This is a genomic window from Aliifodinibius sp. S!AR15-10 (genome assembly GCF_031569985.1).
Taxonomy (GTDB): domain Bacteria; phylum Bacteroidota; class Rhodothermia; order Balneolales; family Balneolaceae; genus JAMQKA01.
In genome coordinates this window covers 1-57671 of record NZ_JAMQKA010000030.1, presented here as the reverse complement: position 1 = coordinate 57671, position 57671 = coordinate 1, and the positions used below count along the sequence as shown (strand labels likewise).

Sequence of the window (57671 nt, the reverse complement as noted above, 5' to 3'; positions counted from 1 at the left end):
CTACAATCACAACGGATTGCTCTACAATTATAACCTGGAGGAAAACCGGCCCGAAATCCTGGATACCGATTTTGCCATCAACAATAACAATGACCATGTGCTCACTTTTGATGGCAGCATGCTCGGCATTAGTCACCATACTGCAGATGCCGACGGGGCTTCCATTATTTACACGATGCCGGCAGACGGCGGTGTGCCAAAACGTGTAACGCCAAAGGGACCTTCCTACCTGCATGGGTGGTCTCCAGACAACAAGTTTGTGACCTACACCGGTGGCCGGGATGGTAACTATGACATCTACAAGATACCCGTTGAAGGAGGTGATGAGATACGCCTGACTACTGATCCCAGCCTGGATGATGGATCAGAATATACTCCCGACGGAAAATATATCTACTTTAATTCGGCCCGCACCGGCAGCATGGAGATCTGGCGGATGAAACCGGATGGAAGTGAGCAGGAACAGTTGACAAATGACAAGCTTAATAACTGGTTCCCCCACATTTCCCCGGATGGAAAGCGAGTGTTGTTTCTCTCCTACTCCGAATCTGTGGACCCTGAAGATCACCCATTTTACAAACGAGTCTATCTTCGCATTATGCCGCTCGATGGCGGGGAGCCAAAAGTAATTGCTTATCTTTACGGCGGACAGGGTACGATTAATGTCCCCTCGTGGTCCCCTGATGGAAGACATATTTCGTTCGTCAGCAACAGTGGTGATATTTCAGTGAGCAGTGAGCAGTGAGCAGTGAGCAGTGAGCAGTGAGCAGTGAGCAGTGAGCAGTGAGCAGTGAGCAGTGAGCAGTGAGCAGTGAGCAGTGAGCAGTGAGCAGTGAGCAGGCTAATTTTTGGGCTTGTTACATGCAAATTGCCTAACTACAATTCTTAAACCGTGTAAAATATGGAAGATCGTCGCCAATGGGTTTCATTTGATCCACGCCATTTTGAAAAAGAAAAGCGGGACAAGGATCAAGATATTCGGTCCACCTTTCAGGAGATATACCTGCGCAATCACTGGGCGGGAGAGGAGTCGATTTCCGGTGAAGGGGCCGGTAGCAATCAAACAAAAACCCTGAGAGCTGAACTTCCTAAACTGTTGGAGTATCTAAAGATCAGAACACTATTGGATCTACCGTGTGGTGACCTTAGCTGGATTTCCGACCTCGACCTCCCGGTAGACCACTACATCGGCGCAGATATTGTACCGGAACTGATCAGTCAAAATCGGGATAATTTCCAGCATTCAAACAAGGAGTTTGAGGTACTTGATCTCACCACAGATCCCCTGCCAAAAGCCGATCTAATCTTGTGCCGCGACTGCCTGGTGCACCTGTCTTTTAGAGGTATTTCCAAAGCAGTGCAAAACCTGAAGACAAGTTCCATCACTTGGTTAATTACAACAACATTTACTGAATGTGACCGAAATGAAGACATCAGTACCGGCGACTGGCGGCCACTGAACCTCCAGAAGGCACCGTTTAGCTTTCCACCACCGGAACGACTCATCAATGAAGAGTGCACGGAAGGGGATGGGAAATTCAGCGACAAATGCCTGGGACTTTGGAAAATTGAAGCGTTGCCTGAAATAACCTTATCCCCATAACACCCATTCAGAAATCTGATGCAATACTGAAGATTGCATGCTGGTATTGCATTTTCTGCAAATATTGATAAATTCACTTACCCATTTAACAATCTCAAACTCTGATAAACAGATCCATGAAAAGTCGACATATTATAACCGGACTCGCTACGCTGCTACTTTCATTTTCACTGATTGCGTGCGGTGGTAATTCAAAACAAGAGACCCAGTCTTCTGACGAATCAAGCTCTACTGCCGAGCAAACGATCTCTCAAGCTGCTCCCAGCCAGAAATTAAACCTGAATACGGCATCTGAAGAAGATTTCCTTGCTATTCCGGGGGTCGGAGACAATATGGTGCACGAATTTGAAGAGTATCGTCCTTATGTGAGCATCAGCCAGTTCCGTAAAGAGATCGGTAAATATGTGGATCAAGATCAGGTTGCCGCTTACGAAGAGTATGTGTTTGTCCCTATCGATCCAAATGAGTGTGATGCAGCAACTCTCCAGCAGATACCCGGATTGGAAGCTTCCGAGGCCGATGAATTGATTTCGGCACGACCTTTTGAATCAAACGATGCGTTTCTGCAACAGCTTTCCGAGTTTGTGACTGAGGAGGAACAAGCAACAGCTGAACAATATCTTGCCTCAGAATGAGTAAACCATCCGTAGAGCAGCAGTACCGGCGCTTTCTACTGTCCTTATCCGGCTTTATTTTTGCCGGCTCTGCCCTGGAACTGGTCTTCCTGGAGCACTACGAGGCTATAATCCAGTACCTGCCGTTTGTGCTTTCTGGGGTAGGGTTGATCACCGTGCTGATAGCAATTCGCAAAGCCAGCCAATCTTCTATCAAATGGTTGCGCTACGTAATGTGGATTGTCGGTATTGGCGGCATATTCGGCATGTATCAACACCTGGAGCATAACTTTGATTTTGCCGTGGAGATCAGTCCCAATATCAGCACGATGGGTGCATTTTGGGAGTCTCTCTATGGCGCGAGTCCCTTTTTGGCTCCGGGAATTCTCTGCCTGGGTGCTCTGCTGGGATATGCTGCTACCTGGCGACATCCCCTTCTTTCGGACTGACCATTCGCTGTGCCTTTCCACTGGGTAAAAAATCATCAAAGTACTTTGTGAAGCTTTGGGGGCTTCTCTGGGTAGCTCTGCGTTATAATTACCGTGTGTTATTTTCCAGTAGGATAAACGGCGTTTGAGTATCCCAGGTGGCATTAACCTCAAATGCACTCATAAACTTACGGGAGAAGTTGCCCAACACGATATCCTGGTCTCCATCCCCATCGATATCGCCGGCATCCATGGTAATCCAACGCCCATGCTGGCTAACTGGAATTGATTGCGGCTGAAACTCCAGATCCCCGCTGTTTTCAAACAAGACAAACGACTCTGAAGGATTCGCCTCAAAGTCAGCAAAAAATGAGATCGTCGCGATATCTTTGTCCCCATCACTGTCAAAGTCTTTTACCAAGGCTTGCGTCGTCCCGTTTAACGGATAGAAATAGGATTCCTCGAACTGCATCTCTCCGTTGCCTAAATAAATCCGCAGGCCGTGATACGGCTTCAGAACGGGCGAATAATCGGCATTATCCCCATTGGTGAGGATGATATCTTTTTGGCCGTCCCCGTTGATATCTGTCCACTCAAAACTTGTCACTCCATATACCGGTGGGAAACGCATCAGGTTATCCATGGTAAATCCACCCTCCCGGTCATTCAAAAACAGCCAGATTCCCTCATTGTCATAGCCAAACAACACCATCAAGTCGGGCCAGCCGTCGCTGTTAACATCCTCGATCACCAAATCCTCTGCACCCGGTACGCCACGGATAGTCTCTCTTGTATATGTTTGGTCCTGGTTTTGTGTGTAGAGATAGAGCCCTCCGTGCTCATGGCCAAATGCGCAGATAATCCAGTCGTCCCGCCCGTCTTGATTCATATCGGCAGGCAATGCCCTGAGCGGCCTATTGAGCCCAGAATCTATTACTTTCACTGTGTCCGCTTTTCCAGTGCTAAGGTTAACCTGCTGTACTACACCGCGATAGATGTCATCAGCTATCATGGTCCCGATGTTGGTAAGAACGGCCTCTCTGGAAGAATCAGAATCACCCAAGAAATGGAGATTGACCGCCGGCGACGCCATCGACAAAACTGTTGTTGCCTGGAGATCATCATCCCACTGTAGCAAGGCGTTTTCGTTGGCATCAGATGTGTAAATGAACCCGGATTGTGAATCAATGTTCACCATTGTTGTTGCAGCAGGGATCGTATCATTGACAGAGGGTTTCTGCACTGTAAACAGATCACCACGTTCGACCAGCGGCATTGGTCTATCTGCAGAATGCAGGATCTCCGGTGCTTCCCGCTCAAAATAGTTCACAATTTTAGTCCACTCTGCAAACGAGACCGTGGTCTCTCCACTACTACCAGTTGGATAGTATTTATTTCCTCTCCAGACGTTGATACCCAGCTTGGGGGCCATCACCGGTAGCACGCGGTTTAGCCACGTTTCCTTGTCAAGCATATTGGCAGAGACCGGAAGGTGGCACGACCCGCAATAAAGATCGGAGAGTTCTTTCCCTGTTTTGCTTACACTCCCGGAAGAGTTTTCTCTTTGATTTGTACAACCAGTATAGATAACCACGCTTCCCCAAAAAATAGAGAGGCCCAATAGCAGTATAATAATCTGGATACTGTGGTAGGTTTGATTTGGTCTCATTTTCAATATTACAACTGAGTTAATTGCACGAATAGGCTCAAAGAAGGCTCTGAGCACCACGAAGTATTTCTTTATCCGAACCAACCTATATTTAATCTCAAGCCAAACAGCTACTCATCAAATCTAATGGTTCTCGTGCTTCCCTGATAGTTAGTAACTGTGACCGATTCAATATCCTCGTTAAGCGTGATAAATCTACTTGAAGAGGACAGGAATGAAGATCCGTAATAGAATTCAACTTTCCGGCTACTCCCGTCGCTCGTTGTAATTACGGCGGACGCGTCCATCGGCTTAACCTGCAAAAATTCACTATTTCGCTGATTGGAAAACATTTTAAGCGGTCCTCGATTTTGTCCAGCCACTACCAGGAATGAGCCATCAGCACCGCGAAGTTTGACCAGCACTTTTGCATCTCCTGGAACAAAAAACCCGCTTTCTTCAAAATTAGTTGTAATAAAAGAACCGTCCCCTTGTCCGATTAGAACCAAACCATTCAGTGCATCATAACGGCCTGTGGCAATTTCTGTTCCGTAGTCATTGCCGGCCAACACCAGGTCGGGATTCCCGTCGCTGTTGATATCTTCCGCAATACAGCCATATACCGGTGCCCATTGCGGCTTGCCTTCCAGTGGAGTAACAGCAAATGTGCCATCTCCTCGGTTTTCAATGTACGAGGTTTTCATGTAGTTGGCTTTTTCCACCAAGGTGCCGGTAGTATCAAATTTGGCCAACATATCATCCATTGTTGCCAGGCCGTAGGAATGATAAGTGTCGAACATACTGTGCACCGGGCGAATTTGTTTGCGCACATCTTGCTTTACGTGATAGGGCACCTCCACAATTTTTCCCTCACGGTTTTCCGTATAGACGCTCGGAATTGCATCGTATTCACCATTCTTGTCAAAATCATTGCCGTACATCCGAACTGGGTATTGATCGCTGGCCTTGAAATGAGTATTGGTCCCGAGATTACCGGCGACATAATCGGTGTCCCCGTCCTTGTCAAAGTCTCCTCCACAGATACTGTTCCACCATCCTTTTTTGTCAGCAACACCAGTCTTTGGAGTAAAATCCGTTAGTTTTCCAGACTCATTTTTAAGAAATCGCAGCGACATCCATTCCCCTGCCAATATGAGATCAGTCCAGCCGTCATTGTCAAAATCGGTCCACAGCGCATCAGAAATCATCCCCAAACTGTTCAGGGCCGGCGCTTTTTCACTGTTTACATTTTTGAACTGTACATTCCCCTCCTCGGTCACATTCTCTAAAAGGTAGCTGTCTACCGGCTTGGGATATTGATGTGGATACACCCGGCCTCCGACAAAAAGATCGAGGTCCCCATCCCGGTCAAAATCTGCCGCATTCACCGTCGAACTACTGGCCCTGAAGTAGTTGGGAAGTGCCTCTTCTTCCAACAGGAAGCGCCCATTTTCATTAATAAAGAGACGGTCTTGATAGGCCTGGTCACCAAATTCATGCTCATATCCCCCACTGGTAATGTAGAGATCTTGATCGCCATCCCCGTCGGCATCAAAAAACAGGCTACCCATCTCCTCTTCCCGGTTTTTGGGATTGTTTCCTTCCAATAAATCCTCATTCTGAAATGTGCCGTCCTGCTGTTGTACCATGAACGTCCCCTTATACTCAAACGCCCCGGAGATATAGAGATCATCCAAGCCATCTCCGTTCACATCACCCACAGAAAGGCCCGGACCATATTGCGACAACTTGTGGAGAAGGAGCGGTTGTACACCAAAATCGTTAAAATCATGTTCCCTGTGGACGTAGTCGATACCGCGTTCGGTGGTAATTTCCTGCATAAGCGGGTTCGACTCTCCCTTTGAAGCCTGTTTCAGCTCGGTATTTTCCGGATTCGCAGCGTTGGCGGCGTCTACAGTAAGCACCTGATTTGCCGGGATGTTTTGGAGTTGCTCAACACTTCCATCCCGCCACGTTACGGTCATCTGATCAACAGTGTCTGCCTCTCCCAACCCAAAATGGGCAATCGGTTCAATGCTGGAAAGGTACCCACGATAGGTCGTGTGCTCGTGGTATTGTCTCTTCCCGTCGCCATACGAAATCTCAAGTACAGCTCCGAGCCCCATTGTATTTTGACCCCGACCGTTAAAACGAACTCTCAGGTAATTGTTTGTTTCGGGATTCAGCTCGGATTGCCGGTTGCGAAACACAAAAGCGGAATCATTGATATTGCTCACTACGTAATCCAGGTCACCGTCATTGTCGAGATCGACCTGGGCTGCACCGTTTGAGAATGAAGGTATCTTCATGCCCCAGTCCGCCGTCACATCCTCAAACTTCAGATCCCCTGTATTCTTGAAGGCATAATTACTGAGTTTAACCGACGGAATTCGCTGCAAAATTTTATCCAGGGAAAGGTAGTTGTAGACCTCCTCAATGTAATCGGCGAAGTCATGGTCGGTGATATCCTTTGGGAACCCATTCGTGATAATAATATCTCTAAGCCCGTCATTGTCAAAATCGGAAACCGAGGGCGTCCAGCTCCAGTCGGTCTCAGAGATTCCGGCAAACATTCCCACATCGCTGTACAGCGGCAAACCGGTTTCGGGATGGTCGCCTTGGTACACCTGCAGCTGATTTCTCACATACTGATAATCATAATCGTACTTTTCATTATTGATGTAGGCAGAATAATCATTGGGCTGCAGCATGGTCTTCTTTCGGTAATTATCCTCCGGCCGCATATCCACCATCATCACATCCGGGTGCATATCATTGTTGATGTCGGCAACATCGCTGCCCATCGACGCGTGCACAGTATGCTTGAAAAGTTCTCCCGCCCTGTCGGTAAAGGTCCCGTCGCCGTTATTCATATACACCACTTCGTTAGTCACGAAATCGTTGGCTACATAGATATCCGGCCAGCCATCCTTGTTGAGGTCCGATACATTCACCCCCAGTCCAAAGCCCTCCATCAGGATGCCCGCTTGATCGCTCACATCACGAAAATAAGGATGCCCCAGCGAATCCGCTCCTTCATTCCGGTACAGGCGATCAGTCGTCACGGATTCCCCCTGGGTCATCTTCTCGTGGTAACGATCCATCGAGCTATTCCTGGTGAACTTGTTGACCAGCAGGTACAGGTCTAGGTCACCATCCCGATCGTAATCAAAAAATGCGGCCATGGTGGTATTGGTGGTATCGGCCAGGTTGTATTGCCGGGACATCTCCTTGAACACCGGCACACCCTGGTCGTTTAATCCCTGGTTGATATAGAGGAGATTTGCGCGCCTTTCCGGTTCATTATAGGTTGTTGCGCAGACATACAGGTCCATCAGGCCGTCCCCGTTGACATCAGCAGCGGCCACGCCGGAACTCCACCGCTCTTCCCCGGCTACATTCGCCTGTTCAGTAACATTTGTAAAGGTGAAATCTCCCTGGTTCAGGTACAGCTCATTGCGGACTTGGTTACCGGTAAAAAAGAGATCCTGGAGGCCATTTTGGTCAAAATCAGCTATGGCCACTCCTCCACCATTATAGATATTTGTGTAGTTTATGATGTTGAAATCTTCGCTGGATGTTACCCGGTTGCTGAAATTTATCCCTGTTTGATCGGCAGGAAGCTGTTCAAAAAGCGTTTCCCCGTCGGAGCAAGAGGTCAGCAGTAATGCCAATACAAGCAAGCAAAGCACCGCCCAAATATTAGAATCATCCATCCACATAAATAATATCACTATTAAAATTACTTGAAGATCATCAGGTTGTCATCGTTCCGGGTAATAATGATGTGACTTTCTCCACCTATTTCAATTTGTTTGGCATCCCTGACTTCACCCTCAATCGTAACCCCGGTTTTATTGTATGGCATAAATTCATAGTTCAAATCACCGTGGTTCAATAGGAAGACCCCGTAATTATTTGCCAGGCGACCCACTTCCGGTTTTAACCCGTGCATATTCCCCAGTAAAAGCAGATCTGTTGTTCCATCGATATTGAAATCTCTTGCTATAACTCCATATACAGGCGACACCTGGGCTTCAACAGGCAACGGCCTCAGTTCAAATTCTCCACCGTTGTTTACGAGTATCGAAGTGTGTAGGGTCGTTACCTGTTTTGTAGCCGTGCCCTCCCGTTCTTCCGGTGTAAAAAGCTCTTCATAGGTTTTTTCCGCATAGGAATGATGGTCGGGGATTCTCTCCTTCAAAAACGGCATCTGTTGAAGCAGGTCCTGGTATGTGGAAAAGGGGTAGGGCGTGTCGTCGCCACGTTGGTAGGTGGTAATAATGTACTCACTATTTCCCCTGTTGTTGAAGTCGTTGACGTGCAGAGAAAGTGGGCGCTCGGGGGATGCACTGAATTTTGAATTTAATCCCCAGTTGCCCAGTACGTAGTCTGAATCGCCGTCACCGTCCAGGTCGGCCTCTTTAATCGTGTTCCACCATCCCCGGCTCTGCTCCAGCGAATAATCAAATTCAAGGATCCCGTTATTGTTGTTGAAAAACATCACCGGCATCCATTCGCCCACTACGACCAGGTCATTATCTCCATCGGCATCATAATCCGTCCATATTGCTTCCGTTACCATGCCTGCTCTCTTCAGCCTCTCGGGGGTGACATCGGTTAAATTGCCTTTCCCGTCATTCCGAAATAGATAGCTTCGGGGATCGGCTCCATATTCTTTGGGAATTACACGAGCCCCAACAAACAGATCCACGTTCCCATCTCCATTGAAATCCTCAGCCTTTATAGTCGAGGCATCGACGCGGATTTCGGGCATTGTGCGGGATATGTTGGTAAAGTTTCCCTGCCCATCATTTTCATAGGCCCGCAGCCGATTGTGCGGGGAGTTCAAATCGATCTGATTTCCCCCATTCCCAACCACCAGGTCGAGATCACCGTCGCTATCTATGTCAAGCAGCTCGGCCGCAGTACTTTCATGTGTTCCATCCCGTATGATGTCCGCACTGATGTAAGGACGAAATGTGCCGTCAGCATTTTGGAGGAAAAGCTTGTCGGAAACTTCCAGCGAGGCGGTGATAAATAGATCTTCAAATCCATCTCCATTAATATCTCCCTCTTCCAGGATGGGCCCTCGTGCACCTAAGGTGTGGGGAAGCAACGGATCACCATCAAAGTCCGTATAGTCATTTTCCTGGTGCGAGATATCCCCCGTTATTACGTCTTCAGTCACATCCTTAATTATCGGCACCTGCTCTTTGCGTGAAGTGGCTTGAAATTTTCGGGTGGCCTCTGACTGGTTCAGCGTAACTTTTTGGTTTGCTTCCACCCGGTACAAAGTCTGCATACGGTGATCCGGCCAGACCACAACTAATGAATCCACCTGTGATATTTTTCCAAGTCCAAAGTGAACTTCTGCAGGAACTGAACTTTGAAAACTCCGGGAGGTCATATTTTGGGCTACCTGCTTCTTGCCGTTTGCAAATAGTGTAACGTGCGCGCCGATGCCAAAACTGTTCTCCTCCTTCCCCCTGAAAGCCACTTTTAAATAATTGTGCTCTCGGTATTTATCTGAGTCATTTCGAAATACAGAGGCTTCACTTTGGAGGTTATTAACCACGAGATCCAGATCACCGTCGTTATCCAGATCCCCATACGCAGCTCCATTGCTAAAAGTAGGCTGGTAGAATCCCAGTGAATCTGAATGATGGGTGAATGTTTTGTCGCCGTTATTGGTAAATGCACTGTTTTTAATTTTCTGGCTCGGTAGTCGCTCCAGGAAATCCAGGATATCAAACTCCCCGCGTTCCCGGACAATACGGGCGATGTTACTCCTATCCTGGATAAAATTACGGAAATCCTTATCCGTTACATCCCGGTAGATGCCGTTACTGACAAAAATGTCCTTCCAACCGTTGTTACTGAAGTCAAACATCAGGGCGCCCCAGCTCCAGTCAGTCGCCGCCACACCAGCCAGGAAGCCGATTTCGCTAAAGGTGCCGTTCCCGTTGTTGAGCTGCAGCGTGTTTTGCACATATTGGTAGTGGTAGCTGCTGCGGTAATTTATATTTTCAGGGCGATAATCCTCAAACACGGTCATCGTCTTTATACGGGAGGCATCGGTGGGCAGCATGTCCGTGGTAAAAATATCCATGCTGCCGTCATTGTTGATATCGCCAATATCACTCCCCATGCTGGACTGAGATACATGGCTGGTCCGGGCGGTAAGCTCTTCCGAAAATTGGCCATCTCCCTGGTTGATATACAAGTAGTCCCGCTCCCAAAAATCATTGCTTACGTAGATATCCGGCAAAAAATCATGGTCTACGTCACCAACGATAGCACCCAGGCCAAACCCGATCTCCCCCTGGTAAATTCCAGCTTCCTGGGAGACATCAGTAAAAACACCGTTATCATTTCTTAAAAGCTTGTCACCGCCCATCTCACTTATACCTTCTCTTGACTGTTGAAGCAAGCGGCGCATGTTTGGGCCAGTGCCTTGAAAACTATTGTTTACCAGGTAGCAGTCGACGTCCCCGTCTTGGTCGTAATCAAAAAATGAAGCGTGGACGGAAAAGGCGTTGTCATCGAGGTTGTATTTGGCAGCTTGTTCATCAAAGGTCAGGTCGCCACGGTTAATAAACAATTCGTTTTGTCGTCTATTTCCCTCCATATCTGCAGAATTGAGCACATAGATATCCAGGAGACCATCCCCGTTCACGTCGGCCATAGTTACCCCGGTAGTCCATGGGCGACTGCCAGAAACGCCCGCAGATTCAGTAATATCCTTAAATTGAAAATTCCCTTGGTTCAGATATAATCTATTTGCTCCCTGGTTCGCCGTAAAATAGAGGTCGGGCAGGCTGTCATTGTTTATATCCCCGACAGCTACGCCTCCCCCGTTATAAAAATTTCGATAGTTAAAAATGTTGAAATCCTGGGCAGGAGTAATCTCATTTGAAAAAGTTATGCCCGTATCCTCACTATTTAACTCGGCAAAAAACGGGTTTTCCGGGATATTATCGTTCTTGGTGCAGGCAATAAGTAGTAAAACGGTAGTAACTAATAGGAAAAACTTTTTACACATAGGTAATTTTGTTCCATTCAAAAATGACGCAATTCATATACATTTCTTGGAAAGTTGCAGATTAAATAGAAACATGATTACTGGCAGGCAGACAAACGAGCCCAAATTGTGTTCAGGTTATAATATCAAAAAAGTAAATAAGCCGCCTTGCCTATTCAAAATCATATTAAAAAAAATCCCGGAAAGTGAATGACTCACTTTCCGGGATTCAATAATATAAGTCAGGATATTACCAACCTGGATTTTGTACTAAACGCTCTTCACCGTCTACCGTACTCAGCTCAATTTGGAATGAAGGTATTGGGTAAAGATTATTTCGATCGCTGTACTGGTCGGATCCTGTAAGATACTCACGCCGGGTCTCTTCAACAGACAGGTAATTATTAAGTACCTCTTGGGCCATACCCCAGCGGCGGAGATCGAAATAACGATGGCCTTCCATCGCCAGTTCAAGTCGACGTTCCATTCGAACAGCGGCCCGTGCTGCATCTGGATCAGTCCAAGGCGTGTCATATGTACCGATTTCGTAATTCGCCCATGTAATTGATGGATCATCAATCGGAACCTCGATATTATCCGTTGGCCCCTGTGCAGCTTGTCCGGCACGTGTGCGAATACGATTTACGATATCCCGGGCATTTTCAAGTGAACCATTACTCGACTCAATTTCAGCCTCGGCAAGAAGCAGTAACATGTCTGCATATCGATACAGATGTAAGTTTTGCGAGTGCAGCTGGAAGCTGGACCAGCCCACAGAGCTACCTGCTTCAGTAGCTTTCTCCCATACGGTTTTCTTGGCACTATAGGGACCTGCCCAGGCACGGTCACGAATCCAACCGGATGCATGGTTACCCCAGTCTAAAAATGGAACACCATCTCGACCGACGGTCCAGTCTATACGTGGGTCTACCGGTGTCATATCTCCCGCAGCAAAGTTATCGTCATCGTCATTCCAACTGTTCGGAGATGATAACGGAAGTGGGAGCCCGTCGCTATCCACTTTGAAGGCATTCACCAAGTTTTGCGATGGCTGATGGAATCCACAGCAACCAAATGGACTACCGCTGTGAGGAAAGTTCAGACGATCTGAATAGTTTCCATTGTCTCCATCGTCATCACCGTCATTAGACGATGCCTGGTATGCCAGGATGGTTTCTGAGGTATTGTCATCTGCCGCTGAAAACACATCGTGAAAATTATCTGCCAGGGCATACGGACCATTTTGCTCGACATCTCTGAGAACCGACAATGCCGCATCCCATTGGTCGGTATAAGCCAACACCCGACCTTTGTAGGCTTTGGCGGTCCACTCGGTCACTCGTCCAATATCACTTTGTGAAGTAGGGAGTGCAGCAATTGCTGAATCAAGATCAGCAATTACATTTTCTATTGGATTTACACCAGTGTTGGGCTTACGGAAATCTGCATCGCCCTGCGTGTAATAGGGAATATTTTTCCACATTTTCCACGCCTCGAAGTGGTAATGAGCACGTAAGAATTGCGCTTCTCCCTGGATACGCTGCCGATCGCTGTCTGATATTTCTTCCACAGAAGCCAACAGTTCTAATGTTGCATTCGCTCGGTTAATCGCATCGTAGGTAGAGGTCCACTTGTCATTAACATACCCATCGGTTCCCGTCGTACTCCACTGATAGAATTCAACATCAGTGATCGGTTGTTGGTCACCGGGTTCTGAACCTTTGTATGCATTATCTGATGAAACGCTGCCAAAAACCCAATTACTGGCGGCAGTGCCCCATCCCCCATAATCACCATATCCATCAAGCATGGCATAGGCCGAAATTAGGTTACCTTCCACACCGTTCTGGTTAGCTAACACATCGGAACTAAGTGTCCCTTGCGCTGGACTGTCTAAAAACGAATCAGAGTCACAGGCATAGATGGTAATAGCTACCAGCAGCGCTGTTCCAACTACTCCAAGTAATCTTTTTATTGTTTCCATAATTTCTAAATGTTTAGTCTCTGCAATTGATTATTTCAATTCCTTATTAAAAGCTCGCATTAATGCCGAATGAGAAAATGCGGTTATTGGGATACGTTCCGCGGTCAACTCCTCGTAACTGGTCACTTGCATCTACATTGTCACCTGTTGGTATTGAAGGCAAGTTCGGGTCAACATTACGATAACCCGTGATTGTGAAGAGATTCTGGGCCTGAACGTACATTCTCATATTTGAAAGACCAGGTAAAATATCAACCGGTACATTATAACCAATTTCTATGTTCTGCATGCGCAGGTACGATGCATCTTCCACATAAAAATCACTATACGAGTTTGAGAACTGATCGTTCTGATCCAATTGCGGATACCGTGCACCCGGATTTTGAACCTCACCGTTTTCAACAACAGCCGATTCGGTCAATAGGTCTCTGCGCACGTTCGTATTAAACAATCGGAATACCGTAAACTCCTTGGTAAGGTCGAATATGTCATTACCAATAGATGCGAACAGGAAGGTATTGAAGTCCCAATTTTTCCATTGCAATCCAAGGTTGAGACCACCGGTAAAGTCGGGATGGTAGCTACCAATGATTGTACGGTCGGCCGCGGTAATTTGCCCATCATCATTAACATCCACAAAACGGAACCGGCCCGGTGCTGCACCGTCCTGGCTAACATGGGTGTCCACTTCTGCCTGATTTTGGAATATTCCGTCGGTTTTAAATCCGTAGAAACTACCGATTGAATAACCGAGCTGATTTATATTCAATATATCTTGTCGCCCTGTTTCCGGACCAAAGAAGAAATCCTGATCTCCGGCAATGTGAACAATCTCATTTTTGTAATGACTACCGTTTACGTTAATGTTCCAGGTGAGATCATTACTAATTGTTCCTCTATACCCAAGAGAAACATCAATTCCTGTATTGCGCATTTTACCAACATTTCGCCATGGGGCAGAAGCATTACCCTGGGTCGCTGGGATGGCCGGGTTAAAGAGAAGATCATCCACTTCGCGTTGATACAGGTCAAGCACAAAATTTAATCGACCACCCAAAAATTCGGCATCGATTCCAAAGTTATAGGAAACATTTTCCTCCCATTTTAGATCGTCATTACCAATATCCGTTTTCCGGAAACCTTGCGCAATACCGCTATTGGAACCGGTAATATCATAGAAAGTACTACCTGTGCTACCGCCAAACTGGTCAACAGTACGGCCGGTAGGAATTTGCTGGTTACCAGTCACACCATAGGCGGCTCGCAGTTTCAAGTCATCCAAGACGTCCAGTCCCTGCATGAATGATTCCTCGGAAACTCTCCAACCAATACTAAAAGCTGGGAAGGTACCCCATTGGTTAGTTGATCCAAGACGGGAAGAACCATCGCGACGAATCGTGGCACTCAGATAATATTTCTGAGCGTAGTTATAATCCACTTTCCCGAAATAGGATAGCAGCGTATTGAAGCCACCACTCGTGCTTACATTCTTGGTTGCCGGATCCCCAAGAGCATCCTGGATATACCGGGCGTTGGGATTATCGGTTATATATCCCGCCATTGAACCATCGAAAAATCGGTCATTGCTTCTATTCGCCTCAGCTCCTGCCAATGCATTTAAATTATGATTTTGGCCCAACGTAGTCACATATGTCAGGGTGTTACTCCAGGTCCAGTTAGTATATATATCATAACCTTCCCCAAGAGAGGTAACTGAATTGGGCTCAGAATTTTCCGGTGTTGGGAGCGCGAAATCTTCATTTCTCAATCGCCCAACATTAAATCCCAAGCTGGACTTGAACTCAAGCCCTTCATACAGAGCTGCCGTGACAAATGCGTTACCTACGAACTGGTTTGATTCCGTAACATCGTTCCTGTTTTTCCACACCTGGGCTATAGGGTTACTTCCGTTCCCTAGTGTATTTGCTTTTGCTCCACCGAAATACTGTCCATTTATTGCATGAACGGGAATAATCGGCTGCATTTTAATGAGCTGTCCAACAGGGGTATCCTCTCCCATATCACCAGACTGCATTCCTCCAGTGGTTTGATCAACGGTAAAAGAGGCGTTCTCACCAAACGTAAAAATACCAGCCTCAAACTGAGTATTAACACGGATAGAACCTTTTTTGTAATAATTGTACTTCATGGTACCATCCTGATCATAATAGTTGAACGATACGTTATAGGTAGCGCCCTCGGTACCACCAGAAATATTGAGGTTGTAATTCTGAGTTAGTGCCGGACTAAAAAGCTCATCCCACCAGTTCGTACCCTGACTGGCCGGCATTATCAGGTTATCACAGTTGCATACTTCAAAGTCCTCTTCTGTCAACCCAAATTGTGACAAGTCATTAGTTTGGTTTGTCCCATCATTAGGCCAGATATAATTGGGAATTGACGGGTTGTTGGGATCACCATATATATTGGTCGGTGTTGAAAGACCGGCATTGTCATGACTGCGTTTGATTACCTCGTGATAAGCAAATGGATCCTGGATGAGGAAATCATCGTATCCTTTTACAGGTGTTGCCACACCCCAACTAGCGTTCATAGATACCTGTGTATCGCCCGGCGTACCTTTTTTGGTAGTAATAATAACTACACCATTACTGGCCCGTGCTCCATAAATAGAAGCAGCAGATGCATCTTTCAGAACCTGCATGGACTCAATATCACTGGGATTCAAGAAGTTGTTGTAGTCGCCCTGGATCGGTGTTCCATCAATAATGTATAACGGATCATTATTTTGGAACGAACTAACACCGCGAATACGAACTGTGCTGCGTGACCCCGGTGATCCATTTGATTCCACCTGAACACCCGAAATACGACCCTTCATTTTTTCAAGGAAATTCGCAGATGTTATTTTATTCATGTCATCTACTTCAACCCCAGAAACAGCACCCGTAATATCGGATTGGCGCTGAGAAGAATACCCGGTAACAAAGATTTCCTCCCCGGTAAAGGTCTCAGGCTGTAATGAGATATCAATGTTTGTACGCCCGTTAATTGGGACTTCCTGGCGCGTAAACCCAACGAATGACACGACAAGTGTGTCATTTAGAGAAGGTACATCGAGCTCAAATCGCCCTTCCCCATCGGTGGAGGTACCGGTTGCAGTGCCTTTCACTACAATATTTACACCAGGCATTGTTTCACCGTTAGTGGCATCTGTTACAATACCTATAACAGTTTCCTGGGCTTGTGCCAAGCCTGGTAAGGCCAGCAAGCCAACTAATATCCCTATTGGGATCATCTTCCCCAATAGGTAGGCTAGTTTTCTGTATACGTGTTTTTCCATTACGATACTCCCTATGTTTATTTATGGTTATGTAATGATATCGTTTAGAAAGGTATGGGATTCCGCCAAGTCAAAATTGACCAAGAAATCCGTTTAAAGACATTCTACGTACAAAGGCTGCGCAGCAATATCTTTAGAACAGCATTCAGCTACATAAACAGAAATGGAAAAATTGTAATCGTAAGGAGAGAGTCTGTATCAATTGTTTAACCCCATATTCCCCATTTTTTGATTATTTCCACCATGTCTGAAAAATGTGCTTCTTTATCCCATATTTCCCTAAGCAACAAAAAAAATGTTGAACAATTAAAATTTAAGCTATTTCACCTTAAAAAATCAACCTTTTCTTGCAAACGATTGCATCGCATGCAACTAATCCAAACCCTTATAAAAACGTGTGTATGTCACACTTTACCGGTTATCCATAGGATTCTGACCTCCTACAGGCATGCAGTAAGCCATAAAATTGCACAAAATTTGTAATCGTTTTCACTCAAATATTTAACTATTTTTAATTAAGATTTACACTTCTACATTAGAAATGATAAATCCAAATGTGGTGTTATATCGTATGGTATCGTGTAAACCCGAACAACAGACTGAACTCCTATGAAGTACCGTCATCTTTTTTTAATCGTTGTACAAGTTTTGCTTATTGCAGCATGTACATCAAAAGCTCAACAAAATAAAAGTTCAACGGAATCATATACTATGAACAATGAGAATCTTGAAGAAGCTACTTTCGGAGCCGGGTGCTTCTGGTGTGTAGAGGCTATTTTTGAAGAGTTAAAAGGCGTTAAGCATGTTGAAGCAGGGTACGCCGGGGGAGAAAAGAAAAATCCCACCTATAAAGAAGTATCCTATGGAAGTACCGGCCATGCCGAGGTTACACGCATTATCTATGATCCCGAGGTTATATCGTACGATCAGCTTCTAACGGTACTCTGGCACACGCACAACCCCACCACCCTCAACCGGCAGGGACCTGATGTTGGACCTCAATATCGATCGGCCATTTTTTATCACAACGAGGAGCAGCAGAAAATTGCTGAGAAGTCCAAAGCCGAGATCGACAAATCCGACTTGTGGGAAGACCCTATCGTGACGGAGATATCCCCCTTGAAAAACTATTCCAAAGCCGAAAACTATCATCAGAACTATTATGAAAACAATCCCAATGCGGGATATTGCCAGGTAATTATCGCTCCCAAACTTAAAAAGTTCAGGAAGGAGTTTTCACATATGCTAAAAGATGACGTGCAGTAACACCTGGGAGAGTTCATTCCTGAATTCAAAATTCATTCAACTTTCCCTTCTATACTAGCCTACCGTGACGGGATTAGTATTTCTATGTCCCCGCATAAAATTTCGTAATCGAGTAACAGGAGTAACATTATATCAGACTCCTTTATAATTTTTTTATAATTAAACTTTCTTGTTTTAGGCTGCAGTTACTTATGTTAACCAAATAATTTCAGGGATTTTGACCAGGCCTAAGAACGAATATGCATCACTATTGTTTATGGATTATGAAATCGGGAACGTTAAACTTTAAAATAAAGTCGAGATGAAACTCACACACTTTTTATCTGCCGCCACCCTTTCATTAGCACTGGTATTCTTAGTTACGCAATTTGCAGTGGGTCAAGACCGCGCCACCAACGAGACTCGTGTCAGTCCAAACGCCTCGGTCAGTCAAACCATTGGCACCACCCAGGTAACGATTACTTATGGCCGCCCCAGCGTGAACGATCGCCAGGTGTTTGGCGGGCTGGAACCATTTGGAGAAGTCTGGCGAACAGGGGCCAATGAAGCTACAACCATCACTTTCTCAGATGATGTGATGATTGAGGGAGAACCGCTGGAGGCTGGCACATATGGACTCTTTACCATTCCGAGTAAAGATCAGCAGTGGACAGTTATTTTCAACAATGTAGCCCAGCAGTGGGGCGCTTTTGACTACGACAGTGGCGAAGATGCCCTTCGCGTAGAAGTGACACCTGAGGAAGGTTCTCATATGGAACAGTTGATGTTCTATTTTGAAGATGTTTCCGAAAATTCCGGGACTGCAATTGTACACTGGAGTGACGTTAAAGTACCCTTCACCATAGAACCAGCTTCCTAACGCCTTATTAACAAAGAACACCCAGATAACAAGATACAACCGGGTGAGGCTATATCTCATCACGGCATTCTACTGCTCTTTACTTTTCTTTGGGGAGCAAACTTTATATTGGCCGAAGTAGCCCTGAAGGAGATGGCTCCTATCTCATTCAGTGTCTCCCGTTTTTTAATGGGTGGTATTGCTATGCTGAGTGTATTGTATGCACAATGCTATTACGATGCCAAAGTAGAGGATCAGCCTTTCCAGTTTTTCCCGGCTGTGGAAAAGAGAGATTGGTTGCGCCTCCTGCTGGTTTCTGTGTTGGGCGCCACGCTGGCTCCCTGGCTTGGTATCGAGGGCCTGGGACTGACACACGGGGCCCGGGCCTCTATATGGCTGGCACTGGGACCGGCCATCAGTACCGGGTGCGGCTACTTGCTCAGTACGGAAAACATGGGGAAATCTGGCTTTATCGGGGTGGTCCTGGCAGGCTTGGGAACGCTTACATTAGCCTACGACGGTCTGATGGTGGAAGGGTATTGGGTTGGTGACATGCTGCTATGTATCGCTCTTATCCTCACCGTTGTGGAACTGCACCTGATTAAGCCACTGGCCCGTAAATACGGGTCCATCAGCATGGTGGCCATGCGTACGGTTATCGGCGGCGGTTTATACCTGCTGATCGCCTCTCCATCCCTTGTTCAAGAACCGTGGCTCAATCTCGGCATGTGGACCTGGATCGCCATCCTTGCCGGCGGTGCGATAGGCGTAGGGGTAGGCCAATGGGTGAAGGTGCGGGCCTTGCGTTCCCTGGGCCCCACGCAGGTTGTCATCTATGGAAACCTGGTCCCGATTGCAGCACTTCTGATCGCTTGGTTCTCTGTAGGACAAAATCCCTCTATTTTTGAAATGATCGCCTGTGGCTTAATCATTGTAGGGGCTATCCTTATCCAGGTTATTGATGCCCACAAGCGGCGTAAGTACAAATCCAAAGAAGATGATGAGCTTTCGGTGGTTTCGAGCGCGAAGCAGGAGTGATGGCACCTTACATCTTAAAACAGAACGCGTTTACCGATTAAGTTTCACAAATAACCAAACAGGGACAATTCCCCTCCGGGTTTGAGCATCAACGCGCGGGAGATTTCTTGCCAGTCTCTCCAAGATGGGAAATAAATTCGGCCACCGCCGAAGAAAGGGGATATGCTGCTCTGCTCAAGGGCTTAAAAGTGTCCGGTTTTGACAGTGCCATTTCTTGTAATTGTTAGGAGCAAGTTGCCCATCAGTGTACGGTGAAACGGTTTCAACATGGGCTACCATCCCCCTGACCCCCTTCGAAGGGGGAATTTTCTTGCAGGGGATTACATTACTTCTCCTTTGAGGGAGTGTTTCGGCTATTTTCTAATTCTGTTATCGTTTCTTTAATCTTATATACTACTCCTTCAATGTGGTTCATCACATCGTGATCATAAAAGCGGAGAACGGTACAGCCCAACTCTTCCAGCCGTGCTTGTCTTTGCTGGTCGTACTCCTGCTTGTCATCATGGCTGTCCCCGTCAATCTCTATCACCAGGCGTAGCTTTTTGTTATAAAAATCGACAATAAACTCCTCAATAGGTTTTTGCCGGTTGAAAGTATAGTCACGCAGTTGCCCTGCCCGGAGTGATTTCCAGAGGGCAATCTCCGATGGCGTGCTGTTGTTACGCAGCTCTCGGGCTCGTTTTTTGAGTTTGGGATTGTATTTTAAGTAATCCATGATGTTGTGGCTATATTCCTTTTTTAAGCTCTTCCAGTGATGATCCTTTCATTACATTCCCTGCGTCCCTTTCGAAGGGGAATTCCCTGGATGGCTCACAGCTTCCCCCTTCGAAGGGGGAAATGAATTCGGCCACCGCCGAAGAAAAGGGGGATGTGCTGCTCTGCCCACGGGCTTGAAAGCGTCCGGCTTTGGCAATAGCCTTTTTTATAGCTGTCGGGAAATAAGCTGCCATCAGTTTATGGTGAAACAGTTTCATCATTGGCTACATCCCCCTGAGCCCCCTTCGATGGGGAATTTTCCTGCCGGGCATGCATTCATTGAGCCAGAAATAAGTACCATAAAAACGCCGTTTAAAGCCTCTCACAATTAAGTGGGTCACTTAATTACTATTAGGAACGTCTGCTAATTGTAATTAAGTAGGTCTGCTAATTATAGTTAAGAGACGCTTGTAATTATAAGGCCGCACGCCGGAAACCGACGTGCGGCTGTTTTGGGGTATGTCGCTCTGGGTCAAAGTCATCCTCGGGATCGTTAAACACCCCGGTGATGGAGGCGTTGATCCGGAACAGCGGGGTGGTAATGCTGTCGCCCTGGGCAGCACCTTGGCCACGGTAGGATGTACATTTTTTCTTAACGCTTCCCTTCGTTTTCTTCCGGGCGGTCAGCTTTTCCAAGGCCGGAGAGTTGGAATCTGGAATTTAAAAACACGAGCAGTAAGGAATAAATGGCGTACCCCTTTGGGCAAAGTACATGTAAAAAGCACCTACCGGGGGCCGAAGCATGCACTCCCGTAGTTTTAAACGATGGAGTGGGGGGTTAGAGGGATGACAAGCTAACAATTTTACCACTGTAAATAGCGTAACGTAATTCTGGCATTTGGTGTAAACCCGAAGTATTTCTGTCTGAAGAGGTGCTGACAAGAGAAGTAACCATCGACCAAGTCGACATCAGCACCGAGGAGTTCTCGGAATTAAAGGAACAACCGTTTTTTTCAAAAGTACCTTGGACGCAGAGCGTCAATCCAGGGTACCGCCGCAGAGCGAACGGTACCAAGCAATGCCAGAAAGAATCCATTCAACAACTCAACGATTCAACACCTTTCAACCTTCGACGTTCCGACTTTTAGACCTTCGACCTTTTGATCAACACTTCAACATCTCAACATTTTAGCATTTTAAAACCTATCACAGATTTCTTTCTTAAATTCGGGATGTACTGAAAGCGTTTAAAAAATTCCAGGCCTGTTAACACTAATCCACCAATACAATCTGGAGATCCATAAGATTGTTGCCAGTGGGTCCCGTCTTTAGCAGTGTTCCAAGCAGTTCGTGGAAATGATAGGAGTCATTGTTCTTTAAATAATGACGAGGATTGATTCCTTTCTTGTCCGCTTCAGCTATGGTTTTGCCCGAGACGATGGCACCAGCGGCATCCGTGGGTCCGTCTATACCATCCGTACCTACGCTCAGCCAGGTAATATTCTCAAATCCTTCGATCTCCAGTGCTCCACGCAGGGCCAGCTCCTGGTTACGACCACCCTTGCCACTGCCTGTTACCTCCACCGTACTTTCACCATAGAAAATGAAAGCAGCTGGTAAAGGAAATGGATTCTGGTGCTCATCCAGAACAATCACTTTATCAGCAATGTTACGCACCACCTGGGCCACATCATCACAATAGGCTTGTTCAGCCACCCAACAATTATATCCCTCCTCTTCCAGCAGATCTCTTGCTTTTATCGCCAACTTCCGAGCTGATCCTACTATTATAGATCGATGATCTTTCACCGAGTCCTCCCCGGGTTTCAGGGTCTCGGGGACGATGCCATCAACGCCCTGCTCAATATGATTAATGACGGAGCCGGGCAGCTGATCCCATAACTCATACTTCAGCAATACATGGTAGGCATCCTGGAAGGTAGAGGTGTCAGGGATTGAAGGCCCGCTCCCGATGAACTGGATGTCATCATTCGGGACGTCAGAGATGAGCAGGTCAAGCAGCGTCACTGAGGGATTGAGATGACGCAGCAGCTGCCCTCCCTTCACCCTGGAGATATGCTTGCGGACCGTATTGATCTCCTGGATACTGGCACCACAGTTATTCAAGAGGGCATAGGTGCGGTTAAGATCTTCGATGGAAATATCCCCTGTCGGTTGACAAACCAGTGACGAGGTACCCCCGGAAACAGCATATAGCAACAGACTGTTTTCGGGGACCTCTTTCAAGAACTGAATCAGCTTTTCTGCCGCTTTTATACTGGTTTCATCAGGTACAGGATGAGCGGCGTGGTGGAGTTCGATTTTACTGTGGACGCCACATGGCTCGTAGGAACTGATGGCCAGCGCCCGTTTTACTCTTTCGCCGAGCTCCTCACACAACGTGTACACCATCTCCCACGCAGCTTTTCCACTGCCGGCAACGTAGATCGCTGGATATTGGTCCAGGTCTATACTGGTGTCACCAATATCGATCCTATTATGGCTAATGATTTCTTTTAAAACAGCGGAGGGATTTTCTGTCTCCAGCGATCGGCTAAATATCTCTTCGGCCAACCTGTTCATATCCTTGGTATCTATTTCCGCGGTTCCGTTAATAACTATAATAGCTTTTCTTGCTGTAGAATTCTAGTCTTAAAGAAAGTTTCGTCAGCTGAGTAAAAAAAGCCGGATGCAACAAATAACCACTAATTTGCGACATAATTGCTAATCGAATCACAAAATTTAAAGCCTTTACAACATAGCTGATAATTATCTTATCGCCACTCTTCCCATCTTCATACATAGTTGTTAGAAGCATCTTGAAGAAATAAAACCATAATCAAAACCCTAATGCCATGAAGACACTCAATGTTTTTGCTTTTGCCTTTCTTTGTATTTGCCTGATATTTGCCTGCGATGTCAGCGAGGTTGATGATGAATTTCAGGAAGAGAATTCCTCTTTGGAAAACCTTGCCCCAGGGAACAGGGGGAATAACCACATAAATGGAAAGCTCCCGATCGAAAGGCATAAGCTTGTCGTAGCTTTTGAAGCAAAATTTTTTACCAACACCACCGGCCAAGTTGTGGATCCTCGATGCAATGATCCCAGGGTGCTGGATACCCAGGTGGGAGAAGGTCATGCAGAAAATATTGGTGACTTTTCTATTCATTTTAACTTCTGTATAGATCCTACGGATGTTGTTGATGACGGGCAACTTACCGATAACGAGGCGCTGCCCTACTACAAAGGAATAGGTACCTTCACCTTCTCCAACGGCGACAAACTTTTTGGCGAAATCCGTGGTGCCGTGCTGCCGACCGATAAGCCCGGATATGATTTCGAATTTATGGATCCCATGGTTTTTACAGGGGGTACCGGGCGGTTTGAAGGTGCAACAGGTGGTGGGCTAACCAACAGTTTTGTGGCTTTCGGGGCCGGAACCGACCACGAATTTTCCGCCGTCCTCGTATTACCTAAACACCGTGGCCACGACCGCGATAATGACGATGATTGGGATGATGACGACGATTGGCGTGATAATGACGATGACGACGATTAGGTAATATCCTCTGCGAGAACGCTCTTGAGCAATAACCTCTACACATTCGTTTGTGTAGAGGTTTTTATGTGCAGTAGAAAAACCAAGGTTGCTTGCAATAGACGCAACAAGATTTGATATCTCATTTATCACAGCGATATAATAACTGGTACTTATGATCCTATTATTAAATGTTTTTTATTAATACGCTCAGTTTGACTGCTAGTGACGACATTACCACTCATACGGTCAGTCTGCAACCGGAAGACAAGCGTAACATTGACTTCGGCCATGCCGATCTGTTTATAGCCAACAACGCCCCCGACCTCGTCTGGGAGATACTGCGCGGCTGGCTGGTGGATCACAATGAGAGCGGTAGACAAGGATTCGGATTGGGACGATGATGATGAATTCATAATCCGACAGGGAGACCTCTTGGGTAATCTTATCAGCCCTCTATACACTTGTGTAGAGGGTTTTTATCATAAGAATAGATTATTTTACTTTCTTTCGAGATTGCTTCCTATGCAAACGATTTGCCTTTAATATTTTCAGCTATTTAATCAAAAGAGATTATATCTATTGAATTTAACCCATCCTTTATATAATCTGTAACAATAATAGAGACTATTTTGAGCAGGTCTTGAATTATAAATAGCCACTACTTAAATCCCGCTATATATGATTCGTGAACCCTCTATGAAACAAGCTTTCATCCAGAAGCTAACTGAAATTGTTGAACAAAATCTCGATAACGAGCAGTTTGGTGTTGAGGACCTGGCAAGCGGAGCAGGGGTGAGTCGCTCCCAGCTTCATCGGAAGCTAAAAAAGCTAACCGGGCAATCGAGCAGTCAATTTATCAGGGAGATTCGGCTGGAGCACGCCATGGAGCTGCTAAAAGCGGAAGTGGCCACTGCTTCAGAAATTGCCTACCGGGTCGGGTTCAGCAGCCCGGCCTATTTCGGCAAATGTTTCCATGACTATTACGGGTTTCCACCGGGCGAAGCAGTTCATTATAAACCAGAGGATGAAGTCTCCTCTTATCCAGTTGATACTGATTCGACTCAAACGAAAGGGGAAAATACAATTCTTGTTTATTCGGCAAAAGTATTATTAATACTGATGGTGGTAATTGGCGGCTACTTCTACTTTCAGAATGGTCAGGGAAAAGAGTCAGGTGCGGAAACTTCCATAGCCGTATTGCCCCTGGATAACCTGACCGGAGACGAAGAGCAAGCGTTTTTTGTGGACGGTCTGCACGATGCTTTGATAGGAGAATTAGGCCAGCTTAGCGAACTCCGTGTTATTTCACGGACTTCCACTTTACAATTCAGAAATGCAGAATTAAATATAAGAGACATTGCGAAACAGCTGGGCGTTGAAAACGTTATTGAAGGTTCCCTCTACAGAGCCGAAGACAGCGTACGCATACAAATACAACTTATTCAGGCAGGGCCTGAAGAGCAGCATCTTTGGGCGAAAAGTTATGATCGTAACACAGAGAACATTTTATCTTTGTTGAGTGATGTAACTCGCGATATTGCTCAAAGCGTGCAGGTAACTCTTACACCGGAAGAGGATTCCCTGCTGGCTAATCGACGAGAAGTAAATCCCGAAGCCTATAAAGCCTATTTGAGGGGCACCTATCTTCTCAATCAATTTACACCGGAATCGCACAAAAAAGGAATTTCCTACCTGCTTGAAGCAACACGAATAGATCCGGCCGATCCCCTGCCCTGGGCTCGACTGGCACTGGGATATAATACCTCTGGCCATGGTATCACTCCGCCTGCCGATGCATATGAACTGGCACAAGCTGCAGCCGAAAGAGCTCTGAAACTTGATAACAGTTTAGGAGAGGTACACCTTGCACATACGGTTGTCGACCTTTATAACGATTGGGATTGGGACGCAGCGAGCAGGGGATTTAAACGTACTATTAAGTTCGACCCGAATATCGCGGAGACCTATGCTCACTACAGCTGGTTTGTTATGCTCGAAGGTGGCAGTCCGGATGACATTCTGCAACAATCCAGATTGGCTATGAAGCTGGATCCCTTTACAGCGCTTTACCCGGTCTATTTGGGATTTCAGGCTTGGTGGCTGGGCATGTATGATGAAGCGATTGCAGCGGCAAAAAAGTCATTGGAGCTAAACCCCGGTTATCCTTACGGATTTTATGTGCTCGGGTCTGCCTATGCGGCAGATGAGAATTATGAGGAAGCAATAAAAGCTCATGAAAGAGCTGTTGAATTAAATCCAAGATGGAAATTCGGGCTTGGTCATACCTATGCCGTAGCTGGCATGACAGATAAAGCCCTGGAAATAGCGAATGAATTATCATCAAACCCCACCCCTATCGGCAACTGGGGACTTGCTGAAATCTATGCCGCGCTTGGTGACAAAGATGAAGCCTTGCGATGGCTGGAGGCCTGTTATGAGTCCCGCTTTAGCTGGATGCCCTGGATCGAGTGGAATCCCAATTTTGAACCCCTATATGACAATCCGCACTTCCAGGATCTTCTTGGGCGGATGAATGTCAGAAGCAGATCTACCCTCTTCTCGAATTTTTAACGGTTTATCCTATCTTCCAATATCACAATGGCTAAGTTGTAAATACCCGCCAGCATCTTTGTTTAACGTCAGTTCGATATAAGATTTCTTATTAATTACCCGACGCTTGGTCCCTATGCTCTGCGTTGGGACCTGTTGGGACGCTCCGCGTCCAGTATAACCCTTTTGGTGTAACAGAGACGCGGAGCGTCAGAGGGGCTTCCGCCGCAGAGCGGTCGGAAGCGAGCAATTGGTGGAAGAGTCCTCGGCCTACCCGGAATGCTGTTAAATGCCGGTCAGCGACCGGTTTTTGGTAGCTGGAAGGTTAGTGATAAAAAGCAAATCGTAACGACTGTTTATGTCGAACTCACGTTAAATAATGCACAAATAATTTTTGCGACTGTATTGACGCTGGTGTTGTTGTTCGCCGGCTGTAGCGAAACACCGAATGGTACTGCCACTTCTTCAAGGATACAACCTCAACCCCAGCTGGAAGGAGTTTGGGTAGCGATAGACCAAAATGGTAATGTTGGCCACAATAATTTGCTTTACCTGACGGAATCCACTGGATTTCATCAAATTTCTTCCAAAGTTAAAGGTACTGATGAACTATACATGCAGTTTGAATACGAGAGGTCAATGGCAACCTCCTTCGTATCACGGTGGTGCAGCACCAGGTCAAAGGAGTAATACAAGCATCAGGAATGACACAGGATGTATTTTACAGCATAAACCGTGATAATCTGAGTATTTTTAACCAGAACTTCATTCGTGCCTAACTCATGTTTAAGGGGGCTTTGCAAAACCCTATGTCATTGCGAATGGTGCGAATGAAATGAGCGAAATGCGGCAATCTCCCCTCGTGTGGGGATCGCCACGCCCCGAAAAACGCGGGGCTCGCGATGACAATTTTAAATGGTGTGGTTTTGCAAAGGCCTCGTTTAAAACGGATTGCCGGCAGATTGCAAAAGGCGAATCCATCAACAGATTCGCCTTTTGATTGTCCTATTCTGCCATAACTCAAAACTTGAACGAAAGCTGAAGTAGGAAATTTCGGCCCGCCTGCGGGTAGTAGTAGCTATAGTGCTGCTGCTCACCACCGCCTACCCATCCAAACGTGTAGCCATTGGTTTCATACTCTTCATCCAGCACATTGTTGACCTGCAGCGTGGCCTGCAGACCTTTTACATACGGTATTTGAGTAAAATTATATCCAAGCCGTATGTCATTCACAAAGTACGGGTCGATAGAACGGCTCCTGTTTTCAGTATTATCGAGATACTGACGTGAAACATATTTGCTGATCAACTCAGCCGTTAAGCTGCCTTCTGTATAGCTGAATATGGAATTACCGATAAAGGAGGGCGAAAATGAAAGCGAGGTACTTTCAAACGTCGTAGCCTCCTGCCCACCTTGGTCAAAGTTATCAAGGTAATAGGTGTAATCTTCAATCCTGTTTCGACTAAAGGTGGCGTTCCCTGACCATTCAAAACCAGGTGTCAGTTCCACGCCTGCCTGCAGCTCAACGCCGGCCCGGTAACTATCCGACACATTCTGCCTGATATGGGCACCGACGTCGTTTATCTCACCAGTCTGGACCAGCTGATCTTTGTAGTCCATATAGTAGAGGTTGACAGCACCGAAAAACCAGCTAAACGAACCACGGTAACCGAACTCCCAGTCATAAAGGGATTCATGACTGGGCCGGCTTTGCGGGGTCGAATCCACATACTCGTCTCGTGTGGGCTCACGATTCGCCACACTGAATGAGGCGTAGACCCGCTGCCGCTCATCCAAACGATATACCAAGCCGGCTTTGGGATTAAAGAAACTGAGTCGATCACTCTGGCGAACATCGATAATCTGTTGTGTCCCGCTAATGGTACGGGTGTCTTTGCCCAGGAATTTATAGCTGATACCCCTCAACTGCAGATCCAGGTATCCACTGATTGCATCAGTGAAAAAGTATTGACTCTTGGCATAGACGTTGAAATCGGTTTTGAAACCGTTATTGTCGTAATAGGTCTCCTCAATGCTGCTGTCGCCTGCATATCGGGCCCAAATCACTTCTCCATAATGATCCCCGTCATACTCATTATATCCACCCCCAACGGTCACCGACCACTCGTCTTGCACGCGGTACTCCGAAGAAAATACGAGACCGTAGAAATGGTTGTTCAGCCAGCGTCGGCGCACCAGGTCGCTATTGGTAATCGTGGTATTCCCGATTTCAATCGGCCCGATACCATACACGCTCAGATCATCATTATTGCGGAATTCTTCGTAATAACCGCGACCATAGGTATAATGCAGCGAGGTATTGAGGTTCCAGCGGTCGGTAAGCTGGTAGGAGTAGTGCGCCTGGTAATGATCCTGCTGGTAGTTGTCGGTCTGGTCGTCGTAAGTGAATTCGTTGTATTGCCGATTCCCGACGTTTTCCCGCATATGCTCGGCTTGTTCGGATCCCACAAACAACCCGTTTATATAATCTTCAACGCCCTGGGCATTGCCCTCAAGGATCGGTTTCGGCACGCCATTCCATGCTTGATAGGTCTCCTCCACGCCTGAAAGGATATCCACCTTGAGAAGGCTTCGACCCGTACTTTTGGAACCACTCAGGTAGAATGACTTGAGATCTGACGAAGCGCGGTCGATGTAGCCGTCGGAGGCGATTTTGGAAAGCCGGCCTTCAAACTGCCAGCCGTTCTCCATCAGGCCGGATCCCAGCTGCACGTTGTACTTGCGTGTGTTAAACGATCCAACCCCGGTATTTACCTCACCATAGGGCTGGGCCGACATGACAGAAGTCTGAATGTTCATCGTGGCACCGAAAGCGCCGGCCCCGTGGGTGGAAGTCCCAACCCCGCGCTGGATCTGGATATTTTCAACAGATGAGGCCAAATCCGGCAGATCCACCCAGAATACACCGTGTGATTCCGCATCATTGAGCGGAATACCGTTGATTGTCACATTGATGCTGGTCGGGTCCACCCCGCGAATCCGCACCCCGGAATAGCCGATCCCCGCGCCGGCATCTGACGTCGTTGTCACCGAAGGCGTTGAACCTACGAGCGATGGGATATCCTGGCCGAGATTCTTTTTCTCGATCTCTTCCCGTTCCAGGTTCTCGTAGGCCATAGGCGAAGCTTCGTCAACACGCAGGGCGCGTACAAACACCTCGTTGCTCATGAATGACTGGGGCACCAAGCTAATTTCAAGATCTTCCCCCACTTGGTCGATCTCCACCGTTTTCGTTTTATAGCCGATAAAAGAGACGGTTAACGCCCGGGAACCATCAGCTGACAACTGCAATCGAAAGATCCCATTCTCATCGGCAGAGGTACCGTTTTGCGTGCCAACCTGGACAATATTGGCGCCGGCCAGCGGCTTGTCCGTCTGGGCATCCCGTACCGTGCCGGATATCGTTTGACTTAGTGCTGTACTGGTGATTAAAAACAGGAATAGTATTGTGCCTGAAAGGCTTGAAATGAATCTAAACATAAATCCTCCGTCTTACTTAGTTATAAGAGGAGGAGGTAAACTTGCAAGAATTGCTGAAGTATAAGAACTCCAGGTTTCCCTCCGCCGGTGTTAGCCGGTTCAGGTTCTTAGGGTATGATCTCAGCCCGCTATTGCAAGCACCCCCAACCATTGTGAGTGTGTCAAATTTTGATTCGCAAATATAACGTGTAGACAAAATAAATCAAAAAGAATTGAAAAGCAGTAAACAAGTACAAAATAACTATAAATCGATCTTTGATAGCTTAACTCATTAACAAAACGGTTTCGTCTTTTGAGATGGATTCCCGATTTTGAGAGGCACCAATAAAACATATCATAATGAAACAGTTCTCAACCTTTTTAGCAGTCTTCTGCTCAACGATATTGTTGTCCTGTTGCCAGGGCCAACAGCAGGATTCCCCACTGCAGCCGCTTTCTGTAGAAATTGAACCGAATGATATCAAAACGCATATCACGTTTCTGGCCAGCGACTCCCTGCGTGGACGCGAAACTGGCACCCGCGGAGAGGCTATTGCCGCTAATTATATCGCCGACTTCTTCCAAAAGTATGACCTCCAACCGCTTGGAAACGGCGGCACCTACTTTCAACCGTTTACTGTCAATATGGACAATGTCAGGAATCCCCATGGGGCGAGTTCCTCCCGGGATTCAGGAGATGTTCGCCTGTCAAGAAATGTGGTCGGAATGATTGAAGGCCGCGAACACCCCGACACCTATATCATAATTGGCGCACACTACGATCACCTGGGGGAGGGCACCTTTGGCTCACTGGCTAATCGGCGGCGAAACCAGATCCACAACGGGGCCGATGATAATGCCTCCGGCACGGCCGGCATATTGGAGCTTGCCCAGTATTTTTCGAATCATCCTCCCCAAAAGAGCCTGGTTTTCACCGCTTTTTCCGGTGAAGAGATCGGCCTGCTGGGTTCTCAATATTTCGTAGAAAACTCCCTTGTCCCGCTCATTCAAATTCAAGCTATGATCAACCTGGATATGGTGGGTCGGCTGCAGGACAACAAACTGCTTATCTTCGGCACTGGCTCGTCTACAGCGTGGGAACAAATTATTGCAAATGTGAACACGGACTCTCTAAACATAAACAGCATTCCGGATGGCACCGGGGCCAGTGACCACACCAGCTTTTACAACAGGCAGATTCCTGTGCTGCACTACTTTACGGATACACACGCTGATTACCACCGCCCCTCGGATGATGCTGAATACATTAACTATGAGGGGGAAGACCTGGTTCTTGAACACACCAAAAGGCTGCTTCAAGAGCTGGATACGTTGGCAGGTGACCAGCTTGTGTTTACCGAAGTGCCGGAGAATGAACAGCAACGAGATATGATGATCAAGGGGGTAACACTGGGAGTTACACCTGACTACGGCTTCGAGGGCACAGGTATGCGAATTACGGGAACCAGTAGTGGAGGACCTGCACACTCCGCGGGGTTGCAAAATGGTGACGTCATCATTGCCCTTGATGGACAACCGACCGAGGATATCTATGAATATATGGAGGTACTGAACACGCTGGAAGAAGGGCAAAAAAGCACGGTTACCGTAAAAAGAGATAAGAAAGAACTGACGCTGGAGATCCAGTTTTGATCAAACAATAATTTAAATCGCGAGCTAATGCCCGCGGTACAGGCTTAAACGCTCCCCTTCTCACTTCTTACTTCTGGTTTCTCATTTCCTATTGCCAACCATAAAAACGGCATTGCCAAACAACAATTTCCCGCTGGGCCAAAAAGCACGGAACAGCGGGTTGTCAATCATGTATACCACTGTGCCCTCTCCCAGCTCCTGCGTTCCAAAAGCCAGCGTATTTTCCAGGTCTTTCTCAGCTTCACTGCCGACAAATCCACTGACATGTGCACCGGCATTTGCAACTCCCACATTCCAACCTTCTTCAATAAAGTCGTATGCCTGGGTATCCAACTTCAATGAGAAATAAAAGTCATCATAGCCATAGCCCAGTGGGTGTGAGGGATCCATCGCTATTTTAAAAATAGAGCCGTTATTTGCCTCGCTAATACGTTCTCTCTGGTGCTGGTTGAATGAAGAATAGTTAAATCCACTACGCTCCACTTCAGTATCTTCTTTTGCTTTCAAACCGAACTCCTCTTTCCCCGAAAGTAACGCATTTGCTCCCTGGAGGACGATCAATCGGCCTCCATCCAAAATCCAGTCCTTGATTGCAGCAAATCGATCTTCATTAAGAATATCCTCATAGGAACCGTCTGGTAAGATCAATACATCATACCTGTTAAGATTTACGCCGCTGAAATAATCCGTATCAATGAGAGTCACCGGATAGTCGATCTGCCTGTCAAAAAAGTGCCAGATTTCCCCGACATTGTTGGCAGACGTCCCGTTGCCAGCAATCAGCGCAATATTTGGCGCTTCCACAAAACGCATTGCCCCGGAACCCAAATCCGGGCCCGAGTCCATAAGCCCTGTAGATACGGGGTGGAGTTGCTGCCCAAATTCGGTGGCGGTCTCCTGCACCACTTTATCAAATTGAGTTCCCATCTGTTCATTTTCATTTCGGGTGATTACCAGTGTCCCAGGTTGATACGTGACACCGTTCGTTATAAAATGCTGACTCGCCACGTGGATGGTGACCCCCTTTTTCAGCAGCGCGGCCAGCAACTGCATATCTGCCACCGTGTGCCATTCCGCCAGGTAAGCATACGGTTTCCCAGTGATGTTATTTTCAATATTTGGGTTTGGGAGCCCGGCAGATACCGGGTTGAGGCGTTCCGTTAGCGCATAACCATCCAACCCAAAGGCGTAGTGCTGCTCCCAAGCGGTGATGTCATAGGTAACGGAATCGCTCAGCTCCGGCTGCGGCTCAAAGAAAATACGTGCCAACACCGACTTGGGCTGGTAGGCACTCACCAAGTAATCGTTTGTAGTAATTTCAACCTGTTCATCTTGGCCAGTATTATAATTAAAACCAGAATATGTACCGGTTCGAGGGGCTTTCCCATACTGCACGTTATGACTCTCCAGCAGCTGCAAAAGCGAACGGATTTTATCGGGATCATTATCGCCTTTAATAACATACGTTTTGTAGTGGCCGGCGGGATTTTCCCTTGATTTCCGATAATATTCGGTAAATTCACTAACGATTTGTTCCGCATGTTGCGATACCACCTCCACCGTTGACATCCCGGTAGTAAAATGATGTATCAGTCGGTCGTGGAGGGTCAGCGTATCTCCTTCCACCTGGATGATTTTCAACCCGACCTGCCCGGCCTGCTCATAGGTCATGCCTATAGAACCGTTAAAAATGGGATATGTGTCGCCGTAACTGGGATAAAACAGGTCAAAAATTTCGCGAGTGAAATAGCGCCAGTTATTCTGGTCGAAATAGCGGGCGTGGTTTTCACCGATGGTGTGCTGGAATTCACGCTGCCAGTCGGTAATTGCCTTGTGAAACGGCTCGGCTGCGGGGGCAAAATAATAGGGCGAATTATGGCCCTGTTCATGAAAATCGACATGGACATGTGGCAGCCATTGTTGATAAATTTCATTTCGCTGACGGGATTCCTTTTGCGTAAGCCACGCCCAGTCCCGATTCAAATCAAAATAGTAGTGGTTGGTACGGCCGCCCGGCCAGGGCTCATGGTGCTCCCGTGCATGCGGATGTGGATTTGCTTCCTCACGCGCGGTGGCTTTATACCAGTGGACATACCGTTCGCGGCCATCGGGATTCAGCGTCGGGTCCATAATTACCATCGTATTTTGCAGCCACCAACGGGGTTGCTGATTGCCTGGCCGCACCAGCTCGTACAGTGTTTTCATAGCCGCCTCGCTGCTGGAGGCTTCATTCCCGTGCACGTTGTAGCTCATCCAAACGATCGCCGTTGAATCTTGTGTCGGCTCCCCGGCCAGCAGTCCCGTTCGCTTCAGGTTATTGGTTCGGATCTCCTCTTTTCGCGCAATATTCTCTTCTGTTGAAACGGTCACATAAATAAGCTCCCGCCCCTCATTCGATGTGCCATACTGTTGCCACTCCACCATCGGCGATTCGGCAGCAATATGTTTGAAGTATCCAATAACCTTGTGATGGGGCGTCCATTGTTCACCGAGCTCATATCCCAGGTACTGTTCAGGGGATTGGAGTGTTTCCTGCGCAGCGGTTGTTGTCGAGATAAACAGGATGGCAATTAAAGCTGAAAAAATAGATTTTCGTTTCATCTTCATTTTACGGAATCCGTGATTCGTAATGCGTAAATGTCTGCTGCGCATTTCAAATTAATTACACTGAATGATTGATAGTACTAAATGGTTTCTAAACCACAAAATAACGTCCCGGGAATCATTTGGAATCGAAACAGTATTTTCTAACTTCCTTCCAGGGAATTTTAAATCACTAATGGCATGAAGGCGGATAAAAAAGAATCCATAGAAAAATATTTGGAAGGACACCCAAAAATAAAGTTGGGGATTCTCCATGGTTCCGTTGCAGAAAACCGGGCCACCTTCGAAAGCGATATAGACCTGGCAGTGGCGGCCGATGAACCGCTGTCTTCTGATGAGATTATGGAAGTCATTAAAAAGATCATCGATATCTCCGGACGGCCGGTAGATTTAATTGACCTGCAAACCACCCATGGCACACTTCTGAAGGAAATTTTGACGAAGGGGACACTAATTTACTCCGGTGATACCACACTCCATGCTTCCATTATTAAACGTATGATTTTCAACCAGGAGGATATGATGCCATACCGTGATAGAATTCTTAAAGAGCAACGAGAACGATGGGTAAAAGAGTAAATAAGCTTGTAACTATTGAGAATCTTTTCCAACATCAACGCATTGAGGGAATCGGATTTAAAAAATAGTTAGGTGTGATCTCGGACTCCAATTCTGAATCTCGTATAGATATGATAGCGTTGATAAGGTCGGTTTAACTATCAACTTACATAAGCCTTGTGAGATCCTGAATAGATCCTGAGTCAAGCTCAGAACAGTGGTTCAGGATGACATAAAAGCCTTTTATCTTAACCTATTAACTATTAACAAATAACTTGATTACCAGTATATGTCCGTAAGTAACCAAGAGGTCGCCAAACGACTTCATGAAATTTATCAACTGATGCAGCTAGCCGGCGAAAACCGGTTCCGTGCCATCGCCTTTGATCGTGCTGCACAGACTATTGAGGGACTCGGCGAAGATATCAACACGTACATTGAGCAGGATAACCTGACCGATATCAAAGGCATCGGAAATTCAATTGCCGAGGATATCAAATCATATGCTTCAACCGGGAAGATTGATGTGCTTGAAGATCTCCGGCAAAAGATCCCCTCCGGTGTGATTGAGTGGCTGGATATTTCCGGACTGGGTCCCAAGAATATTGCGAAAATCCACAAAGAGTTGGGTATCAGCGACCTTGAAGAGCTAAAAGAAGCCTGTCTGGATGGACGCGTGGCCTCGCTGGATGGACTGGGCGAAAAATCTGCGGAAAAGATTGTGAAATCGATCGAATGGATGGAGCAGCACGAGGAGCGCTGCCGACTGGATCAAGCCACTGAAATAGCCGAGCCCCTGTTCAATTTCCTGAAAGAGCTGCAGGGCGTTGAAGATATTGAAGTAGCCGGTTCACTAAGACGCTCACTGGAAACCATCGGGGACGTAGATATCCTTGTTGGAGCTGAGCAGGAACACGCCCCCGATATTTTTGACGCTTTTGTGGAGCATGATCTTGTGGTCGATATTCTGGGTCGGGGCGACACCAAAAGCTCCATCCGAACCAGTGACGGCCGACAAGTGGACCTGCGGATTGTGAAGCCTGCCGAGTTTCCCGCAGCGCTGATGTATTTCACCGGCAGCAAGGAGCACAATGTGGTGATGCGGCAGCGGGCCCGCGAGCGGGGGATGTCGCTTAACGAGTACGGACTGTTTAAACTGAATGATGAAGGCGACACCGATTTTGAACAGCCGGTGGAATATGGCTCTGAGACCGATATTTATCGTCAACTGGACCTCCATTTTGTCCCCCCGGAGCTGCGGGAAGACCGTGGAGAATTCGATTACTTTGAGGACCACGAGGAGATGGAGCTGCTCGAAGAAGATGATATCCGTGGCGTTATCCATGCCCACAGCACCTACAGCGATGGCAAATACTCCATCCGGCAGATTGCTGAGGCCTGTATCGAGCGGGGCTACGAATACCTCGGCCTGACCGATCACTCGCAAACGGCTGCGTATGCCGGCGGGCTTTCCCCTGATGAGGTAAAGAAACAGTGGGAAGAGGTCGACGAGCTAAATGAAGAGTTTAAATCCAACGGTACTAACTTCCGCATTTTTAAGGGGATTGAATCCGACATATTGGGTGACGGTAGCCTGGATTATGAGGATGAACTGCTGGATGGTTTTGAGTTTGTAATTGCCAGCGTGCACAGCGGTATGGAGATGTCCAAAAGTAAAATGATGGAGCGGTTCCGTAATGCTATCAAGAATCCCTATACACGAATTGTGGGACACCCCACCGGACGGCTGCTGCTAAAACGCGACGGCAGCGACCTGGATATGAACGAACTTATTGAACTGGCAGCCGAATACAACACGGCGATCGAAATCAACGCCAACCCTATGCGCCTGGAGCTCGACTGGCGACACGGAAATAAAGCACGGGAAGTCGGGTTGATCTCTTCCATCAATCCCGATGCGCACTCCATCAAAGGCATCGACTATATTAAATATGGAGTTAAAATTGCCCGGAAAGGTAAGTTTGGGAAAGATCGCATTCTCAATGCAAAATCTGCCGATGATGTAGCTGAATTCTTCCGTAACAGATAACTATTTACCATGCTTCAATTTTTTGAGATTCGCTCAACGATGATCGCTTTTGTTATTAGCCTGATCCTCACTTTTAGCGTTCAGGCACAGGATCAAGCGAACTACATTCCGGTGGGAAAAGGCTGGGCTAAATCTTCGGTAAATACCACTGTTTTCCGGCAGGCCAGTGTCGTCAGCCATGAAAACTTACAATACACGGCCTACTATGATCCGGAGGGCAACATGGTACTTGCCAAACGAAAGCACGGAAGTAGTGAGTGGGAGAAACGGGTGACCCGATATAGCGGCAATGTCAAAGATGCTCATAATTCGATTAGTCTTGGGGTGGATGGTCGGGGCCTACTCCATGTGTCATGGGATCATCACGGAAATGAGTTAAATTATGCTCAAAGCCAGCAACCCGGCAGCCTGCAACTTTCCCCCAAAATGCCGATGACCGGACAGATGGAGAAGGCGGTAACATATCCCCAGTTTTATCACCTGGAAAACGGCGATCTCCTTTTTGTTTATCGGGATGGTAGCTCGGGCAACGGGAATGTGATGCTGAATCGATACGATGTTAAAGAACAAAACTGGGAGATCATCGCTCACCCGCTGATCGACGGGGAGGGAGAGCGCAACGCGTATGTCAATACCATGGCAATTGATGAGGATGGCGGCTGGCATATCAGCTGGACTTGGCGCGAAACCTGGGACGTGTCGACTAATCACGACATGATGTACGCTATATCCACTGACCAGGGACAAACGTGGCAAACATCGACTGGTAAAAGCTATACCCTGCCGATCACCCGGGAAACAGCGGAGGTTGTCCATGACATTCCCCAGGGAAGTGAACTCATTAATCAGACGTCAATGACCGTTAACCGTAGTGGTGAACCGGTGATTGCTTCGTATTGGAGTGTTGAAAACGAATCTACTCCCCAGTACCGCATCGTATGGAAGGATGGAAATCAATGGAAGAGTCGACAGGTTAGCAATCGGCAGGACTCTTTTTCACTCAGTGGTGGAGGTACAAAGCGTATTCCGATTTCACGACCTCAAGTATTGGCTGGAACGAATAATGAGCTTCATGTCGTATTCCGTGATTTTGAACAGGGTAGTGGCATTACGGTAGCAACGTCACACGATGAGCAGTACCAAGACTGGATACTTGACAACATTTATGAACCATCAGTGGGCATGTGGGAACCAAGCTACGATCCCGTGATGTGGCAGCAAAACCAAGAACTGCATCTTTTTGGTCAGAAAGTAGGCCAGGGTGATGGTGAAACCCTTGAGGAGCTCGTGCCGCAAGAGGTTTTTATCCTAGAATGGGTACCTTCTTTGAGCCGAAATTAACTACTTTCTCACTGCTAAATGTTTTGCTGAAAGTGCAGGATATTTTGAATTGCCAGATACTTAAATGGGTTATGGAACCATGGAACTTCATCACTGGTTTTGAAGGCCTATTCAAGAATCTCAGAACATCGGAATGAACCTGGGGATCCAATTTGGATTTTTATTAAGCTAAATCATTAATCATAACATTATTCGGGAATATTATGCAATACAGAAAACTTGGAGATACGGATCTTGAACTATCGGTCGTGACCTTTGGTGCGTGGGCAGCCGGCGGATGGATGTGGGGCGGAACTGAGCAGAACAATGCTATTGAAGCAATCCATGCCTCCTACGATCTTGGCGTTACATCTATCGATACTGCACCAGTTTACGGGCAGGGGCACAGCGAAAAAATTGTGGGGGAAGCGATTAAAGACCTGCCCCGTGATAAAGTACAAATTCTGACCAAGTACGGTCTTCGGTGGGATACCGACAAGGGTAAGTTCTACTTTAAAAGTAAAGACAACGACGGCAACGATATTGATATTCATAAGTATGCCGGCAAAGAGGCCATCATCAAAGAATGCGAAGAGAGCCTGAAACGGCTGGGTACTGATTATATCGACTTGTACCAGATTCACTGGGCTGATCCCACCACCCCTATTAGTGAAACGATGGAAGCCGTGGCCCAGCTGAAAGAGCAGGGTAAAATCAGGGAAGCCGGGGTCTGCAACTATAACGTTGATCAGATGAAAACGGCGGAAAAGACGATCAAGCTTGCCTCGAACCAAGTACCCTATAGTATGGTGCGTCGCGATATTGAGGAAGAAGTAGTGCCCTACTGCATCAAAAACAACAAAGGAATACTGGCTTACAGCCCGTTCCAGCGTGGGCTCTTGACTGGAAAAATGAGTCCCGGGTATGAATTTGGAGAAGGCGACACGCGGGCCAATGAGATCTATTATACCGACGAGAATATCCAGCGAACCAACGAGATGCTGGAAAAGATCAAGCCTATTGCCGAGGAGAAGGGAGCCACGCTTCCACAACTAGTTATCCAGTGGACCATTCAGCAGCCAGGTATCACTATTGCCCTGGTCGGTGCACGTACGCCGGAGCAATCTACGCAAAATGCCAAAGCCGCAGATCTCAAGCTGTTGCCTGATGAAATTAAATTCATCGACAACCAGATAAAAGAGCTTGAGCTGGAAACGGCTTAGATATTGACGATCGCTTTTTACTTACCTCCGGGGGTAAAGTCCCGGAGGTTTTTTATTGCACAAAAAAGCCACCGGATATTAACCCGGTGGCTCAAAATCAAATGAGTAATGCGGCGGTGGTTATCCTCTGAAGTAGAGGTACGCTGCCAAGATAAGCACAATTACCACGACTGACATCGCCACATCTCTCCAATCCCAGCTGGCCCTGTTTTCAGAGCGGTCGGTTTCGGTGAGTGTACCGAACGTAAGACCGGATATTTTTTCATAAGAGGGTGGAGCTGTCATATAACTTACTCCCAGCATCACCAAGATACATACAATAAATATGCCCAGACTGTAGTACTGGAAGAAGATGTTGTTAACGATCCAGAAAAACGAACCTTCTTCATAGGCAAACCCATCGACAAGCATCGTCGGCGTATCAACTGCCAAACGGAAGATACCGAGGGCAAAACCAACACCAAGTGCAGCCAAACATCCCTCCTTGTTCAGCCGCTTATTATAAATACCCAGGAAGAACACCACAAATATGGGCGGTGCCAGGTATGACTGCACGCCCTGCAGATAATCGTAGAGCCCGCGGCTACCCTGGATAACCGGTATCCATAAAAGACCGATAATAACCATCACAACGGTAGCAACACGACCCATCCAAACGAGGTGCTTCTCCGAGGCCTCCGGCTTGAGACGTGAGTAGAAGTCCATGGTAAAGAGCGTGGAAGAAGCGTTAAACACACCGGCAAGCGAACTCATAAGGGCCGCCAGCAGTCCAGCAACTACAATACCCCGAATTCCGACGGGCAGAATATGAGCAACCAATAATGGGAAGGCGGCCTGCGCATTTTCTCTTACAAGCTCCCCGTCAGCCATCATCTCAGCCTGGAGTGCTTGTACCTGCCCTGTTTGGGCCAATGCATACGCGATAATTCCCGGTATAATAAAGATGAACACCGGAAGCAGTTTCAGGAAAGCAGCAGCAATAGAACCACGACGCGCCTGCTGGATGTTGGCGGCACCCAACGTACGCTGCACAATGTACTGGTCGGTCGTCCAGTACCAAAGGCCCACAATGGGAGCGGCAAAAAGCATCCCGAGCCACGGGTAGTTATTATTAAAGTACCACGCCATTACATCCGGCTCCTTGACGGGTGCCCAGGTTGCGGCTACCCCCTCAGGCGTAAGCGGCTTCCAGAGGTTGAACATGTCGGAACCGACCACTTCATACAACCTGTCCCAACCGCCGATGGCATCCAGGCCGTACACCAAGACCAGCAACGAACCGATAACTAGGATGACCGTCTGGAGAGCTTCGGTGTAGGCCACAGCCCGCAGTCCGCCAAGCACCGTATAAATTCCGGTAAACACAATAACAAGGATCGAACCGATCCAAAAGCTGTTCATTCCCATGAATGTCAATTCCGGCATCAAAACACTGAAAACAACGCCGCCAGCAAAAATACCGACCGCAATTTTGGTAAGCACATAGGCAACCAGTGAGATCACCGATAACACCGAGCGCGCGACGGGAGAGAACCGTTTTTCAAGAAACTCAGGCATAGTAAACACTTTGGAGCGCATATAGAATGGAACCATAATCCATCCCAGCACCAACAAACACCAGGCGTGAAGCTCATAATGGGCCATGGCTACACCATCGGTGGCACCGGAACCGGCCAGCCCCACGAGGTGCTCCGAGCCGATATTCGATGCAAAGATTGATGCCCCTACGATAAACCAACCCAGATGACGACCCGCCAAAAAGTAATCGGTAGACGTGTCGGTCTTCTGTTTAATAACCCACCAGGCAAGTACTATTAATATTAGGAAATAGATTGCGATGACAATCCAGTCGATAGCTGCTAATGTTCCCATAAACCTCCTTATAAATATTTATAATTGTTGCAGGCAGACCTGAACAATCGTTCATCATTTCAATTCATGCTTGGAAAATGATGAGTAGCTCTTCCCCCTTCCCGGCATACGAGATTTGCAGGCATAGTATCGTACCCAACTACTCAAAATTTAGATCAACCAGACGATACTGGATCTGGCTGGGTTGAACGACTTAATAACGCTGACTTATCAGAATAGCCACCAAAGTCAAAACCACGTAAATATGTGGGTATTTGCTAAAAATTCCAACCAAGAGAATCACAAATTTTAAATTGTCGAGCCGTGAATCCGGCCTTAATTCCATGTTAACGGAAACATTTGGTTTCTCTTTTTCCATCACCAGCAAAGCAATCTCTGCTTACAACATGGGATTGGCACGCTTGCACAACTGGATCGCCAGTCCCCAGGGATCTCGCAGCATCACCAGGTGCGACCCGTCCGGGAGCACCTCATCACTCACCAGCGTTGCCCCGGCCTCCAGCAGTCGCTGTTTTTCTTTGCCCGGATCTTCTGAAACAAAGGCCAAGTGCAGCAGCAAGGGATCCATAGATCGGTAATCGGGGACCTGGTCGGCGGGATTGTTATAAATTTCGATCATTACATCTCCGCTGCTGTCAGTTAAAAAGTGAGTATATGGCGGGTCTTCTTCTTTCTTTGCAATGGACATGCCAAAATATTCAATATACCATTGCGCCGTCTCCACGGGTTTCTCAACATTAAAAGCAACGTGCTCAATTTTCATAGGATAAAGTTTGATTACTGTTTGAGTGAAACAACGGTAGGTATAAAAATTGGTGGGTCGATGCAACTGCTACAGGTACGAATCAGCTACTTTTCCCATAACCCTGAGCACGCTGCGTAGCCTGGAAACGCTCAATCACTTTTTTGACCATATATAAAAGGTGTGTCACTAATGGTTGATACGAATGTTCAAACAGTGCTTACATATTAGCAGGATCAGGTTTAATCACGGTTTTACCCAATAGCAGATTTGATTCACTCAAATTTGACTATTGTCCAGATAAGACGTTTATTCAGGCTGTTTAGTATCTTATCAAACCAATCCAGATCTTTACAAAAAATATGAGTACAATCAGCAAATTTTTGGTCTTTGGTCCGGCGGGTACACTACACCGTATGCCTGAACAACTTTTCAGGGAAATTGAACCAAAATATTTGTACAAATACGAATCTTCTGATCACAATGATGTGGTCCACGTTGCTGTTTATGAAGAATATGAAAAACAGATCAACGCCAGTGTTACACTGACCTGCGTTATTGAGTGCACCGGTAAGGAAAATCGTTTTGAGCTTAAGAAAACCGGTGGCCGCATGGGCTTTCGCGGGAGTTCCCTGGATGAGGAAAAACGAACGATTGATGACGAGGTTACAGATTTCATCCTCGACTTCTCCAAGCGATTTGGCCTCACCGTTCAAGAAGTGCAAGAAACCAGTTCTGAAGAAGAGCAATCTTAAACTTACCTTCCTATGAGCAACGCGCCCCGGGACTGGACTGTCCTGTCGATGCTTGAATGGGGCACCGATTATTTTAAGAAGAGGGAGATCCCCGACCCCCGCCACAGCATAGAATGGCTGCTTGCCGAAGTGCTTGACATCAAACGGCTTGACCTGTACCTGAAGTTCGATCGCCCACTCTCTCCGGGTGAGCTCGATGAGCTTCGTCCATTAGTGAAACGCCGTGCCAGTCATGAACCGCTTCAATATATTATCGGGTTTACTGATTTTATGAATGCTCGTCTCAAGGTTACCCCTGAGGTGCTGATCCCGCGTATTGAAACCGAACAGCTGGTGGAGATCATACTGGATCACTTCCCGGACCCGGAAGCAGAACGGGACATCCTTGACATCGGGACAGGATCGGGGTGCATCCCCATTGCCCTAAAACAGGAACGCCCCAAGTGGAACCTGCAGGCCGTGGATATATCAGAGGCGGCGCTGGAAGTAGCCCGAGAAAATGCCCAAAACCTGGAACTGGGTATCAACTTTCTAAATGGAGATATTCACAACTGGAAAGAACTTTCCCTGGTAGGGCCTTTTGACCTTATTGTCTCCAACCCACCCTACGTATTGCCGGAAGAAAAAGACGCTCTGGAAAAACAGGTTGTTGACCATGAACCTGCGACGGCACTGTTCACCGAAGATATGGAAACCACCTACCGAAGCATCATCGATTGTGCCGAGCAGCATTTAAAATCAAATGGGAGGCTATACCTTGAATTGCACGAACTGCACGCCCACCAGATAAAAGCGTTTTTCGATCCCCAAAAATGGGAAGTCTCAATCGTGCAGGACTACGAACAAAAAGAACGTTTTATAAAGGCTGTAATAGCCCAATAATCCCCCCTAAAAGCCATCTCACCTTTTGCATAACAATGCAAAATCCACACTGTTAATTTAATGTGGATAACTTGTTGAAAAGTTTTTTTCAGTCCGTCTTTTAGTGTTAGGTTAAGGTAAAATCATTGTTAGAAGATTATTATGCGGTGTCAAGCCATTTTTTACAAAAACATTGCAAAAATAATAAACTATTGCGCCCCAATAAGTTACACTGTTTAATGGATTGTGGATAACTTTTGAAACACCCACCGAGTTTTTTTTGACATCTGTCCCTGAAATTATGATTTTCGTGTCAGTATTAAAGGAGGAGTTGCCCCTATTTGTGTGGATAACTGTCTTAGTAATCGTTTAGTAATCTATAGTGTAGAACCCTAATTTTATCTTTGAGGAGGTCAAGGGATTGAGTATTAATTCCGCTGATACAGCATGGGAGAACTGTCTCGAAATTATTCAGGACAACATCAGCTATCAGAAATATAAATCGTGGTTTGAACCAATAAAACCTGTTAAGCTCGAGGAGAACACCTTAACAATTCAAGTTCCCAGCCAGTTTTGGTACGAATGGTTGGAAGAACATTATTATGGGATGTTGCGCTCAACGTTGGCAAAGGTTTTAGGTGATAATGGTAAGCTGGAATATTCTGTAGTCTTGGAGAAATCAGAGGATGACACTGGTACGCGCTCCGTACGTCTCCCCCAACGCCCGATGCCGCCTAATAAAAAGGAACAGGAGATGGATGGATATGCAGAATACAACCCTGGGAAAATAGAGAACCCGTTCGTAATTCCAGGCATTCGGAAAACTTCGATCGATCCGAACCTGAACAGCAATTACGTTTTTGAACGGTTCATCGAAGGTGATTGCAACCGCCTGGCTCGTTCGGCAGCCATTGCTATTTCTGAGAACCCTGGCAGCAACTCATTTAACCCTTTCTTTTTATATGGGGGTACCGGTCTCGGGAAAACCCACTTGATTCAGAGTATTGGCAATAAAATCAAGCAGGAGTTTGGGGACGATAAGTCTGTTGTATATATATCTTCTGAGACTTTTACCAATGAATTTGTGCAGTCTATCCGGAATAACCGGGCCAGCGAGTTTTCAATGTTTTACCGGCAGATCGATGTATTGATCATTGACGACATCCAGTTTTTTAGCGGTAAAGAGAAAACGCAGGAGGAATTCTTTCATATTTTTAATGCCCTCCACCAGGATGGTAAACAGATTATATTAAGCAGTGACCGCGCACCCCGTGAAATTCCTGACATTGAAGAACGGTTGATATCACGCTTTAGCTGGGGACTGAGCGCCGACCTGCAGATTCCCGAGTATGAAACGCGATACGCTATCCTCGAAAAGAAGGCGCTCGACAACGGCATTGAGCTCTCCCACGATATTCTCGAATTTATCGCCCACAACTTCAAATCGAACGTGCGTGACCTCGAAGGAGCTATTATCAAGCTGTTGGCACACGCCTCGCTACAGCATGAGGACGACCTGGACCTGGCAATGGCCAAGCGGGTGCTAAAGGATATGGTCAAGGAGTCAAATACACAGATCTCCATCGAATCGATCCAAAATTATGTTTGTGAATATTTCGGCATCGACACCAACAAGGTGCGCGAGAAGACGCGGAAGCAGGAGATTGTGGAGGCACGGCAAATTGCAATGTACTTGGCCAAGCAGTTTACGGATTCCAGCCTGAAGACGATCGGCCTGCACTTTGGCGGACGCGATCACTCAACCGTGATCCATGCCATCCAAACCGTGGAGGAGCGAATGCAGACGAGTCCCAAGCACAAACGCATTGTTGAAGAGCTACACCAGAAAATAGAAGTGGCTAGTCTTTAGGAATTAGGAATTAAAAATTGAGGATTAGGAATTGGTTCCAAGTTAGTGCTTCTTTATTTATTAGTTGCCACTGTTCTGCAATTCAGCGCCTTACTTTAGACTTTTGACCTTACAGACCTTCGACCTTTTTGACCTTAGACCTGCGACTCAAGACGAATGGATACGCTTAGGCTTAACGGACTTCAGTATCACGCTCGCCACGGCTTTTATGAGGAAGAGCGGACCAACGGCAACGATTTTGAAATAGACTTGGAGTTTTCACTGGATTTGCGGGGTGCGGGACAAACCGATGATCTTGACAAAACAGTCAATTATGAGGAGGTAGAAGCCATTGTCCGCAGCGTGATGGAGGGGCCATCCCAAAAACTCATTGAAACACTGACCTACATGATTGGCGAAGCCCTGTTTGAACAATTCCCCGAGGTTATACACCTTGAGGTCAGCCTCCGCAAGCTGAATCCCCCACTACAGACCAAAACAAAATTCTCAGAAGTAATAATGACATGGCAACGGCAATTATAGGCGTTGGTTCCAATGTAGGGGACCGGCTTCGTCACCTCTCAAAAGCCAAATCATTCCTGGCAGAGCTCTCCAAATCTACCATCACGTTCTCTTCTATTTATATATGTGAACCGGTCGGACCCTCGGAACGGAATTTTTTCAACGCCGTGATCACTCTACAAACCGACCTTGCGCCCTCTCCTTTTATCCGCAGGCTGAAGGAGTATGAAGCCGAGCACGGGCGCCCTGCCGACCACCCCCGCTGGTCACCGCGAACCATCGATCTTGACATTATCGCCTATGATGACTTGGTGATTCAAAAGGATAATCTTATAATTCCCCATCCTGAATACAGGAGGCGGCTGTTTGTACTATTACCGCTCAGGGAGCTTAATCCAGGCTGGGTTGATCCGGAAACCCGCCAGCCCGTGGACGATCTCGTCAGGCAGGCCCCCTCACTCATCATTCATAAAACCAAGCTATCGTGGTAGAATTATGGAAAACGAGTTCGATTTTATCGCCGTTGAAGGGGTGATCGGGGTTGGCAAGACGTCACTGGCCAAGCTCCTGACCGAGCGCCACAACGCCCGCCTGATGCTTGAGCAGTTTGAAGAGAACCCGTTCTTGCCCAAGTTCTATGAAGACCGCGACCGCTACGCCTTTCCCACGCAGATGGCTTTCCTGGCCAGCCGGTTCAAACAGCAGCAAAACTTGACGAGCAAAGACCTGTTCCATGATCTCACCATCTCGGACTACCTGTTTGAGAAGGACCGGATTTTTGCCCGGCTGAACCTGAATGAGGATGAACTTTCGCTGTACGATTCGATCTACCATGTCATGACCGGCATTTCCGCCCAGCCCGACCTGGTGATCTACCTGCAGGCCTCCGTCGACCGGCTGATGGAAAACATCCGGGAGCGCGACCGCGACTACGAACGCCAGATTACGCGTGAATACCTGCAGGAACTAAGCGATGCTTATAATCATTTCTTCTATCACTACAATAAATCACCGCTTATCATCATTAATACCAGTGATATAGATTTTGTTAGTAATGAAAAACACTTAGATTATATAGACGAACAGATTTTTGATCAGCCGATACGCGGCAACACTCACATTCATATTGTACCCAGCTAGCATGTTACGCACTATCTTATTTATTGTCATTGTCTACTTCCTGGTTAAGATCATCAGCAGGTTGTTCCTGGGCTCCCCTGCCAAACGGAAGCAGCGATCGGGAGCTGAGTTTTTCTATTCCGTTTTCAACCAGCAGCAACAGCAGCGCTCTCAACAGAACCGGGGACGCTCTTCAGGGAACTCCCAAAAGCATTTCGAGCAGATAGAAGAGGCAGAATACGAAGAAATTACCGACGAGGAAGAAAAGGAGAGCTCGGAAAAGAAGAAATAAATTACTCCCATCTCTTTTCTATCTGTCACTATGGTTAACAGATCCTTATTATAATACTCCCTAGCGTGGTGTTCATTTGGGCTTGACCTAAAATGAATACCTCCATTGCGTTTAAGACTCCTACCTTTAAACGCAGATCTTTTCCCATTTATACTATTCATTTTTCATTGAAGAAAATCCACCGGGAGTCGGGTTCACCTTTTGACCTTGGACTTTTAGACCTTCGACCTTTTGATCAACACTTCAACGTCTCAACAGCTCAACTCCTCAACACTTCAACACTTTCCAACCTTTAAGACCATTTATAATTTGATATTTGGGCCTTGGTATTTACCCATTTCATAGTATGTGATTTAGTCTTTGATCCCTTATCTTTAGGTCATTGTAAATAAAACCTTTAATAAACCGATGGTATGAGTTTCGAAGAAACACTGGAAGAAGGATTAGCATCATTGCGCGAAGGCGACTTTGACGAAGCACTTGATATTGCCCACAGCCTGCAAAAGATGGAGCCCCAGGCCGCCGATGGTTTTCACCTGGAAGCGATGACATTCCAAAAGCTGAACCAGTGGGAACCCAGCATTGAAGCTCTTGACAAGGCTATTAAGCTGGAGCCGGAAAAGAGCGGGTATTACAACCTGCGTGGCTTTGCACAGCTGCAGCTGGAACAGCTCGCTGATGCCGAGGATGACTTCAAGAAAGCGATCGACCTGGATGATTCACCCGCGGCCCACCGGAACCTGGTGCTTCACAAAATTATGAACGACCAGGGCAACGAGGCGATCAGCTACCTGCTGGACCGTATTCGCAACAACCCGAAAGATGTGGAGAACTGGATCCTGATGGGTGACCTGATGCAGCGGGCCGGGCAGGGGGAGAAGGCGCGCTCATACTACGAGCAGGCCAAGAAGATGGACCCCGAAAACGAATACGTGCAGGGACAGCTCGACGAGCTGTAAAAGCTAAATGACAAGCACCAAATTTCAATTTATCAAAGGCTAAGTATGGCCTGCCCTGTTCCAGGGGAGTTGCACTCCCGGGGAGGGAATGAAGGTTAGCTCCTTTGTGATTTGGCTCATTGAAATTTGGTATTTAATTCTACAAAGGCGCTTGTCATTTGAGTATTAAAACTACTATATTTGAAGCCTTTAAATTTTGATGTGATTATTGCCCCTTGCCCTGGTGGCGGGGTTGGTATCCGCCAGCCGGCGGATTGAGGGTACAGTTCCCTGGCATCTAGGTTGAACTGCCCGATATAGTTTTTGACTTTGTTTAATGATTAACCCCTTGCCCTGGTGGCGGAATTGGTAGACGCGCTGTCTTGAGGGGGCAGTTCCCTTCGGGGAGTGCTGGTTCGACTCCAGTCCAGGGCACTCAAACCCTTGTAAGTCATTGGCTTACAAGGGTTTTCTATTTTGGGTGCAAATATTGGTACAAACAATATTACTTGGCTATTATTTTCTTTTTTTAAAATTTCTTGTAAATATAAATTAAAAGGGAATTAAAAATATTGGCTATTCTACCAAGTTAAATATAGTCCTTAGTTATGATCGATCAGAAAAAACGAAAAAAAAATATTGAGGGCCCAAAATTTTCTTGGAAAGTTTGGGGCATGTGGGTAACTGTAATAACAATTATAGCTAGTGTCTCTTTAATTCTAGAAAACCCTTTCAACGTCTCTGGTATATTTATCTATACATATGGAATTGGGCTGGGCCTTCTAATGGGGATCTTTGTGGCTACCTTTTATTACGGTGCATATCACTTTACCCGTTGGATTCAATTTAAGAATATATCAAAACCAATTATTGAGCAAATATCATTACAGAATGAGGCAGAAAAACTGCAAAATGAACTAGAAGACAATTTTTTTACGAATCTAGTTAAGATTAACTTTAAATATCTTGATAAGTATTATCTTCAAACTCAAGTTCAGGCTAATAAAAGCTTCATATTGTCTGCTGTCGCTGCAATTCTAGGTTTCATTATAATTATAACCGGGATAGTTTTAATGTTTCTTGATAAAACAAATCCTGCATATGTAACGACAGGAGCAGGATTATTAAGTGAATTTATTGCTGCCGTATTTTTCTATCTCTATAACAAAACTATAATCAAGATGGGCGACTATCATCAAAAACTTGTAATAACTCAAAATATTAGTTTAGCCCTAAAGATTAGCGAATCATTGCCAGAGGATAATCAAAGTAAAGCCCAGCTAGAAATAATTCGCGCATTGACAGATGGGGTTAATATGTATTTAACAAATACCCCCTCTAATTTTAAAGAAAACCAACTTGGGATGATGCCTGACAAACCCAAATGGGATGATTCAAAACAAAGTAGCGATTAGAAGTTATTTAGTCCTTCCGTGTGTACTTTAATCCCTGCAAGTCGTTTATACTCCATCACCGATCGCCCTGATGTAGTCGCCGAGCGGGAGCGTCTTGGGGACATTGAGGTCGATCTGATGATGGGCAAGGCCCACAAATCAGCCCTGCTGGTGCTGACCGACCGGGCCACGCTGCTGACCAAACTCCGGAAGGTCTCCTCGAGGAAAGCAGAGCCGATGGCCCAGACCATCATCAATCAGCTTTCGGATATTCCTTCCAGCTTCATCAAAACCTTGACCTTCGACAATGACAAAGCCTTTGCTCGTCACCAGGATATTGCCGAGACCCTCCGGGCCGATACTTACTTTACCCGCCCCTACACCTCCCAGGACAAGGGCACCGTGGAAAACCGCATTTGGGTAATCAGGCGGTTCTTCCCGAAGGGGACCGACCTGCGAAAGGTTTCCTCCCAGCGCATCAAAACCGTCGAGCAATACCTGAACTTTCGACCCATTCGAAAATTTGATTACCTTAATCCCATCCAACAAACCTTAAAACACCGCTGTGTTGCATTAATCACTTGAACACGGCATAGATAAATTAAATCGTTCTGTTGAATTACAACCTGAGAATTATCTTGCATGGAGTTTATTAGGTGAGGCTAATATGCTATTGGCTGAGATGATAGAAAATGAAAAACCCGACGAAGCAACTAAATATTTTAAAAAAGCTTCTGAGGCATTTACAAAAGCAAATGAACTTTCATTTGACCTGATAATAAAATTGAGATCAAAATTTCTAAATGTCTGTTCAAATCCTCATTTACGTTTAAAAGTAGGACAGAAAGCAATAAATTTAAGAAAAGAGCACTAACTTATCTTAAGCAAGCAATTAAAAATGAAGATAACCTTCAGATAGTTAAAACAGATGAAAATTGGGCAGAGATTAGGGAAGATTAGGCTGTAAAAGAATTAATTACTTAATGATTATTAATATTAGTATGCAGTTAGTTATGGCACTACAAACAAGCCCAAGGTGCCAAACCCATTTTTAAAAGCCTATTGAATACTATTTGCTCTCTCCCTTCCAATTAACCGAAGCCCCCCCCAAATACCTTACCCCAACTCTTTACCTTCATATCACTCCCTTTTAGCCATATTTTGATTTAGTATAAATTATATGTTAAATAATAACAGTTACTTACGCGAAATATATCATCGTGAGAGATGGCTGATCCCCTTCCAATTCCAATCTTAAAAGGGATAGTAAAATGAGCAAGAAAATCCAACTGGTAAGCATAATAGTACTATTAATCATAAGCTCTCCAATGTCATTACTTGGGCAAGATTTCAGGGCTGCCCTTGTTGATTTCATGTATGTGCCGGAAGGTATGGGCGCAGCATACGTAAGTATGGAACAGGAGATAGCAAAACCGGTACACCAGGAAGCAGTTGACCAGGGAAGAATGGTAAGCTGGTCGTTGTGGCAAATTCCCTTCCCGGGTGGCACCCAGGCAGAGTACCACTATGCCACCGTTCGTATTTATGAAAACGTGGAGCAACTAAAAACGGCGAACGAGTTTGGTGCCCTGATCGAAAAAGTACATGCCGGGGAAAATATGGACGAACTGATTGCTAAAGTCTGGGAAACCCGTGACCTGGTGAAAACACATCGCCTGTTCAGTTGGGAACAGTTTGCCGATGACGATCTCTCGGGACCGCCCGGCTTCATACAGGTCGTATATTTTGACGTGCCCCTGGGGGAGGAAGAAGCCTATCAAAATATGGAAAGAGACCTTTATCACCCGCTTCATAAAAAGGAGATTGAAATAGGCAAACGTGCAGGATGGGAAGGATGGGCTCTAAATCAGCCCTTTGGCAATAGCGTGCCCTATTCCCATGTTGCCGTAGATATGTATAACGACGTGGATCAATTCGTAATGGATTATGACTATGAAGCAATCGTGGACGAAGTGCATCCAAACAAAACCAGTGAATACATAACTGATGTATTTCTAAATACAGTAGACCTGGTACGCATAGAACAATGGCAGCTGGTAGATTATGTCCAGCAGGAACAAGAGTAACTTATTCCAGGGCACTCAATCCCTTGCAAGTCATTGACGGCTTGCAAGGGTTTTCTTTTGGGGGGATATATTTTCATTGCTAACGCTTTCATTTAGTTGGTAACGGTATGCATTAATTTATCTTCCAGCCCAATCTCTTTGAATAACTTGCCCCATTTCTTAAAACCTGTCCCAGCTCAATGTATTCGACTATAGGTTTAACCATTTTCTGATCTCGGTAAGTTGACCGCCGGAAAGAAAACGCAGTTCCCAATTAAAATCGTTAATTGTAATTTTTTTGTAAGGATTTCCCTTCTCAGCGGTCTATACTAATAGAGATCACAATATATCTATGCGATCTCCCTCGACATCGAGATGGCATGCCAACCATAAACAAAACTAATCCGGCAGGCCGCAACGGACCTTTTACCGTTATAATTAGAATTCATCAACAAAGATAAGATACTATGCCACTTAAATATTATGTAACTCCCAATCCCATGAACTCCTCCGACGACTTTATGGCCGTAAGCAAGCGACCGGAAAGCTATTCACTTGAGGACGTCTTCGAGCATATGACCCGCGAAGGATCCACCATCACCAAAGCCGAAGCGCTGGCCGGCTTCGAGGAGGTCTCCCGGGGCATCATCAATCTGTTGAAGCAGGGCAACTCCGTGGTGACGCCGCTGGTCAACCTCAGTCCCTCCATTACCGGGGTATTTGAGGGCGAGGATGACCGCTTTGATCCCGATCGGCACCAGGTTAAAATCAATGTAACCCCGGGCAAACGGCTGCGGGAAACCGCGCCTACCATCCCAACACAAAAGATCATGCCCCGGGAGCGCTCACCTGAACCCGCCCACTACTACGACTATAACAGCGAGACCCAAGACCAGGTGATCACCCCACAGGGTGCCGCACGTATTACCGGTTCCCTGCTTAAATTTGATGAGCAGGACCAAGACCAGGGCGTTTTCTTTGTCAACACCAGTGACGGGACGGAAACTCGCGTTAATATCAAAATGATTAAAAACAAACCGGGAGAACTCATCATTTCCAATCCCAGGCTGGAAGCAGGCCACTACCGCCTGGAAGTACGCAGCCTGCTTGACGGTACCAAGGATATCCGCAAGGGCGCCCTCCCTGATGAGCTTACCGTCCCTGGCGACTAAAATATTTGTGGGATAGCCAGGTGAGCAGTACAGCCTCACCATCGGCCCCGGTGGTGAGGCTATTACTATAGTGCCCCCCCACTCCTTCGTTAAAACTACGGAGTGCATGCTTCGGACTCCAATCGGTGCTTTTAATATTTGATTTGCCCAAAGGGGGACTCCATTTTATTCTTTTACTGCTCGTTTCTGAAACATTTTTAATTCCTAATTCCAACCCTCCGGCCTTTAAAAACTGACCGCCCGGAGGAAAACGAAGTGAAGCGTTAAGAAAAGATCTGTGATTTTTTAGTGAAACGTAGTGTCCTTCAGGTCAGGCTTTTGAATAAGATCCTTATATCCTTTTATCCCACACCCTGCGACATCGCCAAAGCCTATCGATCGGTTGAAGAAAAACGAATCGTACGATTGATAGTGAATAAACCGTACGGTTGATGGTGAGTCAATCGTACGGTTGGTGCAGAATCAATCGATCGACTGAAGGAGAGCGAACCGATCGATTGGGGAAGAGGCAGTCGTACGATTGATACAATGGCAACCGATCGATTCGTGATGAAACAATCGGTCGATAGAGGTAGAGACAAACGTGCGATTGGTTGATATGCAGCCGGTCGATTCAGGGGTTATCTTCAACCGGGGTTTCGTGGTTTTACGGTAAGAAAATGAGAAATACCTAGTGAGGTCCTCTATTTTTTGAACTGCGGTAGAGCTTATCCCGGGCTTGGATCACTTCACCTGGCGTGAGGCCTTTTCGCAGGAAGATCTCTCCCTGCGCAAGCTCCTGTCGAGATGACTGGTTTAAGGGACAGGGCTTTGGATTTAGTAAGCAGTCCGGAAATAATAATCAAGTCCCCTACACGCTGTCGTCATTTCAACCGGGAGGGAGAAATTTTGTCCCTATCAGGCTTCGGTTTTGATTTAGGCAACCAACTGTAAGACAATCTCAACTATGTTTCCGGATCCAAGCTATGTGAACCTATCCCTATCGACATATGAGCTGTCGGAAAGCTTGCCGGGAGAGGACGCATATAAGCCCTTTTTCCCGAACTACCCCTGGTTTTTCATTCTTAATTCTTAATTTTCAATTCCATCAACTCCTTACTCCTCCCCGAACATTTTGCTCCGCAGCAGCTCTGCCACATCGCTTTGCCACTCCACAACCCGGAGAGCGTCCGCCAGGGCCAACAGCTCATAGAGAGCGGCATCTTCGGCACAAGCCTGGGGCACGGTGGCATAAAGCGGCGAAATGGAGATCCCCTTGACTGTATTCGGCAGCCCCGGGGCGGGCCAAATGTAGGGATCGTCAACCACAAACTCCCCACTGAGCACCGGTGCTGAATACGCCGTCGGCAGACCACGCTGCAGGCGACCGGGAATGGCCGGAAAGACATGCTTCAGGCCGTGTACCAAAAACTGGAACAGGGCCTCCCGTCGCACGGTTTTCTTGTCCTCCTCCAACAATCCACCCACGAGCGAGCGGTTAAGCGACTCGCTTACCTCAGACTTGCTGATATCCAGCTGGTTCGCCAGGTCCTTGTTATACCAGTGCTGCCCACCGAGCGCAACAATCTTTAACAGCACTACGACATCCTGCGGGCGCATCCCTTTGTGTTCCTTCATACCCCATAAAGCGTTAAAATTCACGATTTGCGAATCTATATTAAGGATAGGCCGGGAGGGATGCAATTGCTTCGAATTGCCGGAAAAGACTGTTCGGTTCCACCGCTATATAAAAGTAAAGGCCGAAACCCTAGATCAGGATTTCGACCTCTATGTTAATTCTAAGCAGGTATCAACATTTAAGATCACTAGAAGATTTGTCCGCGAATTTCACCGGGCGGGTTCTGCGAAGTGTGGACATTCACATAAGTATTCCCCGCCTTCATCGCATTGAGCAGATCATCCAGGGTTTGGCCGGCAAGAGCTCCTACTAAATCATCAGCTGTAATTGTACCTTCAGCAAGCACACCATCAGAACGCCCCTCAATCAGCTGTGGAGGCGGTGCTGAAGGGTATAGCCAAACCACTACCCCTCCATTTTGACCAGCTGGTGCCAAGTGGATATGAGCCATCAGCACATTCTCTATATTGGCAACAATCAGTTTGTAGCTGATGGAAGTGCCATCTTTGCTAACCTGGAATGTTGCCTGGCCCTGTGCATCGGTCTCAACGGCCGGCACTTCCTGGTCTCCGGTAAGATGCGTTCGGAAATTTCGCTGCATGTGTGCCGAGCCGTGCGCATCCGAAGCAATCTGCTCAGGCTGGCTTGTTACCGCTTCAGATTGGTCGACAGAACCTATGTAGGAATCTTTGCATCCTGCAAAAAATAGCAATCCCAACATCACCGGTATTAGTACTATTATCCTCTTCATATATCCCTCCCTTTGTTTATTAAAAACAATATGTTAGAGCAATCTATTCATAGTTTGTTTAATATCAAAGTATTTAATTTTCAAACCTGCAATGAACCGTTAGAGGTACTCCATAACCTTGAACTACTCAGCTGCGAAGTACCTTTGGTTTTATTATTACGTCAGTTCGAAATAAGGATCACAATAATCATAGCTGTCATCGCGAGGAGGCGTCTTTGATAGTAGTGGGCTCCATAGTGAGGTCGACGTGGCGATCTCCCTGCCCGATTTTTTGTTCATCCTATTAGGAGATTGCCTACCGACTATTGTCGGGATCCCGATGGTCGCTGAAGCCCTCTTCGCAATGACAGTTTTATATCGAACTGACGTTATTTAGATTGGGCTCACTAATCGTGTTACTCCCTGAATACATCCATGAATCTTTTTTCATCACTGGTAGTACCAATCAGTACCAGTTCGCTTTCTTCCTCTATTTCGAAGCCTGGCTCGGGATTGATGATCTGCTGGCCGTCTTTCCGTATCGAAAGTACATTGCATCCGGTCCGTTGCCGAATCAGGGATTCAATAAGGCTTTTTCCTATAAGTTTCTGTGGCGTTTCTACGGTAAACACATTGAGACCTTCTGCTATGATGACGATATCGTTGCGTTCCAAAATATTAAAGATGGCGTTGGCTCCCATGGTGGCATATGACAGCACAAAATCGGCCCCGGCCCGGTGCAGGGTGGACACGTTGCGTTCCAGGGTGGAACGGCTGACAATCTGCACATTGGGACGCAGTTTCCGCGCATAAATCGTCAGATAAATATTCATATCGTCATCATGGGTCGTAATCAGGATGCAGGGAGCCTTACGAATGCCCGCCTTGTCCAGGATATTGAAATCTTCGGCGGACCCCAGGATGTAGCGCTTGTCATCCTTCATGCGATCCGGATTTTTGTCAATGATCCGAAAATCCAGCCCCCGTTCGTCGAAGGCTTCTGCGATGCCCCGGCCTACACGACCCGCCCCGATAATGATCACCGGCTCATCCGAGGCGCGATATATCGCCATGCACTCGTCGTACCTTCTGAGTTGATCGGGCGAACCGGCCATAATCAACACACTTTCATTTTTGATGAGTAGATCGGGGTGCGGTTTTAAGAACTTGCCCCGTTCCCAAATCCCCACCAGGTTAATCCCCATCTGTTCCCGCAACCTGCTTTCCTTCAGGGTTGTGCCCACCAATGGTGTCTGGTAGGCCATCGCCTCGGCAATAACCAGCTGGTCAAACCGCCCGATCACATGCACACGGCTGTCCTGACCGATGGTCCTGCGCGAAAGGGAACGCCCCATCATATCTCCCATCCTGAGCACATAATTACATCCTGCGAGCTTGAGAAGATCTATGGAATCAGCAGAATCGGCCGTGGCCACAACCGTCACTGTTTCGTCCATCTCTCGCACGGTATTGCTGATATTGGAATTTACCATATCCGTTCCCAGCGTTACCACCATGGACGCCTGGTTGATGCGTAATTTGCTATAGGTCTCCGGATCATCGAGTTCGCCATAAACCACGTGGTATCCATCGTCATGGTATTCCAGGGCTTTGGCCAGGTCATTCACCAGCAGAGAGTAGTGGTAGTTGTACTGTTCCAGCTTTTTCATAAGGGCCCTGGAAATCGGGTTGTAATGCGTAATTATGATATGGTTACGGGTATCTTCGGGCAATTCACGCGGAGCCCGCGCCCTGGACTGGGCTTCAAGCCAGGGAGCATAAAAAAACTGGATGAACGTGAACGGCAGTAATATCAACAGTGATATCATACCCGAAAGAAGGACGATCACAGAAAAAGTACGACCCAGATCGCTGGTGAACGTAATATCGCCAAAGCCGAGGGTGGACATCACGGTAAGCGTCCAATAAAAGCCGGTAATCCAGCTGTACTTCTGCCCTTCATATTCCATGATGAAATGGAACACTACCGAATAAACAATGATCACCAAGAGGAGTACCGCCAGAAAACGGGCCAGCCGCTTCAGGTTATACCTCGTTCCCGGCCTGGATATAATATGTGTAAGCTGAGATGTAAAGAATTTCAACTCTGATCCTGGTTTTCTCTCAAAAACTAATTATTTGTAAGGTTCGGGCTACATTTGCTGTATGAATTAATCTACTCGGAAATTTGAAGGGGCCTTTGCAGAACCCCTTGTTTTGGGGATTTTTCCCAAAACCGATAGGTTTAATCGAACATCGCCAATTTTTAACTCAAATGGAATCTTTTTATGTCGGATAAGCGCCATCAGCTCAGTATT

Annotated in this window: 47 protein-coding genes, 1 tRNA gene and 1 riboswitch (1 of these 49 running past the window's edge); of the genes, 30 read left to right on the top strand and 18 right to left on the bottom strand. The window is 46.7% G+C overall.

The window, feature by feature from the left end; all coding sequences use genetic code 11:
• From NC796_RS17365 to NC796_RS17350, 4 genes are all read left to right on the top strand, one after another.
• A protein-coding gene (locus NC796_RS17365; RefSeq protein ID WP_310686220.1) for a hypothetical protein crosses the window boundary here: on the top strand, positions 1-745 show its 3' portion. Its footprint begins 791 nt before the window's first position; the window shows 745 of its 1536 coding nt (coding positions 792-1536); its start codon lies off the left edge, out of view; its stop codon occupies positions 743-745.
• A 156-nt stretch (positions 746-901) separates the two neighbouring features.
• The gene (locus tag NC796_RS17360) at positions 902-1603 is read left to right on the top strand and encodes a class I SAM-dependent methyltransferase (RefSeq protein ID WP_310686218.1); all 702 of its coding nucleotides are present in this window, start codon (positions 902-904) and stop codon (positions 1601-1603) included.
• A gap of 116 nt (positions 1604-1719) precedes the next feature.
• Positions 1720-2238 (top strand): hypothetical protein, encoded by a 519-nt coding sequence (locus tag NC796_RS17355; protein WP_310686217.1) that lies wholly within the window; start codon positions 1720-1722, stop codon positions 2236-2238.
• A complete protein-coding gene (locus NC796_RS17350; RefSeq protein ID WP_310686216.1) occupies positions 2235-2666 on the top strand; it encodes a hypothetical protein in 432 nt (143 codons plus the stop codon). Before NC796_RS17355 ends, NC796_RS17350 begins: the two co-directional genes overlap by 4 nt.
• Before the next feature lie 88 nt (positions 2667-2754).
• On the opposite strand, the gene NC796_RS17345 is transcribed toward NC796_RS17350, so the two are convergent.
• The 5 genes from NC796_RS17345 to NC796_RS17325 all read right to left on the bottom strand — a co-directional run bounded on the left by NC796_RS17345 (position 2755) and on the right by NC796_RS17325 (position 16605).
• Positions 2755-4314 (bottom strand): VCBS repeat-containing protein, encoded by a 1560-nt coding sequence (locus NC796_RS17345; RefSeq protein ID WP_310686214.1) that lies wholly within the window; start codon positions 4312-4314, stop codon positions 2755-2757.
• A gap of 110 nt (positions 4315-4424) precedes the next feature.
• Positions 4425-8009 carry a VCBS repeat-containing protein gene (locus NC796_RS17340; protein WP_310686213.1) on the bottom strand — a complete coding sequence of 1195 codons (3585 nt, stop codon included), beginning with the start codon at positions 8007-8009 and terminating at the stop codon, positions 4425-4427.
• Between the two features lie 26 nt (positions 8010-8035).
• The gene (locus tag NC796_RS17335; RefSeq protein WP_310686211.1) at positions 8036-11338 is read right to left on the bottom strand and encodes a VCBS repeat-containing protein; all 3303 of its coding nucleotides are present in this window, start codon (positions 11336-11338) and stop codon (positions 8036-8038) included.
• 229 nt (positions 11339-11567) lie between these two features.
• Entirely contained in the window at positions 11568-13301 is a 1734-nt protein-coding gene (locus NC796_RS17330; RefSeq protein WP_310686210.1) for a RagB/SusD family nutrient uptake outer membrane protein, read from the bottom strand.
• A gap of 46 nt (positions 13302-13347) precedes the next feature.
• The gene (locus tag NC796_RS17325) at positions 13348-16605 is read right to left on the bottom strand and encodes a TonB-dependent receptor (RefSeq protein ID WP_310686208.1); all 3258 of its coding nucleotides are present in this window, start codon (positions 16603-16605) and stop codon (positions 13348-13350) included.
• Between the two features lie 711 nt (positions 16606-17316).
• On the opposite strand from NC796_RS17325, the gene msrA reads away from it, so the two are divergent.
• The 3 genes from msrA to NC796_RS17310 all read left to right on the top strand — a co-directional run bounded on the left by msrA (position 17317) and on the right by NC796_RS17310 (position 19747).
• Positions 17317-17871, top strand: coding sequence for a peptide-methionine (S)-S-oxide reductase MsrA (gene msrA / locus NC796_RS17320; protein ID WP_310686206.1), 555 nt, complete (start codon positions 17317-17319; stop codon positions 17869-17871).
• A 301-nt stretch (positions 17872-18172) separates the two neighbouring features.
• Complete coding sequence (locus tag NC796_RS17315; RefSeq protein WP_310686204.1) at positions 18173-18730, top strand: DUF2911 domain-containing protein; 558 nt, start codon at positions 18173-18175, stop codon at positions 18728-18730.
• 6 nt (positions 18731-18736) lie between these two features.
• Positions 18737-19747: a DMT family transporter gene (locus NC796_RS17310; RefSeq protein WP_310686237.1), complete on the top strand. Its 1011-nt coding sequence runs from the start codon at positions 18737-18739 to the stop codon at positions 19745-19747.
• An 88-nt stretch (positions 19748-19835) separates the two neighbouring features.
• Here NC796_RS17310 and NC796_RS17305 read toward each other — a convergent pair whose 3' ends face one another.
• The 5 genes from NC796_RS17305 to NC796_RS17285 form a co-directional block, all read right to left on the bottom strand.
• Positions 19836-19958, bottom strand: coding sequence for a hypothetical protein (locus tag NC796_RS17305; RefSeq protein ID WP_310686202.1), 123 nt, complete (start codon positions 19956-19958; stop codon positions 19836-19838).
• A gap of 114 nt (positions 19959-20072) precedes the next feature.
• Positions 20073-20462, bottom strand: a complete 390-nt coding sequence (locus NC796_RS17300) for a DUF559 domain-containing protein (RefSeq protein ID WP_310686200.1) — start codon at positions 20460-20462, stop codon at positions 20073-20075.
• A gap of 10 nt (positions 20463-20472) precedes the next feature.
• Complete coding sequence (locus NC796_RS17295; RefSeq protein WP_310686198.1) at positions 20473-20724, bottom strand: hypothetical protein; 252 nt, start codon at positions 20722-20724, stop codon at positions 20473-20475.
• Positions 20725-20917: 193 nt separating this feature from the next.
• The gene (locus tag NC796_RS17290) at positions 20918-21139 is read right to left on the bottom strand and encodes a DNA-binding domain-containing protein (RefSeq protein ID WP_310686196.1); all 222 of its coding nucleotides are present in this window, start codon (positions 21137-21139) and stop codon (positions 20918-20920) included.
• 576 nt (positions 21140-21715) lie between these two features.
• Complete coding sequence (locus tag NC796_RS17285) at positions 21716-23026, bottom strand: DUF4147 domain-containing protein (protein ID WP_310686194.1); 1311 nt, start codon at positions 23024-23026, stop codon at positions 21716-21718.
• Positions 23027-23298: 272 nt separating this feature from the next.
• Here NC796_RS17285 and NC796_RS17280 point away from each other — a divergent pair, with 272 nt between their 5' ends.
• The 4 genes from NC796_RS17280 (at position 23299) to NC796_RS17265 (ending at position 27225) form a co-directional block, all read left to right on the top strand.
• Complete coding sequence (locus NC796_RS17280; RefSeq protein WP_310686193.1) at positions 23299-24003, top strand: hypothetical protein; 705 nt, start codon at positions 23299-23301, stop codon at positions 24001-24003.
• A 170-nt stretch (positions 24004-24173) separates the two neighbouring features.
• Positions 24174-24386, top strand: a complete 213-nt coding sequence (locus NC796_RS17275) for a hypothetical protein (RefSeq protein ID WP_310686191.1) — start codon at positions 24174-24176, stop codon at positions 24384-24386.
• A 277-nt stretch (positions 24387-24663) separates the two neighbouring features.
• Complete coding sequence (locus NC796_RS17270) at positions 24664-26556, top strand: helix-turn-helix domain-containing protein (RefSeq protein WP_310686190.1); 1893 nt, start codon at positions 24664-24666, stop codon at positions 26554-26556.
• Between the two features lie 258 nt (positions 26557-26814).
• Positions 26815-27225: a hypothetical protein gene (locus NC796_RS17265; RefSeq protein ID WP_310686188.1), complete on the top strand. Its 411-nt coding sequence runs from the start codon at positions 26815-26817 to the stop codon at positions 27223-27225.
• A 330-nt stretch (positions 27226-27555) separates the two neighbouring features.
• Here the strand turns inward: NC796_RS17265 and NC796_RS17260 are convergent, their stop codons facing one another.
• Positions 27556-30036 carry a TonB-dependent receptor gene (locus NC796_RS17260; protein ID WP_310686187.1) on the bottom strand — a complete coding sequence of 827 codons (2481 nt, stop codon included), beginning with the start codon at positions 30034-30036 and terminating at the stop codon, positions 27556-27558.
• 59 nt (positions 30037-30095) lie between these two features.
• Positions 30096-30191: riboswitch (TPP riboswitch) on the bottom strand.
• A gap of 184 nt (positions 30192-30375) precedes the next feature.
• Between NC796_RS17260 and NC796_RS17255 the strand changes: the two genes are divergently transcribed.
• Positions 30376-31668: a M28 family peptidase gene (locus NC796_RS17255; protein ID WP_310686185.1), complete on the top strand. Its 1293-nt coding sequence runs from the start codon at positions 30376-30378 to the stop codon at positions 31666-31668.
• 81 nt (positions 31669-31749) lie between these two features.
• On the opposite strand, the gene NC796_RS17250 is transcribed toward NC796_RS17255, so the two are convergent.
• Positions 31750-34269: a M14 family metallopeptidase gene (locus tag NC796_RS17250; protein WP_310686184.1), complete on the bottom strand. Its 2520-nt coding sequence runs from the start codon at positions 34267-34269 to the stop codon at positions 31750-31752.
• 183 nt (positions 34270-34452) lie between these two features.
• Between NC796_RS17250 and mntA the strand changes: the two genes are divergently transcribed.
• The 4 genes from mntA to NC796_RS17230 all read left to right on the top strand — a co-directional run bounded on the left by mntA (position 34453) and on the right by NC796_RS17230 (position 39423).
• Positions 34453-34851 (top strand): type VII toxin-antitoxin system MntA family adenylyltransferase antitoxin, encoded by a 399-nt coding sequence (mntA, locus tag NC796_RS17245; protein ID WP_310686183.1) that lies wholly within the window; start codon positions 34453-34455, stop codon positions 34849-34851.
• 268 nt (positions 34852-35119) lie between these two features.
• On the top strand, positions 35120-36880 hold the full coding sequence (gene polX / locus NC796_RS17240; RefSeq protein WP_310686182.1) for a DNA polymerase/3'-5' exonuclease PolX: 1761 nt from the start codon (positions 35120-35122) through the stop codon (positions 36878-36880).
• Between the two features lie 9 nt (positions 36881-36889).
• On the top strand, positions 36890-38221 hold the full coding sequence (locus NC796_RS17235) for a BNR repeat-containing protein (RefSeq protein ID WP_310686181.1): 1332 nt from the start codon (positions 36890-36892) through the stop codon (positions 38219-38221).
• 203 nt (positions 38222-38424) lie between these two features.
• A complete protein-coding gene (locus NC796_RS17230) occupies positions 38425-39423 on the top strand; it encodes an aldo/keto reductase (protein ID WP_310686180.1) in 999 nt (332 codons plus the stop codon).
• A 120-nt stretch (positions 39424-39543) separates the two neighbouring features.
• Here the strand turns inward: NC796_RS17230 and NC796_RS17225 are convergent, their stop codons facing one another.
• Together NC796_RS17225 and NC796_RS17220 are read right to left on the bottom strand one after the other, a co-directional pair.
• Positions 39544-41295: a sodium:solute symporter gene (locus NC796_RS17225; RefSeq protein ID WP_310686179.1), complete on the bottom strand. Its 1752-nt coding sequence runs from the start codon at positions 41293-41295 to the stop codon at positions 39544-39546.
• Between the two features lie 379 nt (positions 41296-41674).
• Positions 41675-42058: a VOC family protein gene (locus NC796_RS17220; protein WP_310686178.1), complete on the bottom strand. Its 384-nt coding sequence runs from the start codon at positions 42056-42058 to the stop codon at positions 41675-41677.
• A gap of 341 nt (positions 42059-42399) precedes the next feature.
• Between NC796_RS17220 and NC796_RS17215 the strand changes: the two genes are divergently transcribed.
• The 14 genes from NC796_RS17215 (at position 42400) to NC796_RS17150 (ending at position 53005) form a co-directional block, all read left to right on the top strand.
• Positions 42400-42792: a hypothetical protein gene (locus tag NC796_RS17215; RefSeq protein WP_310686176.1), complete on the top strand. Its 393-nt coding sequence runs from the start codon at positions 42400-42402 to the stop codon at positions 42790-42792.
• Positions 42793-42804: 12 nt separating this feature from the next.
• On the top strand, positions 42805-43674 hold the full coding sequence (gene prmC, locus NC796_RS17210; protein WP_310686174.1) for a peptide chain release factor N(5)-glutamine methyltransferase: 870 nt from the start codon (positions 42805-42807) through the stop codon (positions 43672-43674).
• Positions 43675-44080: 406 nt separating this feature from the next.
• Positions 44081-45523, top strand: coding sequence for a chromosomal replication initiator protein DnaA (gene dnaA / locus NC796_RS17205; RefSeq protein ID WP_409070391.1), 1443 nt, complete (start codon positions 44081-44083; stop codon positions 45521-45523).
• A gap of 156 nt (positions 45524-45679) precedes the next feature.
• On the top strand, positions 45680-46045 hold the full coding sequence (gene folB / locus NC796_RS17200; protein ID WP_310686172.1) for a dihydroneopterin aldolase: 366 nt from the start codon (positions 45680-45682) through the stop codon (positions 46043-46045).
• Positions 46027-46515, top strand: coding sequence for a 2-amino-4-hydroxy-6-hydroxymethyldihydropteridine diphosphokinase (gene folK, locus NC796_RS17195; RefSeq protein WP_310686171.1), 489 nt, complete (start codon positions 46027-46029; stop codon positions 46513-46515). The genes folB and folK overlap by 19 nt, the downstream gene beginning before the upstream one ends.
• A gap of 4 nt (positions 46516-46519) precedes the next feature.
• Entirely contained in the window at positions 46520-47164 is a 645-nt protein-coding gene (locus tag NC796_RS17190; protein ID WP_310686169.1) for a deoxynucleoside kinase, read from the top strand.
• A gap of 1 nt (position 47165) precedes the next feature.
• Positions 47166-47435, top strand: a complete 270-nt coding sequence (locus tag NC796_RS17185; protein WP_310686167.1) for a hypothetical protein — start codon at positions 47166-47168, stop codon at positions 47433-47435.
• A 413-nt stretch (positions 47436-47848) separates the two neighbouring features.
• Positions 47849-48394: a tetratricopeptide repeat protein gene (locus NC796_RS17180; protein WP_310686166.1), complete on the top strand. Its 546-nt coding sequence runs from the start codon at positions 47849-47851 to the stop codon at positions 48392-48394.
• A gap of 330 nt (positions 48395-48724) precedes the next feature.
• Positions 48725-48808: transfer RNA gene (locus NC796_RS17175), tRNA-Leu, on the top strand.
• A gap of 173 nt (positions 48809-48981) precedes the next feature.
• Positions 48982-49788, top strand: coding sequence for a TRADD-N-associated membrane domain-containing protein (locus NC796_RS17170; RefSeq protein WP_310686164.1), 807 nt, complete (start codon positions 48982-48984; stop codon positions 49786-49788).
• A gap of 18 nt (positions 49789-49806) precedes the next feature.
• On the top strand, positions 49807-50352 hold the full coding sequence (locus NC796_RS17165) for an IS30 family transposase (protein WP_310686162.1): 546 nt from the start codon (positions 49807-49809) through the stop codon (positions 50350-50352).
• An 82-nt stretch (positions 50353-50434) separates the two neighbouring features.
• Entirely contained in the window at positions 50435-50641 is a 207-nt protein-coding gene (locus tag NC796_RS17160; protein ID WP_310686160.1) for a hypothetical protein, read from the top strand.
• 397 nt (positions 50642-51038) lie between these two features.
• Entirely contained in the window at positions 51039-51854 is an 816-nt protein-coding gene (locus NC796_RS17155; RefSeq protein WP_310686158.1) for a hypothetical protein, read from the top strand.
• Between the two features lie 446 nt (positions 51855-52300).
• Positions 52301-53005: a DNA-binding domain-containing protein gene (locus NC796_RS17150; protein ID WP_310686156.1), complete on the top strand. Its 705-nt coding sequence runs from the start codon at positions 52301-52303 to the stop codon at positions 53003-53005.
• On the opposite strand, the gene NC796_RS17145 is transcribed toward NC796_RS17150, so the two are convergent.
• From NC796_RS17145 to NC796_RS17130, 4 genes are all read right to left on the bottom strand, one after another.
• Positions 52986-53156 (bottom strand): hypothetical protein, encoded by a 171-nt coding sequence (locus NC796_RS17145; RefSeq protein ID WP_310686154.1) that lies wholly within the window; start codon positions 53154-53156, stop codon positions 52986-52988. The genes NC796_RS17150 and NC796_RS17145 overlap by 20 nt on opposite strands.
• A gap of 944 nt (positions 53157-54100) precedes the next feature.
• Complete coding sequence (locus NC796_RS17140) at positions 54101-54622, bottom strand: hypothetical protein (RefSeq protein ID WP_310686151.1); 522 nt, start codon at positions 54620-54622, stop codon at positions 54101-54103.
• 188 nt (positions 54623-54810) lie between these two features.
• On the bottom strand, positions 54811-55374 hold the full coding sequence (locus tag NC796_RS17135; RefSeq protein ID WP_310686149.1) for a CHRD domain-containing protein: 564 nt from the start codon (positions 55372-55374) through the stop codon (positions 54811-54813).
• A 395-nt stretch (positions 55375-55769) separates the two neighbouring features.
• Positions 55770-57458: an NAD-binding protein gene (locus NC796_RS17130; protein WP_310686148.1), complete on the bottom strand. Its 1689-nt coding sequence runs from the start codon at positions 57456-57458 to the stop codon at positions 55770-55772.
• Between the last annotated feature and the right edge of the window lie 213 nt (positions 57459-57671).

Bases quoted from the DNA above. Each gene is read 5' to 3' on its own strand.
- NC796_RS17160 (WP_310686160.1), top strand. From the start codon at position 50,435: ATGCTATTGGCTGAGATGATAGAAAATGAAAAACCCGACGAAGCAACT.
- prmC (WP_310686174.1), top strand. From the start codon at position 42,805: ATGAGCAACGCGCCCCGGGACTGGACTGTCCTGTCGATGCTTGAATGG.
- NC796_RS17275 (WP_310686191.1), top strand. From the start codon at position 24,174: ATGTTTTTTATTAATACGCTCAGTTTGACTGCTAGTGACGACATTACC.
- NC796_RS17355 (WP_310686217.1), top strand. From the start codon at position 1,720: ATGAAAAGTCGACATATTATAACCGGACTCGCTACGCTGCTACTTTCA.
- NC796_RS17135 (WP_310686149.1), bottom strand. From the start codon at position 55,374: ATGAAGAGGATAATAGTACTAATACCGGTGATGTTGGGATTGCTATTT.
- NC796_RS17150 (WP_310686156.1), top strand. From the start codon at position 52,301: ATGCCACTTAAATATTATGTAACTCCCAATCCCATGAACTCCTCCGAC.
- NC796_RS17330 (WP_310686210.1), bottom strand. From the start codon at position 13,301: ATGGAAACAATAAAAAGATTACTTGGAGTAGTTGGAACAGCGCTGCTG.
- NC796_RS17225 (WP_310686179.1), bottom strand. From the start codon at position 41,295: ATGGGAACATTAGCAGCTATCGACTGGATTGTCATCGCAATCTATTTC.
- NC796_RS17230 (WP_310686180.1), top strand. From the start codon at position 38,425: ATGCAATACAGAAAACTTGGAGATACGGATCTTGAACTATCGGTCGTG.
- NC796_RS17285 (WP_310686194.1), bottom strand. From the start codon at position 23,026: ATGAACAGGTTGGCCGAAGAGATATTTAGCCGATCGCTGGAGACAGAA.
- NC796_RS17345 (WP_310686214.1), bottom strand. From the start codon at position 4,314: ATGAGACCAAATCAAACCTACCACAGTATCCAGATTATTATACTGCTA.
- NC796_RS17170 (WP_310686164.1), top strand. From the start codon at position 48,982: ATGATCGATCAGAAAAAACGAAAAAAAAATATTGAGGGCCCAAAATTT.
- NC796_RS17235 (WP_310686181.1), top strand. From the start codon at position 36,890: ATGCTTCAATTTTTTGAGATTCGCTCAACGATGATCGCTTTTGTTATT.
- NC796_RS17340 (WP_310686213.1), bottom strand. From the start codon at position 8,009: ATGGATGATTCTAATATTTGGGCGGTGCTTTGCTTGCTTGTATTGGCA.
- NC796_RS17260 (WP_310686187.1), bottom strand. From the start codon at position 30,036: ATGTTTAGATTCATTTCAAGCCTTTCAGGCACAATACTATTCCTGTTT.
- NC796_RS17270 (WP_310686190.1), top strand. From the start codon at position 24,664: ATGATTCGTGAACCCTCTATGAAACAAGCTTTCATCCAGAAGCTAACT.
- NC796_RS17140 (WP_310686151.1), bottom strand. From the start codon at position 54,622: ATGAAGGAACACAAAGGGATGCGCCCGCAGGATGTCGTAGTGCTGTTA.
- NC796_RS17335 (WP_310686211.1), bottom strand. From the start codon at position 11,338: ATGTGTAAAAAGTTTTTCCTATTAGTTACTACCGTTTTACTACTTATT.
- NC796_RS17265 (WP_310686188.1), top strand. From the start codon at position 26,815: ATGCTGTTAAATGCCGGTCAGCGACCGGTTTTTGGTAGCTGGAAGGTT.
- NC796_RS17255 (WP_310686185.1), top strand. From the start codon at position 30,376: ATGAAACAGTTCTCAACCTTTTTAGCAGTCTTCTGCTCAACGATATTG.
- NC796_RS17215 (WP_310686176.1), top strand. From the start codon at position 42,400: ATGAGTACAATCAGCAAATTTTTGGTCTTTGGTCCGGCGGGTACACTA.
- NC796_RS17155 (WP_310686158.1), top strand. From the start codon at position 51,039: ATGAGCAAGAAAATCCAACTGGTAAGCATAATAGTACTATTAATCATA.
- msrA (WP_310686206.1), top strand. From the start codon at position 17,317: ATGAACAATGAGAATCTTGAAGAAGCTACTTTCGGAGCCGGGTGCTTC.
- NC796_RS17300 (WP_310686200.1), bottom strand. From the start codon at position 20,462: ATGGATTACTTAAAATACAATCCCAAACTCAAAAAACGAGCCCGAGAG.
- folB (WP_310686172.1), top strand. From the start codon at position 45,680: ATGGATACGCTTAGGCTTAACGGACTTCAGTATCACGCTCGCCACGGC.
- NC796_RS17180 (WP_310686166.1), top strand. From the start codon at position 47,849: ATGAGTTTCGAAGAAACACTGGAAGAAGGATTAGCATCATTGCGCGAA.
- NC796_RS17350 (WP_310686216.1), top strand. From the start codon at position 2,235: ATGAGTAAACCATCCGTAGAGCAGCAGTACCGGCGCTTTCTACTGTCC.
- NC796_RS17305 (WP_310686202.1), bottom strand. From the start codon at position 19,958: ATGGCACTGTCAAAACCGGACACTTTTAAGCCCTTGAGCAGAGCAGCA.
- NC796_RS17315 (WP_310686204.1), top strand. From the start codon at position 18,173: ATGAAACTCACACACTTTTTATCTGCCGCCACCCTTTCATTAGCACTG.
- folK (WP_310686171.1), top strand. From the start codon at position 46,027: ATGGCAACGGCAATTATAGGCGTTGGTTCCAATGTAGGGGACCGGCTT.
- NC796_RS17295 (WP_310686198.1), bottom strand. From the start codon at position 20,724: ATGATGAAACTGTTTCACCATAAACTGATGGCAGCTTATTTCCCGACA.
- NC796_RS17190 (WP_310686169.1), top strand. From the start codon at position 46,520: ATGGAAAACGAGTTCGATTTTATCGCCGTTGAAGGGGTGATCGGGGTT.
- polX (WP_310686182.1), top strand. From the start codon at position 35,120: ATGTCCGTAAGTAACCAAGAGGTCGCCAAACGACTTCATGAAATTTAT.
- NC796_RS17360 (WP_310686218.1), top strand. From the start codon at position 902: ATGGAAGATCGTCGCCAATGGGTTTCATTTGATCCACGCCATTTTGAA.
- NC796_RS17250 (WP_310686184.1), bottom strand. From the start codon at position 34,269: ATGAAACGAAAATCTATTTTTTCAGCTTTAATTGCCATCCTGTTTATC.
- NC796_RS17280 (WP_310686193.1), top strand. From the start codon at position 23,299: ATGAAGACACTCAATGTTTTTGCTTTTGCCTTTCTTTGTATTTGCCTG.
- NC796_RS17220 (WP_310686178.1), bottom strand. From the start codon at position 42,058: ATGAAAATTGAGCACGTTGCTTTTAATGTTGAGAAACCCGTGGAGACG.
- NC796_RS17185 (WP_310686167.1), top strand. From the start codon at position 47,166: ATGTTACGCACTATCTTATTTATTGTCATTGTCTACTTCCTGGTTAAG.
- NC796_RS17325 (WP_310686208.1), bottom strand. From the start codon at position 16,605: ATGGAAAAACACGTATACAGAAAACTAGCCTACCTATTGGGGAAGATG.
- mntA (WP_310686183.1), top strand. From the start codon at position 34,453: ATGAAGGCGGATAAAAAAGAATCCATAGAAAAATATTTGGAAGGACAC.